The organism is Paenibacillus sp. WLX2291, from assembly GCF_046603665.1.
GTDB lineage: Bacteria > Bacillota > Bacilli > Paenibacillales > Paenibacillaceae > Saccharibacillus.
In genome coordinates, this window is record NZ_CP176755.1 from 4,998,187 (window position 1) to 5,055,857 (window position 57,671).

Genomic DNA, 57,671 nt, shown 5'->3' on the forward strand with positions numbered 1-57,671 from the left:
TTTCAGTTCTTCCAGCGCAATTAGATATTTGCCCACCGATACGCGAGACAAGCCCGTTACACTGGCAATCTCTTCACTGGAAAAGGACGGACCTTGATGCGACTGAATCGCTTCCCAGATCATACGCAGCGTCGTACGAGTGAAGCCCTTACTCAACACTGCACGATCCGGCTGACTGCCGGGCTGAGTCAACATGTCCAGCTCTGCCTGTGCCATATTGCTATTGTTGTATAGCAGCGAATACCGCTCTCGATACGCCGACAGCGCTGAACGAAAACGTTCAAATTCAAACGGCTTGATCAAATAATCGACCGCTCCATTTTGCAGGGCGTAGCGGATACTTTCCTTGTCACTCGCCGCCGAGATGATGATCACATCAATCCCGATATTGGCGCGCCGGATGTCCGATAGCAGCTCCAGACCGTTTTGTTCTTTCATGTAAATGTCCAGCAGCACCAGCTCAAACGACTGCCTCTCCAACAATTCCAGCGCTTGCGAAGCGGACGCCGCCCAGCCGCTAAATTGAAATCCTTCCACCTGACCTAGATAAAATTTGTTCATTTCCGCTACCATCGGGTCGTCTTCCACGATCAATACATGGATCATTTAATCACCACGCTTTATAGAATAAGGAATATGAATCGTAAACTGTGTACCGCCACTGGCTGGACGAACAACCTCAATGCTGCCGCCCAATGTTCCCAGACTACGACGAACGAGATACAGACCGACACCGCGATCCTGCCCTTTGGTAGAGTAGCCCTGCTCATACATTCGTGCTGCTACCTCCGGTTCGATCCCTTGCCCGGTGTCGCTTACCGTTATCTCCAGTATGCCGTCTCTATAATCAAAAGCAAGCAGAATTGCTGGTTCCTCAGCTTGACGCGATGCCTCCAGCGCATTTTCCAGCAGATTCCCGACAATCGTCACCAGCTCATGCGCTACTTGCGGATCGGCAGCTTCTAGTAGCACACCGTCGTCCCGCAACTGCATTCGTACGCCTAGCTCGCGCGCGCGGCTAAGCTTGCCGATCAGGAAGCCTGCCACGACCGGGTCTTTGACCTGTTGTAGCACATTGCCTGCTTCCAGCTGCATACTTGGCACAATGCTTTTTAGGTAATCTTCCAGCCGCTCGTACTGCTTCATATGCAGCAGTCCCATCATAATATGCAGCCGATTCATAAACTCATGCGTCTGCGCTCGCAGCGCTTCGGCATATAACGAAATACCGGACAGACGCTTCATTAACATACTGATCTCGGTCATATCGCGGAAGGTCGCAATCGCTCCCTCCGTCTGACCGCCCACCATCACTGGCTCCACATTGACGAGTAGCGTATACCCGTTGATCTCAATCTCCACATCTTTGAGCGGTTCGCCGCCTAGCACCTTATCCATTTGCAATTGCCGCAGAAATTCGCGAAATCGCCGTTCATTGTCCTCACGCCCACCGCCGCCACCCAGCAGACGATATGCCTCTGCATTGGTCAGCGTGATGACCGATTGACGGTCTACGGATAAAATGCCTTCTTTTGCCGATTGCAGCATAGCGCTGCGCTCCTCCAGCAGACGAGCGATCTGCTCCGGTTCCATGCCAAACATCAGCTTTTTGATTTTACGTGCTAGCAGAATCGCACCAGCCGTGCCCAGACAACCGCCCAGCAGAATGCCCCAGTAGAGTATCCATTTATTTTCATTGATCGCCGTTGTTAGACTGCCGATAGACACACCGACCGCCACCGCACCTACTTGCTGCCCGGCGGCATCGCGTATCGGCTCAAAGGCACGAATCGAGCGTCCGAGCGAGCCGTCAGCGATGGATACTGTTTCTTCGCCATGCAGTGCATCCACTTCATCCCCACCACGAAAATGCTTGCCGATCTGCGCCGGATCAGGGTGCGATAGCCGCAGCCCTTGCATATTCATCACAACGACAAATTCCACATCGTTGCTAGTGCGTACCTGCTCCGCATATGTCTGTACTGCTGCTCTGTCGCCTTGCCCATCCAGCGCATCCTGTACAAGCGGTGTATACGCGACCGTGCGGGCAATCGCCAGCGCTCGCTGCTCTACCGCCTGCCGCGTATGACCGGACACTTCGATGCTGAACATCAGATAGACGCTCAGCAGCACGACTGCCACGACGAGACAGACCAGCAGCGTAATCGTCATTTGTAAACGGAAACGCCTGCTTCTCTTCATCCTACTCACCTCGAACATTGCACTTTTTTTGCATACTATACCGTTCATACGGCAAATACAACGACAATTTACTATAAAGAAGAAACCCGAATTTTATCTTACATTGCATAAACACTTTTGCAAAATTTTAATACAGAGTTTACAAAACTCAGACTCAAAGCTAACACTGCGAACCTAGAATAAGTTTTGTAACCAACAAACACATACAAGTATTGCGCCTTTAATTAGGGGGAGGAGACTTTACCAATGTTTAAAAAACTGCCAATCATGCTTCTTACGCTGACTATGGTCCTTGTGCTTGCTGCCTGCGGATCGTCGAACAGCGGCACAACTACAGGGTCTGGATCAACGGATGCAGGTTCCGGCGAATCCGCCGATCTGAGCGGTTCCATTCTGGCTGTAGGTTCCACAGCACTGCAACCACTGGTTGATCAAGTCGCTCAAAAGTTTATGGCAGACTCAAAATATGCAAATGTTGCCGTTCAAGTACAAGGTGGCGGTAGCGGTACTGGTCTGACACAAGTGTCCGAAGGTCAAGCAACGATCGGTAACTCCGACGTGTTCGCCGAAGAGAAGCTGGATGCGGACAAAGCAACTGGACTGGTTGACCATCAAGTAGCCGTTGTAGCCATGGCAACTGTTGCCAACAAAGATGCGAATGTAACAAGCCTGACCAAACAACAGCTGGTTGATATCTTCACAGGCAAAGTAACAAACTGGAAAGATGTTGGCGGTGCGGATCAAAAGATCGTAATCATCAACCGTCCTAGCAGCTCCGGTACACGTGCTACATTCGAGAAATATGCACTCGGTCAAAAAACCGAAGATCCAGCAGGTTCGATCCAACAGGATTCCTCGGGTACAGTGAAAAAGCTGATCGCCGAAACACCTGGCGCAATCGGTTATCTGGCACTGTCCTACTTGGATGATAGCGTAGCTGAACTGAGCTATGACGGCGTTGAGCCAACAGTTGAAAATGTAGAAGCTGGTAAATATCCAATCTGGGCTTACGAGCACATGTACACTAAAGGTGAGCCGGATGCTTCCACCAAAGCATTCTTAGACTACATGCTGAGCGACGACGTGCAACAAAGCGATGTAACTGAGCTGGGCTACATCCCAATCTCCGGCATGCAAGTCACTCGCGATGCTGAAGGTAAAGTCACTCAAAAATAATCATACCTCAATATAGCGTTTGAAAAGAGCATGCTGTCATCTGGACCGCTGCTACAAGAGGCGGAACTCCGCCTCTCTTTTCACGTTTTGATACAGATTGTACATTCCATCACATCCTCCCCGGTGTGACATAGAGCTTCATCAAGAATATGCTGACATGTTGATTTTTAACGCCTGAAGAAAAGAGGTTTTTATTTATGGAGCACTCCAAGGTTTCTCCGAGAGAAGCGCAGCGCCGCAGATTGCCGCTGGAAAAACACCGTCTGGAAGACTGGATTGGTCGCATTTATACATCTATATGTGTCGTGTTTCTGATCGCGACGATCGTATCGATTGTTTACTTTGTTACATCCAAGGGCATTGCTACCTTTGCCGTGAATGGCGTTGCGATGTCTGACTTCTTCTTTGGTACGCACTGGGCGCCGGATTCCTCGCCGCCCTCATTTGGTGCATTGCCTGCGATTACCGGTTCCTTTCTCGTAACGCTGCTGGCAGCGCTGATCGCTAGCCCGCTTAGTATCGCAGCTGCGCTATTTATGACCGAGATCGTGCCGACATTCGGTAAACGTATTCTGCAACCGGCGATTGAGCTACTGTCCGGTATTCCGTCTGTCGTGTACGGATTCATCGGTCTGACGCTGATCGTACCGTTTCTGCGTGACCATGTGGGCGGGCAAGGGATCGGCGTAGGCGCCGGTGCACTCGTGCTGTCGATTATGATTTTGCCGACGATTACCAGTGTAGCGGCGGATGCGCTCGCCAACCTGCAACGTGGACAACGTGAAGCTTCGTATGCGCTTGGTGCCACTCGCTGGCAAACGATCTATCGCGTTGTATTGCCTACCGTATTGCCCGCACTGTTGACCGGTATTGTACTCGGTATGGCACGCGCCTTCGGTGAAGCACTCGCCGTACAGATGGTTATCGGTAATGCTCCATTTATCCCGACATCCCTGCTGGAATCCGCTTCAACGCTGACTAGTGTCATCACGCTGGGTATGGGTAACACAGCGATGGGTTCCATTCAAAATAATGCATTGTGGAGTATGGCGTTCGTACTGATGCTGATGACCTTCATCTTCATCATGATCATCCGCCTGCTTGAAAGGAGAAACCGGATATGATAACCTCAACTAACACATTGCGCGCCAAAGCAAGAAAGCGCGCCCGAACCGCAGACAAAGTCGCCACGGTTGTCATTATCGTGCTTGCCCTGTCTATCGTCGGTATTCTCATTGCTCTGCTCGGCTTCATCATGTTCCGTGGACTCGGTCATATTAGCTGGGACTTCCTGACGTCCAAGCCGCAAACAATTCGCGAAGGCGGCGGCATCGGACCACCACTGTTCAACTCGCTCTATCTGCTGATTCTGACTATGATCATCACCATCCCGCTCGGTCTGGGCGGCGGCATCTATATGGCGGAATACGCCAAACCGGGTAAAATCACCAGCTTTATCCGTCTCGTTGTGGAAGTATTATCCTCCTTCCCGTCGATCGTTATCGGTCTGTTCGGCTTGCTCGTCTTCGTCAACACACTCGGTCTGGGCTTCTCGCTGTTGGCGGGTGCGCTGGCATTGACCATTTTCAACCTGCCGCTCATGGTACGGATTACCGAGCAGGCATTCACTGGCGTTCCGCGTGAGCAAAAAGAAGCCGGTCTGGCACTCGGATTATCCAAATGGAAAATCATCACGTCCATCATGCTGCCGGTTGCGATTCCATCGCTCGTGACGGGTACGATTCTGGCAGCAGGTCGCGTCTTCGGTGAAGCAGCTGCATTGCTGTTCACGTCCGGTATGACCACGCCGCCACTGAACTTTTCCGATTGGAATCCGCTGCATCCGCGTTCTCCGCTGAACCCACTGCGTCCGGCAGAGACACTGGCAACGCATATTTGGAAAGTTAACAGTGAAGGTCTGGCACCGGATGCTCTGCAAATCGCTGCCGGCGCTTCCGCAGTACTCGTCATCATGGTGCTGATCTTCAACCTGCTGGCACGCTGGGGCGGACGTACACTATACCGCTACATGACCGCGTCCAAACGAATGAACTAATGTTTGATTGAATGACCTTTTCTCATTACCGTGATTCACTCAAGGAGGAACCTTTCTATGGCAATGCCAATGCCTTTTAGTACCGAAGATTTGAGCATCTACTATGGCACATTCCAAGCCATTAAAAATATCAGCATGGGCTTCCCTGCTAAAAGCGTAACTGCCCTCATCGGTCCGTCCGGCTGTGGCAAATCGACCTTCCTGCGTTCACTCAACCGTATGAACGATGAGATCGCTGGGGCGCGTTCCACCGGGCATATTTGGATGGACGGCATCGATCTGACCGCATCGGAGACAGATGTGATCAAGCTGCGTCAGCGCATCGGCATGGTGTGGCAGCGCCCGAATCCATTTTACAAATCCATTTATGAAAATATCGCCTTCGGTCCGCGTTACTATGGGATCAAAGGACGCAAACAGCTGGATGAGATCGTCGAAAATAGTCTGCGTAAAGCTGCACTGTGGGACGAGGTCAAAGATCGGTTGAAAGAATCTGCTCTCTCCCTGTCCGGTGGTCAACAGCAGCGTCTCTGTATCGCTCGCGCTTTGTCCGTCAATCCGCAGATTCTGCTGCTGGATGAACCAGCTTCCGCCCTTGATCCAGTATCGACTGGCAAGATCGAGGAACTGATCACCGAGCTGAAAAGCGATCTGCGCATCGTTATCGTGACGCATAACATGCAGCAAGCGGCGCGTGTGTCGGATTACACGGCGTACTTCTACCTTGGCACATTGGTGGAGCATGGTGAGACGGATCAGATTTTCACTAACCCTGAGAAAACATCAACACAGGAATATATTATGGGACGCTTCGGATGAAGCGTCTTTTTTTCGCTCGCCACATTCGCCACGCTTATTTTGAAAATTAGTGAGATTGGTCAAAAGTTATTTTGTACAGCAATCGTTCTTTAACTTACTCTGTAGAAAATGGCTGTTCAAATTGTTAATCTTCATCAGCAAAAAAAAAGTAGCCCTTGCAATGGCAGGGCTACTTTTTCGTTTTCATTTCCAACATCTGATCACTGATTTAGACTGACATATTACACATCATCATGGGATGGATACAATCGGAAGTTGCTAATACGTGTTCCTTGATTGAATACCAGATAGATGTCGCGCCGCTGCTGCGGATCGTTTTGAGTGTATACATTGGATACCTCTTTTGTTGCAGATACAGCCTGCGAACCGTCCACTTGAACTTGATTCGCGTTAGCTTGATCCGCATTGTTTCCATGTATACGATTACTATCTGTAATGTCGTTTGCGTTGATGTCATTTGTATAGACGTTAGCAGCGTCGTTTGCCGCTTGTGCAATATCCAGTGTAACACGTACATCTTGCCAGTTTTGCTCCCCGGCTTCAGTAGACAGCGTAGCCGTTCCTAGTAAAGGGCCATCATAATAATCGAGATGAACTTCAATCATGCCGCCCTGCCCTGTCTGCGCTACGCGCGCCTCCCATGTATAACGGTCTGCTTCCAGCGCCACATCACCGAACAAGATCCATGCGCCATCTGCCAGTGCTTCCACTGCTGTACCGCCTTCTTTCGATTCGACCAGATGAACATGGCGGTAGTCGTCGTAATTTTCGGCATGTACACCATTATGCAGCTGTTGCGGTGGGATGATTTCGCCGTGGATGATCACTTCCGTTTCCAAGCGAATATCTGCTGACGAACGACCTGTCATAAATGTGTATACGCCATCTTCTACACAATACCGATTGCGTGTGACATCCCAGAATGCCAACTGCTGCACTGGTATATGGAACGTTACCACTTCCTCGGCTCCCGCCGGCAGATGAATACGGCGGAATGCTTGTAAGGTACGCAGCGGACGCTTCACACGCGATTCTGAGGACATCCGGCTATACAGTTGTACGACTTCATCCGTATCCACTGTCCCGGTATTATGCACTTTGATCGACAACGCAATCTGCTCATGCACTTCCTTGTCCGCAGCGTCCGGCTCCAACTCACTGTATACAATTGGCGAATACGTCAATCCATGCCCGAACGGATACAGTACCTCTCCGGCAAAATACTGGTAGGTCTTTTCCGAGCGAATAATATCGTAGTCCCGCAGATCGCCAAGCTGCTGCGCCGAGCGATACCATGTCATATTGAGTCGACCAGCAGGCGCATAATCGCCGTACAATACATCCGCTACAGCATTGCCCAGTTCCGGTCCAGCATGGGACAGATATAGAATCGCTGGAATATGCTCCTGCACCCATTCCATAGCAAATGGATAGCTGCCGACTACGACGACAACGGTGTTCGGATTTACAGCGTACACTTCCTGAATCAACTTCAATTGTGCGTCTGCCAGCTCTAACCCCGGACGATCCACTTCCTCTTTTCCATTGATTAGCGGATGATTGCCGACAAATACGATTGCCGTTTCCGCTTCGGCTGCTAGCTTCACCGCCTGCTGCGTACCGTCAGTAATGACCGTTTTGGTAAAAGTAGATTGTCGAACCGCAGCAGATTCAGCTTCTGTTGCAATAGCGGATACGTCCTTGTCATGGGCAATTGCATCTGCCGGACCGCCAAACGAAGACACCCCGCGCCGCTCAATTGCTGAACGTTGCCAATCTGCTCGTACGGGCGGATATACGCCTTCTCCCTGCGCAATGCTCAAGCTATCATCCTCTGCATGATGATACAGCTCCAGATTGTTCCACGTGCGAATACTGACATGTTCATCTGACTGCTGTTCCAGATGCAGCACTTCTTTGGCAAACCAGCCGTAAATCTCATCGCCTGCCACCGCAATCCGCTGCTGCTCATCATCTGCCGCCAGATACATACCTGTAGCTTGCGAGCGAATCGTATAACTGCCATATCCCCAATCGGAAATGTTAAACAAATACGCATCCGGTACAATATCTGCATCGGTGTGCTGCACATCCTCTTGTTCACTGGCGGACGAAGTACTCGTAATAAACTCGCGGTCTTCCGAGTGATCACCAGCAGCCCGATCCGCTACCAGACGGTCAGTAGCATCCAATGCTGTATTTGGCGTTGTCTCCTCGTTGCTACTGTCAATCCTTGCAGCATCGCTGTTAGAGCTACGATCCTTTTCCGCAAAGGGTTCAAATGCTACGCGATACGTACCAGTTTCTACAGATACCGACTCTGCTGCTGATTCTGTTACGCTGTCGATCACTCCGATTTCCGGTAGTTGCACTACTTCCGGCTCATTCGTAGCAGCAGAAGCTGCTGGTCTTACGCTTAACAACAGTCCATCTTCCGAATGAAAGGTAACGAGATCATTGCCATCGCTATAGTGCACATCACCTGCCACGTTGTTGCGAATCGCTTCCAGCGCTGTGACCGCATAAGGCAGTGTGCCAGAATACCAATCCCGATACACGACATTGCCCAGCTCGCCGATCACCGCTATACTGCCCGTCGTTTCCTTCGGTAGCGGCAAAGTACCATGCTCATTTTTCAGCAAAACAACCGATTTGCGTGCAGCTTCGGCGGACACTTGTTTTGCCGCTGCTGTCATCATGGATTCTTCGCCGATCGCTGCATACGGATTGAGTTCTGCCGGATCAAATTCGCCCAGCCGGAACCGAACACGGAATGTGTTGAACAGCGCACGATCAATATCTTCCCAGCTCAACAATCCCTGTTCCAGCGCTTCGACTAGCGCTGCTTTGGACAATTCGGCATCATCGGTAATGCTGTCGATGCCTGCTCGAATCGACTCAGCAACACCCGGTGTATGGGAATCGTAATATTCATGATCCCGCATAATGCCCATCATATCGCCCGCATCGCTGACGATAAAACCGTCCATCTTCCACTCGCCCTTCACTACTTCATGTACAAGTGGATGCAAAATCGCTGGCGTACCGTTGATCGAATTGTACGACGTCATCATCGACTGCGCGCCACCCTCGATAAACGGCTGTTCAAATGCTTTTAGATAATATTCCCGCATATTACGCGGATCGATGCTGGATGAACCAGTGCCGCGATCTACCTCATTGTTATTACCGAGAAAGTGCTTTAACGTCGCAACCGCTTTCAAATATGTAGGATGATTTCCCTGAATGCCCTGAATAAGATGACTGGTTAGCTCGCCGGTCAGCTTCGGATCTTCCCCATATGCTTCCTCGTTGCGTCCCCAGCGCGGATCACGCTCCATATCGACCGTTGGCGCCCACAGCGTCAGCCCGTTAACGATCGGATTGCGCTTGTACATCACGCGCGCCTCATCCGAGATCACATTACCGACACGCTTCAGCAGCTCCGCATCCCATGTGCAAGCAAGCCCAACCGGCTGCGGGAAAAAGGTCGCTTCGCCCAGCCACGAGATGCCATGCGCTGCTTCGGTTCCATGCTTGTACGCGCCAATGCCCAGTCGTTCTACTGCCGGTTGATGTTGAAGCATGGATTCAATTTTTTCCTCCGCAGTCAGACGAGAGATCAGATCGTGCACCCGGTTATCCTGATCCAGCGTATGATCCTGAAACGGGTAATGATTATTTTCTGTCATAATATTCCATCCCTTTCGATTTATAATAAAATAAGTATGGGTTTTCTATAGTGAAGCAGCAGTTCCTCTGCATCTTGCCTGTACGTACACTTATCATTTAAGAGAACACAGGCTTTACGGATAATGGTAAAGCAATCATTTTTCAAAAGAAAGCACTTACAACAAGAATGCTCAGTTCATAATTAGCGTAATAATTAGTGATAGGAAGATAACATCAGAATTGTCAAAATAGACCGTATCCATTCGACGATATCGCAACAATGATACGTCGCTGAGCGGCTGTCTATACGAAATAAATGATCTTTCGCTGGCTAAGTAACGGTCAGCAATTATTTTTCTGCACATCACATAACCAGCGCCGCTGTTTGTCGTCTGTATGGATAAAGAGACTGTCGCTATAGAGAGGGGTATTCTGTTGAACGATGACGATATTGTAGACCTGTACTGGAATCGGCATGAATCGGCGATTGAAGAATCGTCGCGCCAGTATGGACGATATTGCTATTCTATTTCTTATAATATTTTGCATGATAACGGCGAAGCTGAGGAGTGTGTGAACGATACGTGGCTACGCACATGGAACGCGATTCCGCCACAGCGACCAAGCAAGCTATCCTTTTTCGTCGGACGTATCGTACGCAACCTGTCCTTGGATAAATACAAAGCCAAAAAAGCCAAAAAACGAGGTGGAGAAATGCTGCCTTTGCTGGAAGAACTGATCCAGTGCATACCGGCAAACAACGATGTGGAACAGGCGATTCTGGATCAGGATCTCGCCCGTACGATCAATCAGTTTATGCACACCTTGCCAGAACGCGAATGCAATCTATTTCTCGCCCGCTACTGGTACAGCATGCCACTGTCGGAGATCGCTGACAAATTCGGCGTGAAGGAAAATAATATCAAAGCCAGCCTGTTCCGCAGTCGTGGCAAATTGAAACAATATCTAATTCAGGAGGGAATTCATCTATGAGCATTCATACCACACCGGATGAACGGCTGTTTCAGGCAATTGGACAAGTCGACGATGTGCTGCTAGAGCGATTAGAAGCGCAAATGCAGGCGCCGAGTCGCAGCATGACTACGAAGTCCACATCTTGGTATCGCAAGCGCTGGGGCGGCATTGCTGCTGGGCTAGTTGCGACTGCCGCTGCCTGCATCCTTATTTTCAATAGCATAGGTGAGCAGTTACCTTCTATGTATACTGCATCGGGCACTGTGATCGATAGTTATACTAGTGCAACGATGCCTCCATCATCCAGCGTATCGCCAAGTGTGGCATCTCCGCAGAACGGCATTGTCACGTTGGACAATGATCTCAACAAAGCGCTGAATGAGCATGCCGGGCAGCAGGTAACTTATTTTGTCGCGATTGATCTGTATAGCAATGGCTCTCCGCTAGCGGTGAATCGTACAGAAGCTCGCGACGAGGTGGAACGTTTGCAGCAAGCTGATTACAAAGTCGGCTATGCGCAATCGTGGACATATCAGGGCGATATGCAGAAAGTATATCAAACGTACATCGCTGGTTATTTCACCGCCGAGCAGTTACAGCAGTTTACCGCCAACCCGGATTACGGATACTCTCTGCACTTTGTATTCAATGGCGACGGCTCCCCTGTTTCGCCGAATAGCGGCATTTTCACCCAGCCGGATGATTCCGCTTTACAGCAGCCCGTTAAATAATCCAAAAAACTTTTACAAATAAAATAACCGATGACCACGATTGTCGTCTTTTAGGATAGAACGACCTTACAACATCGAATAACGATCACAATTTCAAACCCAACTTCGAGGAGGAACTACCTATGAACACCAACCACCAAGGCAACCAAACAAACAAAAGCAAAAAAATCGCTGGCGCAATCCTGACCGCTTCTCTGCTGTCCGTCTCTATTGGTAGCACATCATTCGCCGCCGCATTCGCTGATCTCAAAGACACACCAGATCACCAGAAAATCACTTCCCTTAATTCGCAAAAGATCATTAACGGTGTAAGCGACACAAGCTTCGCACCAGCCGCATCACTAACTCAAGCACAAGCACTGCAAATGATCGTCAAAGCATTCAAGCTGAACACATTGCCTCAATCCGACGCACTGGAAAGCTTTGCCCAGCTATTCCCGAAAGTTAAGGAAGATGCCTGGTACTCCACTTCGTTCGGTTACGCACACCAAGCTGGTCTGGATATCCCAAAATCGGTTGATCCTAATGCCAAAATCACCCGTGAACAGTATATCGACTATGTGATGACCGCCATGCAGGTTGTCGGCAAAATGCCAGCGACTGACGTTGTTGCTCAAGATATCAAAGACAAGGACAAACTGGACGCCAACTACCTTGATTCTGTACAGCTGGCACTCGTCTTCAAAATCATCAGTCTGGATAGCAACGGCAATTTCAATCCGAAGCAGGACATAAACCGCGCCGATGCAGCCGTGAGCATGTACAATGCCCTCGATTATTTGAAAAAGAACAAAACCAGCGGTGAAACTACCATCGACGTACTGCCCGGCGAGAAACCGACTACCAATAATGGAAACAACGCCTCCAGCAGCTATGCCGCACCAGCTAATGGCAAATTTTTCCTGACCGAAGGCGTGCAAAAAGCAGTCGAAGAGCATACAGCCGATCAAGACGCCCAATACTTCGTAGCCATCAATCTATTTTCCAAAGGCACACCGCTGAAAAGCGACAGTGCTCAAGCCAAAGCCGAACTCAAACGTCTGAAAGCACTTGGCTACAATGTCGATTACAATACAGCATGGACGTATGAAGGCAATCTACAAAAAGTGAATTACACCTATCTGGCGGGCTACCTGACAGCTGCTCAACTGAAACAATTCAAAGCGGATACCAACTATGGCTATAGTTTTGACTTTGCCAACAATGGCGACGGTTCTGCTGTCAATGCCAAAAACGGCGCTATTAACGGCTCCACTAATGGTGCTACAGGCGACGGCATCACTTCCACCGGTATTGCTGCTGGCAGTTACGCTCCAGCTGATAATGGCAAAACCCTGCTCATGTACGATATTGAGCAAGCAATCAAGGAACATGCCAGCGAAAAAAATGCCAAATACTTCGTAGCAATCGACCTGTTCAAAAGCGGATCCCCGATCGAGCCGAACAGCACTGAAGCTCAAGCTGAACTGCAACGCCTGAAATCACTCGGTTATGATGTAGCCAATGCCAAAGCATGGACGTATCAAGGTCAATTGGAGAAGGTCGACTATGCCTACCTGTCGGGTTACTTCACCGCCGATCAACTGAAAAGCTTCCAAACTAGCCCCTCGTACGGCTACAGCATCCATTTTGCAGCCAACGGTGACGGCTCTGGCGCACCTGCCAAAGACGGCGCAATTAACAGCTTCAACAATACAAGTGGCATCGCCTTTTAATACAACTCACGGAAACCGCTCTGACAACCACTCTCGTTTGCATCTTCATAGAGCCAGTCTGTTTGTAGAGTAAATTCTTATTGTACACTCCACCTTCGACATAACATCCTGCTCATCCCCTGTCGCACTGCCCGCTTCATGGGATGAGCCTCAACAACGATGGAACGATAACGAATATATACTCACAACAAAAACGCCCCCTTCTATAGATTGTATAGAAGGGGGCGTTTGCTATGATCATTTATGAATGATCGGCATACGCGCTAAGTTCATGCACATTAACTGAGCAGATCAGCCAATGGATCGCGTTTTGGTGTGGTATTGTTGTTGCTCAGCGATGGTGTATTAGCTTCTGCTTTTTCCAGACCAAGGCGGCGGGTCATCTGATCGTTGATCGTGGACAGCTTCGCCGTGTAATCCTGACAGCTGACGATGATCTCGCGGTTGGAGCGCTCGGACGTATCCAGCGCAGTCATCAGATCGGAGATCGCCTGATTGACCGATTCCAGCGACATCGTTGGCTTTTTGAGCAGCTCGGCAGAGCGTTCGCTGTTCGTTTTCAGCATCTCAGCGTTACGTTTGAACTGATCCTCAATTGTCTGGTTGACACTCTCGACCGCATTAGCAACACGGGTCTGATCTTCAATCGCCAATGCGATCATGGCGGAGATTTTGATCAGATTGGCGGCTTTGTATACGGAATCGTTAACCGAATCAATCAGTTTATCATTCGTATCGTTGACGATATCCGTTGCAGCAATCGCCTGATTGAACAACATAATATTTTCGGTCATCGATTGGATACGAGTAACGACCTTACGCAGTCCGCGCTCCAGATACACTTTGCGAGTTTCGTTTTCCGGCTTTTGAATTTCGGCTTCGAACAGCGTTTTCAGCTCGCCGCCCATTGCGATTTTATATTGCAAATTGTAGATTTCCTGCAAGGAATTGCGCTTGAGTGTACGCATGCTAATCATATTTTCTTCCAGCGTATCTTTACCGTCGCGCAGACCCTGTACGATCGCATCGACGTTTTTGCTAACAGATTGATATTTGTAGACGTAATTTTTGAGTGGGGATTTGCGTAATAGCTTGCCGAACAGACTGACATTTTTGCTCTGCTGGAGCGCTTCGCATTCATCGCGCAATGACAGGATCAGATCGGAGACATGCTTCGATTTGCCGGACATAAGATCATTGACCGGACGATCTAGCATTTGCAGAGTCTGGGTGGCACGCTCCTGCGTTTGCATGCCCAGCTTGCCCACTTCATCCATCAGCACATCCAGATTCATATTATCCGCTCTGGACACTTGCTGAATGATCGTGGACGCTTCACGGGTTACTTTCTCTTCATCTTCCTTTTTCAACGAAATCGGTGATGTTGCCATAGGTTCATCTCCTTTAAACCGTTAATGGTGACACTTGGATACAGCTTAGGTAACGCTTAGTAGTACAACTTGGTTGGGCTGCCATGATCGATAATGGATTACGAATACCGCTGGTGTAATATCTCGGCGCGCGATTGCAGCTCCAACAGGTCTTTATGTTCAATCGTTTTGACGATCTGGGTGACACGGTTATTCACATCTTTGATTCCGTCCAGTAGAATGCGGCGATTTTTCGTTTTGGCTTCCCCGCTCAGACGCAAAAATGGATTGATGACGCCGTTCAGATCCTTCATCACCAACCGTTTGATCGTGTGGTTAATATCATCATTGTTCAGGTCGGACAGTACCGGAATGACACGCTGTAACCGCAAAAATAGCGCACAGGCTTTTTCCACGATTTCGTTATCCAGATTGTTCTTCTGACCTTCGGAAATAATCATATCCTCTAATACGCTTAAATATTCTAGCACCGGCTGAAATATCGGCAACACTTCCGCACTCGGCTGACCGGTCAGCGCAGTATTAGAGCCAGAAGTTGACGCTGGCTGTGCAGACGCCGCGGAAGAGGACTGTGTCTGCCCTGCTGTACCAGGTGCTGTGGACGCAGAACCGCCGCGATCTGGCGAAAATGGAGCATGTCGCTGCTGCTCATGCTCTACAGCGCGCTGTCTTGCAGCTTGCTCGTATTGCTCCTGCAACGGATGGCGCTGCGGTGAGCCTTGATTCTGTATACGTTGTCGACCGGACGACTGTGGCTGCGAGAGCGGCGGTTGTCCCGGTGACGGCGGCAATTCAGCGGGACGATTTTGCGAGCGTGCCGCCCAGATTACGCCGTAAACAGAACCTGCGAGTGGAAACAGCATTGCGATAAATCCGGGCGTCCATATGCCTACCATGCAGCCGATCAGATAACCGACTCCACCGCCAAGCACTGTTTTGCCTATCAGTTTGGCTGTACTCATCTGTAAACACCTGCCTATATAAAATTCGTCATGTCTTATGCTACGTGCCTGCCTGTCCACCGGTTGCACCATGATAGTAATATAAGCCTTATGTCACAGATGACGTATACCATCAGGCTACAGCTGCTCAACCCGTATATATTGAGCCACTTCTGCATCAGCTTCACTATCCAGCTACTTGTGTATACAATGGTCACCCAACACACGAAGCGGCTTATTTCACTATTTTACTCATAATGAGCGGTTGCTCTACATAGGTGGTCAACAATCCGAATTCCGGCTGCGGCACATTCACCTCGTATCCAAGTGCTAGCTTCACCGCCAGATAAGGGAAATTGATACCAGTCAAACAGGACATATGCAAACCGCCGGACATGCGCGGATTGATTTCAAGCGCTTTGGGCGTATCACCCTGATAAATTAACTGTAGATTATAATTATAAGGAATCCGGTAATAGCTTGCTACTTTAGCTGCGATATCCAGCAGCTCCTGATTCTGTTCCAGCAGTCGTGAACGTCCGCCACCTTTGCGGCGCGGAATCGCTGCCAGCAGTTCTCCTTCTGGTGAAGCAAGACAATCGATGCTGTATTCCGGTCCTTCCAGCAATTCCATCACCATCAGCTCGGGAAATGTCTCCGCCGCTGACAATGTGCGATACACCTGATCAAACGCTACGTTCGCACTGACCGTACTGAACAATTCTTCCAATGGATCAAAGTCGTTGTTGATGATACGGAAGCCTACACCGCCCTCCATCCGCGTCGGTTTGAAGCAGACTTGCAATCCCAGTGCAGCGATGCGTTCATATGCTGCTTTGAATTGATCTGCCGTATGTACCACTTCATATTCCGGCACGATCATCAATTGCTGCTCCTCCGCCGAGCGGAAGAAGTTACCTTTATCCTCAATCTCGTCCAGCAGCTTCGCCTCGGTACAGCACACTAGCTTCACGCCAAGCTGTGCAAATTCCTCCGCAGCCGCCACAACATAACGCATCCCCCAGCGCGGTACGAACACTTCAATCTGATGACGACGGCAAAAGTCGAGGCAAAAGTCTGCATACTCTCGTCCGGTCAACACTGGTTCCACTTCTGTATAATCGCAGGACAGTAGCGACACATGCTCTGGATCGCGATGCGAGCCGTAAATCTCAAACTGCATTCCATCCTCATTGTTGCGAACCGCCTGAATATAATGATATCCCACCGCAAAGCTGCGGTTAAACCAGATTCGGATCTTTTTGTTATCTGTACTCATGCTTGGCAATCCCTTCCCTGTCCATAATATCCGCTACAAATTGCACAATCTCGTCCGCCGCCAGAATGCCCGACTGCTTGGTAAAGCCGAATGATACCTCGCCCAGCGTCCCATTCTGAAGGGCACGATACAGCTCGCCATGCGCTGGTGCAATACTGGAATCCGCAGCATCCAGCAGCCCACGATCCAATAGCGAATCGCCAGAAGCGATCACATGCGTCGCACCTGTCATTTCTCGTACTCGCTGCATCGCCCGATTTTTGCTAACTGCAAACGGCACCAGATACACCTTGCGCCCTTGAATCGACAGATCCCAGCCCAGTTGTGCCAGCTGCGGACGCAGTGCCATCACCTGCTCATACGGCATCTGTTCCCGATTGACCAGCACCGAGAAGAACGTATCCTCCCAATAGCTCTCCTTGATCACCCATTCCGGCTGTGCCACGCTGTGAAACAACGATATAACTTCCGCCGCAGGTGCCGCTTGCTGTCGCACATCGTCCATGATGTATTGATGCCATTCCTGATCAATCTTGCCGTTGATCAGAATATGACCGCCATTGCTCGTAATGGCATACGCGGGCACCACTACATCGCGGAAAATATGAATCCGATGATACAGCTCCAATACGCGCGTCGTCACTGGAACAAATGGAATCTGCGCCGCGATCTCCTTCAACTTATGGAGCGTTTGAATAGAAATATGCGACACGATGCGCTCGTCCACCATTTCGGCAACCATCATAATACGGGGATCAATCTTCATTCCGCGTGAGCGTTCAGAGTAAATAAGCGTCTGATCCAGATCGCTTGCATATAACAGCATTAGCAGTCACCTTCTCTCGGTTTGATAATGCCGCAACATGCGTACGTCATCTCCGGCTTCACTTCTACCGTTGCCCCGCGCTCACGCGCCAATAGCAAAATATGACGCAGATGTGGATTGTCCTCGCGGTTGATCAGAATTTTCCAAGGCACTCGGCGCAGCAGTACCCGTGTCGTCTCACCAACACCAGGCTTGATCAGATTGATATCGCGCAAGCCGTACTGCTCCTGAATACCTTGAATATCCTCCATGCCCTGCCAATCCGCTGGCTCCGGCTGCTTCAACAACTGCTCCGCCTGTGCCTGTGCTTGCAAAACCACATGTTCAAAATAGGCGCTAATCGTATCTACAAACACATTGGACAAATCCTGTTCCAGCCAGTGCTTATAATACTTCGATCCATGAAAATCATCTTCTCCAATCAGATCATCACGCAGCACCGTGCGACTCATCAATCCTGAAACAGTCGAATTCAGACAAGCACTCGGAATGAGGAAATCCGCCCGCGTTCCGTACGTATCCGAACAGCGTCCAGGGTCAGCGAGCACCGCCAGATCATCATTCAGCTGCACTCCGTATGTCTCAGCAAACTGACGACATGACTCAACCAGCACGCGGCGAATCGCCCCTTTGCCCGTCCAGCCATCGACAAACTGAATCTCCGTCTCTGTCCCATGCTGTTGCAGTATATATTTGAGCGCATTGGTGTCGATGCCTTTGCCGCGAATAATGGAAATACTATAATGCGGCACATCCAACTGATGCACCTGCTGCAAATACCGCTTGATCAAAATACCAACCGGTGTACCCGCACGCGCCAGCGATACTAGCACCAGCTTGCGTCCGCGCTTGCGCATAATCAGCTCACTCACCACGCCAGCCGCCAGCGCCACTTCCTCCGCCGATTGCTCCAGCGCCGCGCGATATAGCTGCACATATTCCTCTGTCGGCTGATACTCCTGCGGTAGCATTTCCGAATAATGCGTGCCTGTCTGAATCGCTTCTTCCCGTTCTTCCGTACCGCGTTCCAGATTCACATCACTCAGATCCTTCAGTAAAAAGACGACATCCGCCGGAGCATAGCTGCCCAGTCGCGCCGGAGCAGCTAACTTCGGCTCTGCCCAATCTGCCCAAGAAACATCCCTTGCTTCACCCGCAGCCAGATTACGCTCACTCATGGACATTCCCCTTTCCGTCCACTTGTTCCACCTGCGGACCGCAAACGACAACATGAATCTGCCGGAATCCGCGCGTGCGCAGTACATCCATTAATTCATCCAGATGCCCTGAACGCACATCCCGTTCTAAAAAGACAAACACATCGTCATATCCATGCCGCGGAATATTGTACACATAATTGCTCACACTGCGATCTTCCGCCGAATGGAACACATATCCCGAATGAATTGCATAATCCGGCGCTTCAGTCCGATATACCGGGCTGCGGGTCGTGGAATGATAACTTACACCTTCCCCCATCTCGGCACCGATTCGCATCGGTACATACATAAACTCCTCGGTACCGAGACAGAGCGTTCGTTCCCCGCTACGAATCTCTCGCAAACGACGACCTGCCGACGTAATACTATGATCCAGCCGCTCATTGTCCGCCGACGCCAAGCCAAAGCGCCCTGTATGCTTCACAAATGGCGACGCATGTACTTGCTCCAATCCATCCACTGAAGCATGGTCATGTAGCTGCTGGAACGTATGATCCAGATAGATCCATTCTACTGGCACCTGCTCGTCGATCTCTTCCAGCATAAAGGGCGGGTGAGTCAATGCCGCCTGTCCTTCCACCGCAATATTGCCTTTGATTAGCGATAACGGCACAATGTCAATATTCAGCTCCTGCTCCAGTTCGGCATAACGCTGCACATGCTCTGCGCTGCGCCAATCCAGCAACGAAGCGACATAATACGTTTGCCGTGGATACTGCTCATGAATGGCACGGATAATATTGAGCGTTGTTTTACCAGTCGTGATCTCATCATCTACCAGTACAATCGACTGCGTACCATCGATCATGCCCTCTTGCTGTGCATAACAGCGATGCGCCACCGCATGGGAATGCTCTTCTTCAAACTGGATCATCGGTGTCAGATCAGGAATATGATGCCGAGTCGTATGCACATACGTCGCCTCATTGCGAAATGGCGCATACATACTATGTCCAAGCGCTGTCGCCGTCTCCGCAAATCCGATAAACGATAGCGGCTGCTTCGCTTCCAGTTGTACATCCATCAACTGCTCATACGCTTCTTTTGCACCTTCTCCGGTTGTTAGCGCCCGCAATACGGACGGCAGCAGAGACTCTACCACGTCAGTAGTAGGATTGACTGTCTCGTCATCCTCAGAGTATTCAAGTTCAACATCCGTCTGAGAGGAACGTGTTCCATGGATATCGGGCGTTTGTTCATCACTCGCGGATTGCTTTGCATATTCTTTTGCCTGTGCTGCATGTAACTCCCGATACAGCAGCAGTGACAACGCCGCACCGCTCAACAGCGACACATACGGATCAACTGCGAGATGCTTGCCCAGCACCTTGCTAACAAATAAAAACGAACGCTTCGGATTAATCCGTGCCGCCATGCCAAACAGCGATTCCAGCGGCAATTGAAATGGATTCTGCTCTACTTCCACCGTAACCGTCAGCTGTTCCAGCACATTATACGTATACACGGCGTTCTTGTTCTGAGAGTAAAGAGATGAAATGTTGTTGTTCATGCAGCACCCCGTATATTTTTGATCTAGCCATTACTTTTTGCGCCCAGTTCAGATGGGGCTTGATTTCATTCATTTTGTTAGCATAGCCGCTTTTGAATACGCCCAGCTCGCCGTTGTTGCGCTCAATAATGCCGAGTGCATCGTCGTATTCCTCGCGCGTGACCGTATACATCGATTGTACCAAACGAATATGGGAAGGATGAATGATCGTTTTGCCAATCATGCCATTTTCCTTATCCATCATTACCTCGCGGATCAGACCGTCCACATGGCGATTAATATAGTCGTTGCGTAATCTGCGCCCGTCATCCCCGAGCGCCTCTTCAAATGGCGACTGCCGAATTTGCGGCTTCAATACGCGCTCCCCGCTGGCAAAATACTCCCATACCGGTCCCGAGATCACATACGGCGAATCCATCCGCCCAAAAATATTAATAATATCCGCAATACAATCCCGAATCGGCGCAATCTCATAAATGGTCACATCCGAATTGCGCCGCAGTCCGAACAGACTGGAGAAATCCGTCGCACCGATGCGCACATTCAGCACATATCGCTTGTACTGATCCAGCACACGCTTAATACCGAGCAATGCTCCCAACCGACTTTCGCGATAGATCACTTCGGCTGTTTCCAAAATAGGCAGCCCGTACAGCACCGGTGCATACTCCCCTGCCAGCTCATTGTATTCCGCAATCATTTCAAAATAAAGCTGTCCCTGCTCTGCCCCAAACTTCGGCAGCATAATACCTGTAATCAGCTCCATACATTGATCCATCCGCTGCAATACGCGCCGCAGTTGTTCCACACTGCGCACCCGGATAAATAGTAGCGGCAAACGTTCCTGTATCTCCTGATTGTGCTGCAATTCCGTCCGTAGCTGCTGCAATTGCAGATGCAGCGACATCTCCGCTGTCTCCACCTGCTGATCGCCAATCGCATCCTCCAGATCGAATACCCAAGTCGTCAACCCCATATGCTTGCCAGATAGTACATCTGCCGCAATCGTCTGCCGGGTCGCCGGGCAATACAGCGCCGCTCCGACCGCATACGATAGTAGCTCCTGATCCGAATCATTGCCATAATGTACAGGCAACGAATAAAACAATTCCTGCTCTTCAGCCGGCGATAAATAATTAAAATAACGCATAATACCCCTCCCGCTATAAACCAGCTCATATGAAGATCAGCAGTACGTAAAATATAAACGCTGAATTGTAAGATATTTTGCTGTAGCAAAAATCACTTTTGATTTGCACCTCGCGTTTGGAAATCGCAAACGCTGAATTGTAAGATATTTTGCTGTAGCAAAAATCACTTTTGATTTGTACCCCGCGTTTGGAAATCGCAAACGCTAGAAGTAAAACAAAGTCCCTCCTATTGCAGCACAGGAGGGACTCTCATCATCCGGCATATCGTATGCCGGTCAGATTAAAGCTTGCTTGTTCCATACCGTATAGCTTTCGTTGCAGACCAGATCGTCATTGCTACGCTTGCGAACCAAGCTGCCGAGTTCCATCGGCAGATCCATTCGCCGCAACATGTCCGTATTGTGCATATTGCGAGCAATGATTATTTTCGTCCTGCTTTCCAGCGCATATTCCAGTTGAAGGCAAGGTCCATTTCCTGATGACCGCTAAAATACTGTACAACCTTCTCAATACTGAATGTCTCTCCTACATTGCGGATCATCGCGACCGCACACATCGTACGGCGATTGTCCGGCTCATCCAGACGAACGATAATATCCGGTCCGCCCTGCTGATTAATCGTGACAACCCCATCCGCTTCCGTCCAGCGGCTAATCCCTTCATAAATAAAAGAGAAGACCAGCACTCGCTTGATATCGGAGATGCGGTTACCGTTGATGCGCATGTTCTCGCCATTGCTGCGTTCGCCAGTGCGATCATCCGCATCCAGCGACACATAAGGCGGCACATCAATGCGACCAAAGCTATTGCCCAGCGCCTGCACGACGCCTTTGCTACCATCCTGCAATTCATACAGACAGCCCAGATCAAGATCGGTGCCGCGACTGCTACCACCGCTGCTACCGCCAAATCCGAACAATCCGCCGCTTTTCTTCTGCTGCTGACGATTCCAGTTCAGGTTGATCAACAGCTCGCCTAGCGCAACACCCGGCTTTTTCTGCAAATTGATCACATCGCCCTTTTTCTTCAACTCAATCTTGGACAGATTGAGCGGCGCAAACGGTGTCGGTGATTGCTGCACAGGTGGAACCGACGCTGGTGTTGCCGGTGGCTGCTGCACAGGCGGAGATGACGGTGACGGAATCGGCGGTTGCCGCACAGGTGGTGCGGGCGGAACCGGCGGTGGTGATGGAATTGGCGCAGGAGTCGGTGTTGGCTGCTGTGAGCCAGACGGTTCCTCCACCTCGATCCCATAACTGCCACACAATTCCTTCAACCCGCCAAAGTACCCTGCTCCGACCGCAGCGAATTTCCAATCTGACTGATACCGATACAGCTCACCGATCACGATCGCCGTTTCATTGGAAAAGCCTGCTTCCAGATTGTAGCGGAACAATTCCGTCTGTCCCGCTTCATTTACCCCTCGTATGTACATTTGCTGCACACGGCTAAAATTATTCCCCGGCGCATCTGCATTATAGATCGTCAGCGTCAGCGCAATCTTATGTATATGCTGCGGAATACGCTGCAATTGAATTGTAAACTGGCGCTTGTCACTGCCATTTTCCTGATCAACATAACGAATAAAGGAATTGCCCGAATTCCCATAAAAGATCAGATCATCGTCGCCGTCCACCTTGCCGTTATCACGCAGCAAAAACGCCGATGTATCCAATTCCAATCCAGCGGGTGCTTGCCATCCCAGCAGTACACGGAACTGATCCATGCCGGGGTTGCCTTTGGTGATATCTGTTTTTTGCCCTCTGACGATATTGGTGCTCATTGCTCACCCTCCCGATGTACATGCTGACAATTTAGAACCTGTATGATACCGATACCTCAAGCAGATCATACAGCATGCCCTTGATGTTAAAATGACATACAGGAGCGTGCCCTGTATGTCATTGGTTTCATGCGTAAAGCTTCTATACAGATCTGCCGCAAGTGTATGCGGTAGATCATATTATTTACAATGTAGGTAGTCGTCTTAGCCTTGCAGACCGTAGTCGCGTACGAGACCAGACAGACCATCGCGATAGCCGTTACCGACTGCGCTAAATTTCCATTCGCCGGAGTGACGGTACAATTCGCCAACTACGACACCTGTTTCGATGGAGAAATCTTCGCCCAGATCAAAACGAATCAGTTCTTCGTTTGTCGCATCGTTAACGATACGTACATACGCGTTCGACACTTGACCAAAGTTCTGGTTGCGCGCATCTGCTTCATAGATTGTGATCGTAAACGCAACTTTTTCTACCGTTTGCGGTACGCTTGGCAGATCGATTTTGATCTGCTCATCATCGCCATCGCCGGCACCTGTACGGTTGTCACCGCTGTGTACAACAGAGCCATTTTCGTTTTGTGGATTATTAAAGAAGATAAAGTCTTTCTCACTGGCTACTTTACCTGCACCATTGGCGCAAAATACGGATACGTCGAGGTCAAAATCGCCACCGCCGTCATATTTGTTCGTATCCCAGCCCAAGCCGACTGTGATTTTCGCAAGTCCGGGGTTGGTTTTAGTCAGATCGATTTTTTGGCCTTTACTCAGGTTAATTGGCATAGTCAGTTCCCTCTTTCTTCGATTAAGTATAGGTTCTGCAAACTGTGGCATCTTCCTGCATGAATGAAGCAGAAATGGGTGCCTGTTTTGTTACACGTATTGGCGAGCGAGAATGTCTACATGCGCCGCTTGTTTCCCTTGACCAATCGCATTGAATTTCCAGTCGGAACCATTGCGATACAATTCGCCGGTGACAAGAGCCGTCATGCCTGCATAATTGTCAGTCAGGTTGTAACGTGCCAGTTCTTCGCCCGTTTGCTCATTGGCAACGCGGATATACGCGGAAGCGATCATACCGAAATCCTGACGACGCTGCTCCGCCTGATAGATATTTACCACAACTAGAATCTTATGAACATCCGCCGGTACTTTGGACAGATCAATGAAAATCTGCTCATCGTCGCCCGCGCCTTCGCCGGTCAAGTTATCACCGCTATGGCGCACCGAACCACATTCACTAGTCAGGTTGTAGAAACATACCAGATTGCCTTTCTTGAGCAGCTTGTCGTTGTCGCTGAGCAGCAGAGCAGATGCGTCACAATCGACATCAGCTCTAGCTTTTTTGAAGCCGAACAGACCACGCGATTGCGATTCGGCAGGGTCCCAGCCCAGACCGACCAGCAGACGGGTGAGGTCGCTTCTGCCCTTCGTCAGGTCAATCTTCTGTCCTTTTACGAGATTAATCGTCATAAATGATACGAGCCTCCTCTTAGGTATTGCTAGATAATACTGCGCAGGCTGCAATTCCGTTTCATTTTTTTGCAAAAAGGAAAGCAAAGACATCGTGATGCCGGAGAAAGGCTCTGGTAAGAAAGCCTGTTCATTTCCATTTTAGCAGAGATGAAGGGCAGAATGAAAATTTAGCTTTTCGCCCACTGCTCACGATGGTAGTTACAGGTAATATGTAGGAATAATGACAATCACATCTATGCTTATTGTCCCATACGTTAGCAAAAAACAAACCTCGTCCTTTTAGATATCTGCAAGGATCAACGCTGTGTAAACTTCGGTTCAAAAGGTATACAAAAAGCGCCCGAATGATTGGTTCAGGCGCCTGCTTGGCGATTATCGTTAGTGCGTATACATCTATATCAATCGACGAATTACAGTCTGTTACGAACGTTGTTACCCAGCATGCTTGTTACGCTTGGTTGATGAATGTTTGGAAACGTAAAGCGAAACCATATCTCCCATCAGCAACAGTACAAAAGCGACCATCGCCGTACCTGCTGACTCCTGCGCACTATTTTGCAATCCATACATCCAGAACAGATAAACAATAGCGGCAAGAATGATATTACCAATCAAACGTTTTTGCACAAACAAAGTGAAGGCTGTAAAAAGCCTATTCATGGTGGACCCTCCATAAGATGTAATATGCTCCCGGCATTGTTTTTACCCGATTCTGATCCTATATAAACAGGTATAATCGGACTATATTGGGACAATCGCCATTGTAGCCATCTATTCCCATCATCATGGCTAGTGGTACGGATACCGGAGACTCTCATTATTATGTATTTCCGCCCTTGTCACCAGTGCATAATTAACTAAATCTACTATTAAATCTTTGTCGAAATATATCAATTACTGCATAACAAAGCATTGTTTGCCCGGTTATTAGCTGCACATCAACGCAAGTAGCACCTGTCTATTGCTCAGGTGCAGTCCATGCAGCAGCACGCCTCCGATTTAGCAGCATTCGGAAACCGTTTCGGTTGCGCAATGATAGATACGATTCAGATGAACAAACACTCAAACAGACCTATGCAGCAGCATCGGCATAATACCAGCAGCAAGGCTGTGCGCTGCTGCAAACGACAGGACGACAATGTTACTCAAACCATATGCATAAACGAGAATGGTGCACAGTCAGGCTGGGGCGCGTAACCGGGCAGAGCTGTTTCCGCAGAATGACTCTTGTCCCCATTATGACAGATGTTTTCAAAAAACGAGTTTTTAAAGTTTTATAAACAATTGTTTAAATTAAGGATATGTAGACAAAAAGAAAAAGCCCGATCAATCGGATCTGGGCCTTACCGGGATACTGCTTATGATATTACTATGGTCTAGCTGTCTTGCTAATGATCAAACTATGTGGTGTTCTATGATATAAACAACATACTACTTATGATATACGTACTTATAGGTGTGGCTGCTGTCTTGCTACAAGGTGATGCTCACTCTTCTACCTGATTCCGACAAACGAGACTAACGCTAGCATTAATATCTTTCTCTATGTGTATTAATCCGCCGTCTTCCCCCGTCTGTTCACCGGTACAGGTTCACATTCAAGCTTAGGTGAAACGTTACGATCACTACGCAGGCAACAACGCAAGTCAGTCACCAGTAAAAGTAACTAACTTGTATCTCCTACACATCCTATTATTACAGGAGTTTACAAAAAACGGAGTTATTTTTTTTGTAATCATACCCTTTTTTTTGAATTAATGATCGTAAACTGGAATGAGATACATTTCATATAACAAGTTACCAAAAATAAAAATTATCGTTTTTGAGTAACATGTATAATAATAAAAATTATCATTTTTTGGCAAAGATGAGCACATTCGGGTGGCCTGGGTTTAGGCTTATACGTCTGTGCTCTAATTCGGTATCGAGATAAAGATTAGAATGGACTAGCCTAATTATTACGTATGGATCATGAAAATTTTTACAGCGAAAATGAAACGTAATCACTAACTGACTACGTAATAGATAAATAAGTCGTACAATGGATTGCACCGGTGCTGTATCAGATCCGTTCTATGCCTTACAGGAAGGGAATGATCCGCATGGATAGATTAATTACACTACGAACCGAACTGGAATCCGAAATCCAGCGTCAGGGCTATTCCCTGAGCAGCTTCAGCAAAGCGTCCGGGATCAACCGCGGAATCCTGAGCGCTACGCTGAACGGCAACCCACCCAAACCGATGTCCATCAATCAACTGGATGGCATGGTGAGAGCGCTTGGCAAGCCCGAAGGCTGGCTGTATGAGCTGTTCGTCGAAGAATGCTTCAACGAGTCCGGCAAAACCAATTGGCGACGCGTTCGCCCCCTGCTGCTGCGTTGTGTCGATCTGCATCAAGCAGATCTGATTCGCCGTACATTGGATTTGCTCATGGAGAATCCCGCACATGTTAGCCATGTGTTTGATATGGCGGAAGAACTCGTAGCAGAGGAACGTGGTGCGGATGCTGTGCCGCTGTATCAGTGTGTCATTGAGAACGAGCGCAACTATCAGTCGGAGCGCTTGGCTGTTAGCCAGTACCGCCTGTTTCGGGCTGCGCTGGGACATAATATCGAGGATAATTTGAAGGCTGCGCTGATCTTTGAATCGTTTCGCAATCGCCTGCCAGCGCATTTGAAGTTGGATGCGTTGTTGAAGTTGACGAATGTGTACTATACGGTACAAGATTGGAACGCAACCATTCATATTGCAGATGAACTATATACATTATGTACTGAATTGTATGAACATAAATTGAATATCCAAGCCAAAAAACAGTATTATAAAAGTCCCAAAAGCGAAAGACCGGCTCTACTATATTACGGTCAAAGTATACTTATGAAATTTGTGGCTCTGGAACATAGCGAGAAATACGAAGAAGCAAGACCTCTTTTGCAACAAGTAGCTAACCTGGACTGGTTTCAGGATGAACATCCAGAAAATCACAAGTACATTGATTTATTTAAGTTTTTCGCTCATTTTAATCATCTGAACTTGGAGCTTTTGACAGGTAATTCCTCTGTATTGAGAGAGTATGCAGAACTATTGGAACAACACCCCGAAGAAGCTTTACCTAGCCTGCTCATCATTCTAAAAGCGGCTAATAAGCATCAATACGATATTGACTACATTATTAACGATCACCAACACATTCTGTACCCCGACGATCTCATAGACTATATATTGAACCGCAATATGGATGCCTTCCACAAATATAGTGATACTTCTATCAGTATTAGCCGTTATGTAAGCATTTACTACGAACTTGCCATTTACTATTGCAACCGCAAAGTATACGACGAAAAACTAGAAAAAATTTTGCAATCGCTTGAACATACGGTTGCCAAATACAATCGTGCTCGAATCATGGATTGCATCAACCTGTTCAAAAAGTTAAAAGAATTGAAAAATTGAATCTGAGTAACGAATACCTTGGCGATCTATGCAATGTGAAAAGAGGGGCTGCGCTTGAAACCAAATCTAGCTGTACGACAGCAAGTACGGAATGAGATTGAAAAACAAGGATATTCATTGAGTCAATTGAGTCAAATATCCGGTATCAATCGTGGCGTACTTAGCGCCACATTGGGTGATAAGCCAACCAAAGCCATGTCTATAAATCAATTGGATCGAATGACTGAGGCGCTTTGCAAACCTCTAAACTGGTTGTATGAGTCATTTATTACAGAATGCTTGCAAGACAACAGCAAAATGAATTGGCGGCGTATTCGCTCCGTTCTTATTCGTTGTGCAGAAAACAACTATGAGCAGGGTCTTCATCAGATCCTGTCTCTTTTACCGACCGAGCCTTTGCACCTGGAACAATTGCTTCAGTTGGCTGAGTTTTTGCAAACAGACTATAAGCACTTTGTCATGCCGATTTACGATTTTATTATCAAGCATGAACGCAACAATCATTGCGAGCGATTGGCTATTGCAAAGTATCGAATCTTTGATAGTACTCCAGATGAGAGCGTTGAACAGAATGCCAGAGCTGCTTTTGCATTCAAACCGTACTGTTATCATTTACCGGAACATCTTATGTTGGATGCTCTATCAAAATTAGCTAGTATTTTTTATACAGTTCGAGATTGGGATAATTTATTATATTGTGGTAAACAGTCTCAAAAATTAAGCCATCTTATTTATGAGCGTCAATGCGCGCTAAAGCGCAAAAATCTACCTGTCCCTTCTCTGAAAGCTAAAAGGCCTCTTGTTGTGTACTACGGACAAAGCTATCTTACACAATTTGCAGTGATGGAATGGACTGGAAGATACAAAGAGGCAGAAGTTCTCTTAACAAAATTTTCGGACTTAAGTTGGTTTGAAGGATTAGATTCTAATTCCTATCATGAGGTCGAAAAACTAACAGTTTTTGCAAAATGCAATTTTTACAATTTAAAACTTTTACAAGGTGATGGAAGTATTTTGAAAGAGTACCAATGCTATTTAAAGAAAAATCCTGATGAGATTTTAGCTAGTATCGGAGTTATGCTAAAAGCATCCAATATTCACTTTTATAATATCGATCATATTTTAAAAGATTTTGAAAACGAAATTTTTTCTAAAGACATTGAAAATTGGATAACTCCCCAAAGTGGAAACATTCCTTCGCATGTTAGAATCCCTGTTTTAATTAATAGATACATTAGAATTTACTATCACTTAGCTATTTATTATTTAAATCGTCAAATACATGATCATAAGCTAGATAAAGTAATTATCGCATTAGAGAATTCTTTAAAAAATTACGATTCTCAACGAGCAATCGACTGTTTGCATTTACTCCAAAAAATCAATAAATTTAAAAATAAAGCTAATCTAGTAAAATCAGAGGATTGCTAGCCTACTGTATAGGTAAGGGTGGGGTACAGATGTTAAAAACTAAGACCACTGTTAGATACGAAATTGAAAAAGAAATGAAGAAGCAAGGCTATAATCTGAATAGCTTCAGTTTAGCTTCTGGTATAAATCGGGGAGTGTTAAGTGCTGTTCTACATGGGAATTCTCCTAAACCAATATCGATTACACAACTCGATATTGTATGCGGAACTCTAAATAAACCTATTGAATGGATATACGCATTATTTATAAAAGAATTATTTGAAGAAGAAAAACTTCATTGGAGACGTATAAAACCCTTAATCGAACAGTGCGTCATTTTAAAAAAAGTAGATTTTGTTAAAAAGATTTTATCAAAGATTCCTAGCACTCCTCTTTATATCAAAAAGATTTTCCATATTGCAGAATCTTTTCCGCAGGTTATGTATCAGTCATCTACTAAACTATTATACGAGTTCATCATCCTAAATCAGAATGATCATTCCGAAATACTGGCTATTAGCCAATATCGATTATATATGAATAGTGCAAATGAAAATTTAAAAGAATTTGCTGAGAATTCATTTAAATTCTCTCCCTTCCGATCTCATTTGCCAACTTCGCTCGCACTAGAGGCTCTATTGAGACTAGCTACACATGCCTACAATTTGGAAGATTGGTCACTCCTTAGAAAATATGGTCATGAGATGCATACCATTGCGCTATCATTATACAAAAATCAAAACAATAAAAATTTTTCAGCAAAGTATCTTGAAGGATACGAATTACAAAGACCCCTTGTTGTCTATTATGGTCAAAGCAATCTAATTAAGTTCATTTCATACGAATATGAGAAAAATTACAATGAGGCATTAAAGAGTATTGAAGCGTTTGAGGATTTAAGCTGGTTTAATGGATTAGATAAGCAAGGCTGGATAGAAGTTGAAAATTTTAAAAAATTCGCTATATTTAATCGGCATAATCTTCAGTTATTACAAGGAGATAATACTGGTATAGAAGAATATTTTGGGCTATTAGAATTCTATCAGGATGAGATATTACCTACATTGTTGATTGCTTTGAAAACAAGTAACATGCATAATTGGAACATCGATCAATATTTATCAAAGTATCACTACATTTTGTATCCTGATGATTTTGTTAATTACTTTGAAGTTATCAATGAGCACTATAGCTTACAGTCAACTCTTAATCGTTATGTAAATATCTATTACGAGCTAGCTGTATACTATTTTAACCAAAAGAAATTAAATAATGAACTTGATCACTGCCTATCTATTTTACAAAAACTTATAGATAAATTCAGCAAATCCAGAGCATTAGATTGCCTAGAACTTTTGAAAAAAATAAATTCGATTCCTAAAATGGAAACTTGATTTCCATTTTAGATTAAGCCGCCTATTGACCTTGATATGGCGGTTTTTCTAATATGTTACCTATTTTTGATACCTAATTTGCTATTTTTTCATTAAAAGTAATTGACCACAGTTCAAACTGCAATATATAATGTAATAAATTTGAAATCATGGGTTTACTGGGGCGCAACAAACGGGAAACTTTCGACATAAAGGGGTGTGTTCGGTTTATGATTACCAACACCACGACCATTAGACTTGAAATTGAACAAGGAATTCGGCAAAAAGGGCATTCATTAAGCAGCTTTGGTAAGCTTGCTGGGATCAACCGCGGGATCATTAGTGGTATTTTGAATGGTAATCCGCCAAAATCGATTTCGATCCGCCAGTTGGATTTGATGGCTGAAGCACTTGGTCATGACGAAGGCTGGATGTACGAGTATTATGTGGATGAGTGCTTTATCAACGAAAAGGCAGATTGGCGCCGGATCAAAGCATTTTTGATGAGATGTACCGAGATTGGTCGTTATGACTGTATTCAGGCTGTGCTGGATCGTTTGATGGAAGATTTATCGAATACAGTTTCTGTATTTGGGCTAGCTGAGGAATTGTATGAGGACGGAAAGGTAAAAGAGTCTATTCCTTTTTACGAGTGTGTCATCGAGAATGAAAAGCATCAGCATTCGGAGAGATTGGCGATTGCGCATTATCGTGTTTTTAGAGCTTCAATTGGCGAGAATACTGAACAGAGTTTGCGTGCAATCATAAGATTTGAACCGTTTAGAAATAGACTACCAGAAAATCTTATGCTTGATGCATTACTTCAATTGGGAAGTGTCTATTACAATTTCCAAGATTGGACTCTCATGAGTAGTTGTGCAGACGAATTACAATCTCTGATTAAAATGGTTTACTCTGTTGCAAAAGATCAATTAAAAAACAATGGAATCTTCCCTAACCTTAATACTGAACGCGAACTTGTAGTATATTATGGACAAGGATATCTTTTAAAAGCTACCGCCTTAGAGCATTTAGGCAGATATGAAGATGCCAAAAAGTACATTCTCAAGTATGCTAATTTAAGCGATTTTGAAGTTTTAAATGCATTAGGAGAAATAGAAGTTCAAAAGTTTAAGCTTTATGCTAAAGCAAATCTAAACAATTTAGAATTACTGATGGGAAATACTGATAAATTAAATGAGTATGTAAAATTCATTCAAGATAATCCCAAAGAAACTTTTCCAAGTATGTTGATAATTGTAAAATCTGCTAATATGCATAATTTTAATATAGATGAAATTATACACCAATTTAGTGACATTATTTATCAACGAATTACTTTTGATAAAATTGCTCCTCCTGTAGTTACAAGTAGTAGATTGATGACATTATATTATCAATTGGCCATCTACCATATTAATAATCAAAAATATGACAATGGAATAAAGGATCTTTTGAGGGCTTTAATGCTTGCAGTTAGAATTGTAAATAAAAATAGAATACTAGATTGTATTTCTATGTTTGAACAAATCAAGTGTTTTGCCAAAATTGATCAAATTTCGCTATACGAAACTATTTTAAAGGAGGTAAATCAAAATGAAAAAAGCTATAATTTTTCTAACTTTAACAATTCTAATCAGTAGTGCTTCACTTTCTACAATTAATTCTCCTATATCTTCTGCTAAGATAAAAACTTTAGAAAATGGTGTTGGAAACTAAGAAGAAGCCTTCCTGAGACAAATCAGGAAGGCTTCTTTTCTATTTTATTCTTGATAATCCTCATAATTTCCAAGCGACACTTTCAACTCTCCATCCCCCAAACTCCAAATCTGTCCCGCGATCCGATTAATAAAATACCGATCATGCGATACAGCCAGAATTGTTCCTGGGAATTCTTCCAGTGCTTCTTCCAATGCTTCTCTTGACGAAATGTCCAGATGATTCGTCGGTTCATCCAAAATCAGCAGGTTCGGGCGCTGGTGCATCAGGATTGCCAATCGCAATCGGCTCCATTCTCCACCGGATAGACCAGATACTTTTTGGAACACATCTGGACCGTAAAATAGGAATTTGGCGAGTTGTCCGCGGGCGGCCCCTTCTTCCATGCGAGCGTGTAGTTTGAACCATTCCAGTACAGTTTCGCCAGCGTTCGGTGGAGCGGCTTCTTGTGCTAGGTAACCGGTGTCAGTGCGGGAACCTAAGCTTAGGGTGCCTGCGTCGGGTTCTTCCTGACCGAGGATCATACGTAGCAGCGTCGTTTTGCCCGCTCCATTGCCGCCGATGATAACAGCGTGTTCGCCATAACGTAATAGGGCGGATGACTCTTGCAACAGCGCTTTGTCACCATAGCTTTTCCATATTTGATCCAGCACCAGCACGCGTTCGCCGGAGCGTCCCTGTTGTCTCCATTCCAGATCGATCTGGGCGCGTTCCATCACCGGGCGTTTGACTTTTTCCATACGGTCGAGCGCTTTTTGCATGGAAGCGGCGCGGCGGTGAAAACCGGGATTGGGCGGGTTGGAGCGGTTGCCCCAGTCGATCAGACGTTTGATCGATTCTTTGATGCGTTTGATTTCTTTTTGCTGATCTTGGTAATTCTCGTATTGGTTGATGAGACGGCGTTGTTTTTCCTCGCGATATGCTGAGTAGTTCATCGGATACGATGTGGCTTCGCCGTCTTCTAATTCGATGATCTCCTGTACGACTTTATCTAGAAAATAGCGGTCATGCGAGATGACGACAACGGTCGTGTTCGATCCGCTGATGAACTGTTCTAGCCAGACCACGGCATCCATATCCAGATGATTGGTCGGCTCGTCGAGCAGCAGAATATCCGGGTTGGTCAGCAGCAGCGCCGCAAGCGCTACACGCGTCTTCTCCCCACCGGATAGAATATCTACTGTCTCGTCGTAGCGGGACTGCGGAATGCGTAGTCCGGCAGCAATCGCATCGATGCGGGCTGACATCTCATACCCACCCTGATCTTCAAAACGATCCAATGCTTCGCCGTATTCACGCAACGTCTTGTCCATTTGCTCTGGCGATTGATTCGTATCGCTCATACGAATCGTCAGCTCCTCCATGTGCTGCTGTAATTGCAACAGATGGTGAAAGCTGGCACGCAAGACGTCCATAACGGTAGTGCTAGGTGCGTAATCCGGCACCTGTGCCAAGTAACCGACGCTGGCGCCTTTTTGAATATGCAATTCGCCCTGATATGGGCGTTCTTGACCGGATAGTAGGCGGAACAGGGTCGTTTTGCCCGCTCCGTTTAGACCTATGAGACCGATTTTGCGACCGCTGTGGATTTCAAGGGTGACGCTGGACAGCACCTGCTGGGCGCCGTAATATTGTTGAACCTGCTGACAGGCAATCATAATAGACATATTGTTCATTCTCCTCGTGTGAGGCAGCCGGGCTTGTACTGTTTGTTTAGAATTAGCGTTTGGGTATGCGTAATCTCTATATGAACAGTTGGTTATTTCCCATGTAGCTTGTACCATGACCTTGGTGTCTGCTAGATGGTTTGGAGTATCTCATAGTTGGACTTCGGTGTGTATTGCATAAGCAAATATAGCGACATGGGAAATAATAACAAGAACGGCTGCGCTAGTATATGGGAAGACGAATGGATACTGCGGTTAGCTGTAATCCGCTTGTCTTCTGGTGTGAATGGGGCTGAGTATGATCGAGGAAATGCGCTTCTGCCTGTCAGCTCGGAATGAGAGTCATTCCGATTCAATTGCTTGTGACTCTTGTGAGTTGCGATTGATCTGCATCGGTTTGTAATTGGATCTGTCCATGTTTATCTATATAGACCCATGGGCAACCCTATTTATCCGTAAACATAGCAGATGATACTATCTCACAATCAGAGCACAACAAAAAAGCCGCAGGGGAAATGTCCCTGCGGCTGTCATGGGTGGAGTTGCGGCAGAATACGAAGCGGATAGATATCCGTACGCTACATTCTGCACATACAAGTATGCCGACGATGTAAGGCATATTCGTATAAGTACAATTCCGAAGACAACTGTTCATTCGCGATACGGAGTGCAGAGGATCGCTGATATACGTTGTCACGCAGACAACAATATCGTTACGCTAATCCAATTCGTATGACGGTGATACATAATGAGTATATCCATTCATTACATCTTAATCACTGTCATAACGTGTACACTGCTGAAAACCCGACCGAGGCTGAAGGCAGGAGCGGCATTTCGCCATTTGGGAAGTATTCATTTTTGGACAGACTTCTCCCGTCTTCGTAAAATGTGCCTGCAATATTATATACGCCAACAACTCGGTGTTCCAGCGCAATATACAATGGGAAATTCAACATCCTGCCTCACCTCCTTTGGTATAACATCGTCTACAATGACCCGTCATTCCTTCCCGGGAACAGCGGATTGCGTGCGATGTCGTGATTACATCTTTTGTACCACAGCCGGGAACCATCTGGCAAGTTGTTTTTGCCCGATACTACTTCGCAGCAGCAGTCTGAGCATTGCCCAGCCTAGCATTGCACCTGTAAAATTGAAAATAATATCGTTCACATCGACCGTGCGATATGTGAAGCCAAGCAGCAGGTCGATCATCCCTTGCAGCGTCTCGATAACCAGTCCGATGCCAACGGCAAACAGCAGCATACGGCGGGTCGTCATAGAGATCAGCAGCGGCAACAACAGACCGTATGGAATGGTCATGAGCACATTAAGATAGTTCGATTTGTCGACCAGAATGGAATCGTAAAATTGTGAATGAAACGGGATCAGATTCAGTCGCACCATACCTTTGTCGCCTCCAGTGATACGCATCAGCTCCAGCAATTGCGAATCGACGGGAAATGGGAAAAAGGTGTATTTGATAACATTCAGCAGGTAGATGCCGAACAAGCCAGTCAGCAGTAATTCCGTCAGTGATTTATGATACATCCGGCGTAAAATCAGCAATACGATCAGCAGTAGCACAATGCCGATCAACCAGATCGTTGAATCGAATAGTAGCATGGCGTCTCTCCTGTTCTGTCGGGATGTGGATATGGAGTAGGTAATGCGGTTATCGTAACAGGATACGAACGATACAGCTTCTTATTGTACAGGTTTTGCCGATCACTATGCAAAATGCCGCTGTATAAAGCTTCGTTATTGTCTATGCTGACACGAGTGCCGTTCATACCTACAATACCGTCTCATGACATCCAACCAATAGAAACACCTTGTTACATGAATATATTACGGATTGATCCATACTCTTCGTACTTTTCAGGTATATCGTTTAGAGGTATATCATTGGGATGAGTATAGACAGCTGAATATCAAAATAAGAAGAGACGAATACGGAGGATATCTACATGCCTAAGGAAGAAGAACACATCAATACGAATGCAACCGAACATGTACTACAGAGTACGGAGCATCAGCGTGAAACGGCAAGCTCCAATGTGAAGGATTCACAGCAGATTGCCCTCCCTCCTGCTCTATTACAGCTATTAAACGGGCAGCGCTTGGAGGATCATCAGCATCTGGCTATGCTGCTGCTGACGGTTGGTGAGAATGGATTTCCGTATCAGGCGATGGTCAGTGTGGGCGAAGTGCTGGCAGTGGATGAACAGCATGTGCGAATTGCGCTATGGACAGGGACGAATACGACGGGCAATTTGCAGCGAGATGGCAAAGCGCTATTGTCGTTTGTGTATGCAGACGCCGGTTGGACGTTACGGTTGCGTATGAAGGAGCTGCCTGAGCTGGCAGACAGTATGTATCCGCGTGCGCGGTTCGAAGGCACGATAGAGCATATCAAGCAGGATATCGCGCAGTATGCCGATCTGCTGACTGGCGTCACTTTCCGGCTGCATGAGCCGGAGCAGGGCTTGGAACGTTGGAACGTCACACTGGATGAACTGCGGCGTTGATTCGCCGCTATATGCATTGTCACGCTGTTCTTTCACATTTGGTATGGTGCAGTATTGGTATGATGCAGTATAGATGTGGTTTATTTGCGGGTGCGGCGATTGGCGAGGACGCGGCGGATGATTTTCTGAATAAGCAGTGGTAGAACAAAAGCCAGTACGGCAACGACCATCAGCATATAAGCAAATATATTATTCGGATCAGATGGGTTGTACAGTACGGTGCGGACAGCGAGACCGATAACAACGAGACACGTAATCGCTCTCATAATAATAAATCGCATAAGTGGAAATCTCCTTTGTTCAAATGGATGCAAACTCCGCTTCATCTTACCCGAAACATCGGTTGTTCTGCAACGGTAGCGGTTAGATTCACTGCAAGAAGTGGTAATGAATGATGATACGCAGACCACTGATGCAGGAGGGACAGCATGAAGGACGATACGAATAAAGAGATTACGCGCAAAGCAGCTGAGATCGAATTGCCGGAAGCACCATACTCATTCTGGCGGGCAACGACTGAATTTCCGACGTTCGCGCCGCTGGCAGAAGAACTGGATGTAGAAATTGCCGTCGTTGGCGCAGGCATTACCGGCGTGACGGCTGCCTATTTGTTAGCAAAGGAAGGCAAGCAGGTCGCGCTGTTTGAGGGCGGCAAGGTGTTGAACGGTACAACTGGCTATACCACTGCCAAAGTCACCTCCCAGCATGGCTTGATCTATGACCATATTCGCAATCATTTTAGCGATGAGGAAGCGATTCTGTATTATGAAGCCGCCGAAGAAGCGAAAAGCTTTATGCAGCGAATCGTGCAGGATAACGGTGTAGATTGCGATTGGCAGGAAGAAACGGCTTATGTATATGTCGAATCGGACAGCTCGGAATTGAAGCATTTGAAAAAGGAAATGGACGCTTACCGCGAGCTGGGTATTCCCGGAGAATGGGTCGAGTCATTGCCGATTCCGCTACGTGTGGAGGGCGCGATTGCGCTGCCGGGACAGGCTCGCTTTCATCCACTGCAATATTTGAAATTCCTGCTGCTGGAGTTTTTGCGACTAGGTGGGACGATCTATGAGCATACGATGATTGAAGAAGTGGAGAATGGCGACCGTCCGCGACTGCTCGTACAGGACAAGGAGTTTGGCGTCAACTGCGATATCGTTGTGTCCGGTTCACATTATCCGGTGACCGACCAGAATGGCTTTTATTTTGCCCGTTTGCAGCCAGAGCGTTCGTATACGCTGGCGATTCGTGCAGAGACGCCGTTTGAGAGTGGGATGTACATCAGTGCGGACGATCCGAAGCATTCGCTGCGTTCGGCTACATTTGACGATCAGCAGTATGTGATTGTTGGTGGTAAAGGGCATCGCACAGGTCAGGAAGAGGATACAACTGCGCATTATGCCGATCTGGAGGTGTTTGCGGGCAATCTGCTGGGCATTAAAGAAGTTCCTTACCGCTGGTCGTCACAGGATCTGTATTCGCTCGACAAGCTGCCCTGCATCGGTCAGCTGACGAGTGATACGCCGAACATCTATGTCGGAACCGCTTATGCGAAATGGGGTATGACATCCGGTACGCTAGCAGCGATGATGATCACCGATATGATCACTGGTCGCGACAATCGCTATACGGACTTGTTCTCTCCATCCCGCAAAACGCCAGTGCTGAAACGGATGCAAAATGCAATCAGCCACAATCTGACGGTAGCCAAAGAACTGGTGACTGGCAAAGTGGACTTCAATCTGCGCAAAGCGGATGAGCTACAGCCCGACGAGGGCGCAGTCATCTGGCAACGCGGCAAACGCACTGGCGCTTATCGTGATCCAGAGGGCAAGCTGCATCTGGTCGATACGACGTGTACGCATATGGGCTGCGAGGTACAATGGAATGATGCCGAACGCTCATGGGATTGTCCGTGTCATGGTGGACGGTTTGATTATAAAGGGGAAGTATTGGAAGGACCGCCAACAGAAGCGTTAAAGAAGCTGTAACAGTTAGTTTATGCTCATGGCTTTGCTTGTGCTTGTGCTCAACTCCATAAAGCCGCTATCGGATGCTGTATGCTCCGGTAGCGGCTTTATTTATGCCTTTATTTTATATCACAAGGCACATATCGAATTCTGTATATGGGATTGCTGTATGTTCGTATTTGGGATGGTGGTAGCTGTTCTACAGTCATAGCCATTGTGCAATGACGATACATTTCAGTTCATGTTGTTATTGCCAAATCTGTATACAATATGAGCACACTTGGATTAGCAACCCTTCTCTTCGGTCACTTTCACCTCGTTGGTCTTCGTGCCGTCATCCTCTTCCTGCGTAATCCATTCGATGTGGAATTTACGGATCATGGCGAGAACGGCGCGGAATAGCGTATTGGCATTCCCGATAATGAACATGATCGTACCGGTCTTCGTATCGCTTGTAAAAAAGAAATAACTGCCGATCAGGAAGCAGACGGTTGTGATGATATCGTTCAATAGGCTGATCAGTTCATAACAATTTTGCGTCACTAGCCGACGATCCTTGAATTCAACCGTTAGCTTGTAAGAGTCGGGGCGACGGATACGAATACGGTTTCTTTTGAGTGGCTGGACAGGCCGGGGTTCTTCTTGTTGATTGTTCATGAGGCAACCCTCCCTCCGATGCACTTACCCGTGTTATCGACGGTTATAACAGGATGTTGCCACATTCAAAAGGTTCCATATTCGCACCATTAACGCGTTATACATACTGAATTGTAGCAATCGGGGCTTTGCAGATGTATAGGGGTGAACATATCGAAAACTTCTATGCTGTATCAATTTTTGTGTAAGCATGAATTATCGATTGCTTCCACCATGCTGTCATGCGAGAATAGGTTCAATTCCAATGCCGAAGGAGAATGATCATGACCGAACCGAACCCGTATTTGCTGGAAACTCTCGCCATTCACGCTGGACAGGAGATTGACCCGACGACCTTCTCGCGTGCTGTGCCGTTGTATCAGACATCATCGTATGGATTCCGCGACAGCGAGCATGCTGCCAATCTGTTTGCGCTGAAGGAATTCGGCAACATTTATACGCGGCTGATGAACCCGACGACCGATGTGTTTGAAAAGAGAATCGCAGCGCTGGAAGGTGGCGTGGGTGCACTAGCAACAGCATCTGGTCAGGCAGCGATCACGTTCTCCATTCTGAATATTGCGGCGGCGGGCGATCATATCGTGTCGGCAGCTAGTTTGTACGGCGGTACATATAATCTCTTCGCACATACGTTGCCCAAACTGGGCATTACGGTATCATTTGTCGATTCGGATACACCGGACAATTTCCGAGCAGCCATCACGGAACATACCAAAGCATTATATGCGGAAACGGTCGGCAATCCGGGCGGCAATGTGCTGGATATTGAAGCGGTCGCCGCTATTGCGCATGAGCATGGGATTCCGCTGATCGTAGACAATACATTTCCAAGTCCGTATTTGCTGCGTCCGATTGAGCATGGCGCGGATATTGTCGTGCATTCGGCGACCAAGTTTATCGGCGGACACGGTACATCCATCGGCGGCGTCATTGTAGACAGCGGGAAGTTTGACTGGAAAGCACATGGTAAGTTCCCGGGGCTGACAGAGCCTGATCCAAGCTATCACGGGTTGGTGTACAGCGATGCACTCGGTCCGCTGGCATATATTATCAAAGCACGCGTACAGCTGATGCGCGATCTGGGCGCGCCCATCTCGCCATTTAACGCATGGCTGTTGTTGCAAGGGCTGGAGACGTTGCATCTGCGTATGGAGCGTCATAGTGAGAATGCGTTGCAGGTGGCACGATATCTGGAGCAGCACGCAGATGTAGAATGGGTCAGCTATCCCGGTCTGGAAAGTCACCCATCGTATGAGTTGGCGCAAAAATATTTGCCGCTTGGTAAAGGTGCAATTCTGACCTTTGGTATTCGCGGCGGGGCGGCAGCAGGACAGAAGCTGATCGGCAATGTGAAGCTCTTTTCCCATTTGGCGAATGTAGGCGATTCCAAGTCACTGATCATTCACCCTGCCAGCACCACGCATCAGCAATTGAATGAGGAGCAGCAGCTATCTGCGGGCGTGAATCCAGAGCTGATTCGATTGTCGGTCGGTACGGAGCATATTCGCGATCTGATCAACGATCTAGAACAGGCGATTGCGATCAGTCAGCAGGAGTAGGCAGATCATCTGCTGATGTGAACTTGAATAGGATCGTTATCAGGTCGCTATTAGATCGCTATCAGACTGTTGTTGAGTTGTGATTTGGCTGTTATATGGTTGTTATCTAGTTATTATGTGTTGTTGATTACGGCGAAACTTATAGCTATTTTCTATGGATGATGTACCTTTTTCATTCACACACCAAATGCCTGTTTCCGCAAAGGAAGCAGGCATTTTCATAGCATATCCACTTTTTAGATGCGCTTTTACATATACATACGACAAGCCTTCATGTACCTCTATCTACACATATTACCGATATACCCCACGTCGTCCAGCGATAAAATCGGATAGCATATCTACATTTTGCGCATTGAACAGCGGCGGCGCTTCCTGCGGTGTAACGAACCGTAGCGCACGCGTTTCTTCATTTTCGCTCAACGGCTCTCCGCCGACAATCCGGCATACAAAAGCGACCAGCATCGTTTGCGCTTCATCGCCGTTGGGATAGGTGTAATCATACAGCGTATACACGCCTTGCAGATAATCCACCTCTACCACGTACCCTGTCTCCTCCATCACTTCGCGAATCACTGTCTGCTCTGCGGATTCGCCCAGCTCCATTGCCCCGCCCGGAAATCCCCATTGATCGTTATCCCGCCGATGTTGCAGCAGAATCTCCCCGTGGGCATTGACGATAATCGCTCCGGCAAAGTTGGAGAAGATTTTGGAAGTGCCCGTTTTGGAGCGAATCCAGCCGATATAGTTTGCCATGTGATAATCCTCCCTAATATGCGCTGATTTCTTTGTATATAAATCTGTATGTAAATCGTATACCATCCCTTGTACCAAACACAAAAATCCCCTTTTCTCCTTCCCATCGTAGCTGCGGCTGTGGCATATAGCACAACTCGCAGCAGTGGAAATTTAAAAAAGGGATTGGATTGGGCATTCATCCGTTTGGCTCTCATACACAGTATACAATCTTGTCCAACATGCAGAGCAGATAATACTCTCCTGCATCAGGCAATGACCTCAACGCTCGTGTTGACCGATACGGCGGATGCGATCCGCTCATGGTAGGCTTCCAGCGAACAGTCTACAATTTTATCAAATACAAGCGGATTGCATTCCGGCAATAATACGGTCGCATAATCCCAAGCATTTTGCTCAATCCGTAGTGCCAGACGAGCATGTAGTAGTGGATCATGGCAATCGTCCAGCTCATCCGCCAGTTGTTCAAGCAGCGGATCATGGGCATGTCCCATTTCGTGAGCGAGAATAATGGTAAAATAATCATCAATATGTTTGAGCGAACCGAACAGCTGAAAGCACTGTTCTTCGATCTCGTGCAAATAGAGTGTAATCATCCGGCTGTTCAGCGAAAATTTGCCGCCAACGGAACGGGAACCGGGAAATTTCTTTCTGGTACGAACCCGTACATCACTATTAGCGCGTCGAAGCAAGGTCTCAATGGTCGTTTTTACGTGACGGTGGTCCACAGGCATCCCTACGCTTTCCTGAATTTTGGTTCGAATTGGCTGTTTCAGCAAGTTCATGCAGTGCAGCAATTACTGAACCATTATACAGGAATATGTCGGATTATGTAACCAATTTTATTACCCTTTTTCCAACATTATGAAACCTTTTTTTGCGGACGTGGAAAATAGTATAATAATCTGGCGGGTTTCTGACCGGCATCATCCTTTCATTTACCTAGGAGGTTTTTATCATATGGAACTAAAACACAAAACGGCAATCATCACTGGCGCAGGCAAAGGCATCGGCAAAGCAACTGCTGAGCTGTTAGCATCCGAAGGCGTTCACCTTGGTCTGCTGGCACGTACAAGCGGCGATCTGGAGCAGCTGCAATCGGAGCTGAGCGGCAAGTACGGCGTGAACGTCTTCACGGCTACCGCTGACGTTGCCAATGCTACAGACGTGCGTGCAGCCGTCTCCTCGCTAGCAAGCTCGCTCGGTCATGTCGATATTCTGATCAACAACGCAGGGACAGCCTCGTTTGGTAAACTAGCAGAAATGGACCCGGAACAATGGGAGCAAATCATCCGCGTGAATCTGATGGGCGCGTATTATGTAACCCATGAATTGTTGCCAGCGATGATTCAACAGGGCAGCGGTGATATTATCAATATTGCGTCCACAGCGGGCGAACGCGGTTTTGCCACAGGTTCTGCTTACTGTGCTTCCAAATTTGCGCTGATCGGCATGACCGAAGCGCTAATGCAGGAAGTGCGCAAGTCCAACATTCGTGTGACCGCACTTACACCAAGCACCGTCAATACGCCGCTGGCAGTAAATGCTGGATTATCGATTGGCGACGAAGATCGCATGATGCAACCAGAGGATGTCGCACAACTGATTCTGGCAGGTCTGAAATTACCATCCCGTGTTGTCCTGAAAACGGCAAGTATCTGGACGAACAATCCGCAATAACAACGCTGCGATCCATGAGTCAAGAGGACGAATTTTGCATAACTTCTCTCATTTGCGGTACTTCTGCAAATAAAAATCATGTATACTAAGATGTACTGTAAATAATTTCCTAATACATGAGGAGTGTACAGCATGAGATCAATTTGTGTATTTGCCGGTTCAGGTACGGGTGTGCATCCAGAGTATATGCAAGCGGCATCCGAACTAGGTACAACCATCGCCGGGATGGGCTATCATCTGGTGTATGGTGGTTCGCGGCTCGGTCTGATGGGGTCAGCAGCAGAAGCGGCGCTATCTTCCGGCGGCAAAGTGACGGGAATTATGCCCGGCGGCTTGCTACACGGCGAGCGCGTGCACAAGGAATTGAGCGAAATGATCTCCGTGGACAGCATGCATGAACGCAAAGCGATGATGCAGCAAATGGGTGACGCCTTTATCGCGCTGCCCGGCGGACTTGGTACATTGGAAGAACTGTTCGAGGTGTTGTGCTGGTCACAGATCGGCATCCATAACAAACCGCTTGGACTGTACAATATTCGCGGTTATTATGAACCGCTGCTTCATATGCTACGCCACGGAATACAAGAAGGCTTTGTCGCTGAGTCGTGCATGAGCCGTCTGTTCGTTTCGACCGATCCGGCGGAACTGGTACAGGCGGTCAGTCACGAGTTGCCAGTGACGTCCGATCTGCGCTGGCTCTCGTCCGCCTATCGCAAAGATGTGCCGGAATGACTAAGATGTACTGCCGAGTGTAATGTGTTCATAGAGTCGTAAGGGTCAGATTTCCCTTGCTATTCCCTATCGTAAGATCATCCATGTGCATCACAATACAATCATATGCAAAATCCCGCAGGCTGCTATTATGGCAGACTCTGCGGGATTTTTTTCATACTGGTTATATTCAAATGGCTATATCCAGTTCACGATCACGTACATGCACGGTCATTGACGATAATCTATCATAGGTTGCCAGCCCTACCGTGCCAGTACGTATTCAATTGCTTGCCGGTAACATGTCAGTCCGGGCGCTCAATCAGGTAGTAATAAATGAGACACATGTGGCTTACAAATTGCTCATGCGGATCATTGAGATCGAAACCGGTAATGTCGCGGATACGCTCCAACCGATATTTGACTGAATTGCGGTGAATAAACAGCTGACGGGCTGTATCAAGCAGACTGCCCCTCGTTTCCAAATAAAAGAACAAGGTGCGCAGCAGATCGCTATTGTGCTCCTCGTCATACTGCTTGAGCTTGCCCAGCTTACGGTCGAACAACTCGCCAAAACCGCGCTCATCCACCGTGCCGCGCAACAGATGGTAAATCTCTACGTCCTTGTACGCGGTCACTGGTCCACCGCCGCTTAGTCGTCTGGAAATGGTCAGCGCATGACGGGCTTCGCTGTAGCTCTCGTGCATATCCCACAGCCAAGTCGGACGACCAATACCGGCGCGATAGCCCGTCAGCTTGCCCTGCCGGTCATTCAGCCAGTTGCCGACAATATCCGTCCACGGAATCAACTCCTGTCGGGTTATACCATTCTCTCCATCCGCAGCAGGAGTCGGCAGGAATAACACTGCCCGGTTACTACGGAACTCCACATGCGGACGTACACCGTATGTGGTCGCTTCCGGTTCCAGCAGTTCGTTAATCCATTCTTCCTCTGGGGCAATTTGCCCTTCAATTACTGCCACTTCCCATAGCTGCGCCGGATTCATGCCAAGCTGGCGACCGCGCTGCTCCACTTCATGCCGTGGCGGAGCGGGCGGTGTCATCAGCTCATCGATAAAGTTGCCGCGTAGCCGATTTTCCGTATCCTCGATAATCTTGTTGCGCATCAGCTCCAATGCCAACACCAGCCGCGCCTGCTCGACACCGATCTCCTCCATATCGTCCAGCCGCTCTTTGTCCACGATCAGCCGCGCGACGGTACGCCGATCCACATTAATATTCCAGCTGAGCGGATGCGCTGCCTGATGATAATTCCAGCCTGCTGGTGAAGCGACAATCGTTACCCCGGCGTTGTCGATCACAGCGACTGGCGCTTTGAGCAGATCGGACACATGATCGTTGACCGCCTGAATGCCGATATTTTCCAATACCATCATCGTCAGCTTACGATACACTTCATCCGAGCGGCGCAGCATGGATGCTTGCCGATCCAATACTTGCTCCATCACTGCCTGCGTAATATCGGTATATGGTATGTCTAATGGCAGCTCAATCAGCGGCAATCCGTACTGCTCACTCATCTGTAATGCTTCCTGCGGAATCGCCTGAACGAACTGCTCTGACTTGATCGCCAGTCCAGCCGCCTGTCCACGGGTGAGCGACTGAATCATATCCACCAGTCGCGAAGGTTGTTGACGAAGCGCATAGGCAGTCGTCATTAACAGCACGCCTTCTTTTACCCAGTCAGTCAGATCTGGCGCCTCGATAATGTCGATAGATTGCACAGCACGATCCAATCCGCGTTCTCCGCTGATCAATCTTGCACTTTGCAGCGGCGGTATTTGCAGCAGTTCCCTTACGGTTATTCCTGTTGTCTTCATTCTGTTCACCGCCGTTAATTCCAAATTGGATAAGATAGAAGATTGCTTCGTTCCATTTCCTAAACCAGTTCGCCCGCACGCATAATCAGACGATCATCCAGATACACATCCGGCTGCTTGACCACAATGTCGATATGTACGCCAGCTGCGACTGTACCGCCAAACGTATTATTGCTGCCAAAGGCGACATGAATCGTGCCATACACCTTTTCATCCTCCAGCACGACACCGGTAATGCGCGCCTTATCGTTAGTGCCGATGCCAAACTCGCCCAGCATACGTCCCTGATCATCGCCTAGCATATGCAGCAGCTCGTCTCCTTTATCCCCTTCCGCAGCAATGAGGCGACCCTCCTGTACAGTCAGCAATAGCGGGCTAGATAACGCGCCCAATCCAGCGACCGAACCGTCCGCAATCAGCTCACCTGTAGCGGTGCCTTCTAACGGAGCAATATAAGCTTCACCGGAAGGCAGATTGCCTGATTCGCCCGGGTTCAAATATAGCCCTGTACTTGGCACACCTTCACGGCTTTCAATGGAAAAACTTAAACTGCGACCGTCCTTTTCAATCCGAACGGTGGATGCGTCAGTCAGCAGCGCGGTTACGTTTTCAGTCAACTCTTTGACTTTGTCGTATTCGGCTGTAATCGCACCGTGCGTAAACATGTCCTCTGTAATGCCCGGCATCGTTGCCAGACGTGCACCGGCAGCTGCTGCTTGCTTACGAGCAGCCGTATGAGTCAGCGAATAGCGGGTTACGCAGACGACGACGGATGCGTTCATCATTGCGGTTGCGATCGCTGCTGGTGGCTCTTCGCCGGATTTGCTGCGTTCTTGCATCAGCAGCAGCATACTTTCCGCACCAAGGCGTTTTCCTGCTTCATATAGGGATTCAGCCAGTTCTTTGCGGCTATCATCGGTAACAACAGCAAGCGATTCTCCGGCTTTCAAACCGAGACAAGCTGTGAGTACATTTTTACTAATTTCGATACGTTGTTCGTTCATCCTACTCCACCCTTTACGTTCAGTTCCCACACCGAGATGATGCGTTATGACGCATGTACGCCGATGCTATGCGGGTTACTGTATATTGTTCCATAAGTATATTCCAAACATCAACCTTAATTGATAGCTGTTTTGCCGAATATAGTAGGAATATGATTGCTATTCCCATTCTATCGAAACGTTTATATGATATAAAGTTTACTTTAATGAGTAAAAATATCTAACATAAAGTATAAATATGCATTGTTATATTTTTCTTTTGTTGATAAAATTACGACTATCAAATCCAGTATATGGAGGTTACATAGTGAAAAAGCATAGTGCGTTACTTTTACTTACATTGATCTTTGTATTATTAGCTGGTTGTGGAACCGCTCCCGCGAAAGATCCGGCTCCCGCAGCATCTAGCAGTACTGAGAGCGAGCCAGCGGCAACCGACAGCAGTACACCGATCAAAATCGCTACTGATGCTTCCTACGCACCGATGGAATTCATGGATCTCGATCAGGTCAAAGGCTTTGATATCGACTTTATCGACGCTGTGATGAAGCAGGCGGGCTTGACGTATGAAGTAACCAACACAGGTTGGGATACGATGCTGGAAAGTGTGCGTCAGGGCACAGAGTATCAAGCAGGTGTATCCTCCGTCTCCATTACCGATGAGCGTAAGGAGAGCTACTCCTTCTCGCTGCCGTATTTTGAATCCACGAACGTGATCATGGTCAAAGAGGGCAGTGATATCAAGTCCGCACTGGATTTGAAGGACAAAAAAGTCGCTGTGCAAAACGGTACGACTGCGGATATCCTCATGTCTGGCATTATGGGCAAGGATAGCGCTAACCTGAGCCGATTCGAGAGCAATGCGCTGGCACTGCTGGAGCTGGACAATGGCGGAGCTGATGCTGTAGTTGCGGACATCGCCATCGTGCGCGAATATATCAAAAACAATCCAGATAAAAAGCTGGTCAGCATCACCGACCCGGACAATTTTGATTCCGAATACTACGGTATTCTATATCCAAAAGATAGCGAGCTGAAAGCCAAACTTGACCCGGCGATCCAGACGATTATCGATAACGGCACCTACGCCGAAATCTATAAAAAATGGTTTGGCGAAGAACCGGATCTGACGAATCTGAAAGCGGCAATGGCTAAAGGATAAAAGGAGCAGCGCCATGAGCGATTTTCGTATTGACATCATTCTGTATTACATCCCGTTGCTGCTCAAAGGCACGCTGCTGACGATTGGCGTCTCCATCGTCTCCATCTGTCTTGGCTCGATACTCGGACTGATCGTTGGCTTTGGACGCATGTCCCGACATGCGTATATTCGTTTACCAGCGGCATGTTATATTAACTTTTTCCGCGGAACCCCGTTACTCGTGCAGATCTTGCTCGTGCACTTTGGCGTGGTGCCGCTACTGATCGACCGTACCGATGTGCTGTTCGCCGCCATCCTGTCGCTTACGCTCAATTCGGCGGGCTACAGCGCCGAGATTTTCCGCGCTGGTATTCAGTCGGTGGAACGCGGGCAGACCGAAGCGGCGCTATCGCTCGGCATGACGCGGCGGCAGACGATGCGCTATATTATTTTACCGCAGGCGATCAAACGCATGATTCCCGCGTTTGGTAATGAATTTATCGTCTTAATCAAGGATTCATCGCTGTTAACGATTATCGCTGCCAAAGAATTAATGTATTACGCCAACCTGATGCGCGGACAATATTTGCGGATCTGGGAACCGTATCTGACCGCGGCGATCATTTACCTGATTTTGACGTATACGCTGAGCAAGCTTCTAAACTGGTGGGAGCGACGGATGAACCAATCTGGCGGATCGCACTAAAAATCTCAATTCAGCACATTACCACGTAACAGCATATGTATACGCAAAAGCCCCTGCAATGAAGTCGCATGATCCAACATGCAACTCAATGACAGGGGCTTTCGTATGACGCAACAGCAATGTCCAGAACAAGGACAACCTGCATATAAACGTCAACCGATCAGTACCTTTTCCTCTGGATAGCTGTACTTGGTCGGCTTATTATTACGCGCCAGTGCAAATGCTAGCGCTAGTGGACCGAGACGTCCAATAAACATCGTAATGACGATAACGAGCTTGCCTTCCGGTGACAAATGCGGAGTCAGTCCCATCGAGGAACCAACCGTACCAAACGCCGACACCGCTTCATAAAAGATCGCCAAAAACGTCGCGCTTGATCCACTTTCTGTAATCGTTAGCATGATCGTCAGCACAACGACGATGCCAAGCGAGATCATAATGATCGCCAGCGCCCGAAATGCCGTATCAAAGCTAATCTTGCGCTTAAACGCATGAATCTCCGAGCGCCCACGCACAACGCTGTACAGACACAGCAGCAGAATCGCAAATGTATTGATCTTGATCCCGCCACCGGTTGAACCGCTCGCCGCCCCGATAAACATCAGCATAATAAAGACAAACTGCGTTGCCGCCATCAATCCACCGATGTTAACCGTGTTATAACCGGACGAACGTGGCATCACCCCTTGAAAAAGAGCTGCCCAGATTTTATCACCCAGACTGAGTGAACCTAGTGTCGCCGGATTGCTCCATTCCGCAATCAGTACAAAAGCAAAGCCGAATACTGTTGCGATCAACGACGATACTAGCACCAGCTTCGTATTCAGCGAGAATTTATGCCAGCGCCGTTTACGCAAAATATCGGTTACAACGATAAAACCCAATCCACCGATGACGAATAACGTAATCACGACGGTATTGACCACCGGATCACCAACATGCTCTGACAAGCTGTCAGCACGCAATGCGAATCCAGCGTTATTAAACGAAGAAATCGCATAAAAGGCACCGTAATACCATGCCCGTTTCCAGCCCAGTTCCGGTGTCCAGTGCAGCGCCAGCGTTAACATCGCTACCGATTCCAGTACAAATGCAATCAGGAAAATATTCAGCGATAATTTCACCAGACCTTGCGTGGATACCGCGTTCGTCGCCTGCTGAATAAGCAGACGCTGCTTCAAGCCAATCTGCTTACCGAGCAATACGGCAAACAGAATACCAAACGTCATAAAGCCAAGTCCGCCGATCTGAATCAGGATCATAATGACCACCTGTCCAAACAGGGAAAATGCAGTGCCTGTATCAATCACTGCCAGCCCCGTCACACACACCGCCGAGGTGGACATGAACAGTGCGTTCAGCCAGCCGACAGATTGTCCATTCGCGCCTGAGATCGGCAGCATGAGCAGCACCGTGCCGATCGCGATCAGAATGGCAAAGCCCATTGGAATGAGCCTTGTCGGATGGACAAAGCTCTGCATTTGCCGGTTCATCCGGCGCACGGCGGCGTTTTTACCAATGCCTAGCATGTTTTACATTTCATCCTCTCAATGAAACGGACATCCACCTCCGCCCGTTTGCTTCCTTTGATGGTTCGTATGATGATCGGAGTCCGAAGCTTGACGCTCGTACATCCGTTCTTGATAAAAGAAATTCGGTGTGACAATCCGGTTGTTATACGGACGATGGAACATATGGGTCGTCGCCGGAGACATTGGCGGAATGAGCCATGTCCAGTTCCCAGTCACCTCGCGTCCTGCCGCTTCCTCGCGCTCCTCGAATTTGCGGAACTGTGTGGCAGCGGTATGGTGGTCAACGATGCTGACACCCGCTTTTTTGTAGGAGTATAACACAGCCGCATTCAGCTCGACCAGTGCGCGATCCTGCCACAGAGTGGACTTGCTGGACGTATCCAGACCCATGATGCGTGCCATATCCGGCAGCAGGTTATACCGATCTTCGTCAGCAAAATTGCGCGCTCCAATCTCAGTACCCATATACCAGCCATTAAACGGTGCAGCAGTATAATGAATCCCGCCGATATTGAGCCGCATTTCCGACACAATGGGTACAGCATACCATTTCAATTCCAGCTCTGTAAATGCCGAAAAATCGGCGTGCTCCATCTGCACTTCCAGCACATCTTGCGCCGGAATCTCGTATAGCTGTGGCTTGCCACCATGCTCGCTAATTACTAATGGAAGTACGTCAAAATCCGTCCCTCTACCCTGCCAGCCGAGATGACGACAGAAGTCGGTAAACGACAGCGAAGCTGGATCACCAGTCATACTGCCATCTTCATTGCGGTAGCCCGCATAGCGAATCAACTGGTGATTCCAGATGCGCGTCTCCTGTCCCTCGGTATCGCGCGGACGGAAGATCGTGATCGTCGGACGGATTTTGCCGTCGTTGGTAGAGTAGCGAATATGCTCCAGCAGCTCCTGTGCGATCTGATCAGTGCCGCGCACATGCCGTGCATCGCGCACGTCAAGATGATCCCAGAATAGTCTGCCGACACAGCGATTGCTGTTGCGCCATGCCATTTTGGCACCATGATGTAATTCTTCGATCGTATGGGTATACATACCAGTCGTTTGTATGTCTGTATCAATCTCCGCCAGTCGTTGCTCTGTTTGGGCTGCGCTAATGCCCAGCTCCTCGTAACACTGACGAATGAATAATTCTGCCTCTTGCAGCAGCGGATAGGTCACCGCCATCACATCCACCTCATTTTGGAATGGTTACATGTTCTATATGCCTCTAACATACATTTGCTACTCATCTAAGCTAACGCAAACGTGCAAACCGCAGATCACTTCCTGCGCCGATTGTGGAATGTTGGACACATTTCATCTGCTTGTTAACTATCCTGCTATAAAATCGCATAGAATCTCAGAGCAAATCGTTGCCTTCTTCAGTCGAACTCCGAAACGTTTATACGTAATTGTTACATTATGCTTCATTATACGCTCGCATAGGTGATCTGACAGTAATATGCGAAATTTGTCACAAAAATAGCATACAAAAAGCTCCCCAAAGCCTACTATCGGCAGTTTGGAGAGCCTTTATAACAGAAAATGTACTGCATGTTATGAAGCTTTGATGAGTTCCTTCTTCAAAAAGAAGAATTGATCCGGTTCAAAGATCCAGCTTCGGATTAGCGACCCAGGTATGCGTTCAGCATCCAAGCTGCTTTTTCTACATCACGGCGAATACCGATCAGCAGGTCAGCTGTTGGTTGATCGCTCAGTTGTTCCGCCAGAACGATTGTTTCCGTCATCTCGCCAGACAGGGTAGCAAAGTCTTCGACAAGTGAACCAACCATTTGATTTGCGGATTCTGTACCGGTTGCTTCCAGCAGAGTGGACAGTTCCAGTTGTTCTTTGAGTGTAGCGACTGGACGACCACCGATTGCTAGCAGACGCTCAGCTACATCATCCATATAAGCTGTTGCTTGATCGTACAGCTCTTCGAATTTGGCATGCAGAGTGTAGAAGTTCTCGCCTTTTACATACCAGTGGAAGTTGTGCAGTTTGCCGTACAGCAGCGACCAGTTAGCGATTTGCACGTTCAGTGCGTTGTACAGGGATTCCAGTTGTGTAGTCTCAGATGTATGGGTTTGGTTATTGGTAGTTGTCATAGTAAATTCCTCTTTTCTTTATTTTAAATTTAGACTTATTCTAATTCCTGATTTAATACTAACAGATGGAATCCAATTTGGCTAGTCTTTTTTCAAAATTTTTCAGAGGAAGTTTCATGAACGCTTGCATTCACCGTAGTGGCTAGGTTCCTCACCTAACAGTTTCCGATCAAGAATAGGGGGAGAGCGGCGATAGCCAGACAGTGCCGGTGCCGCGATAGACGTTCACCAGACCTTCGCCGGATGCGGCAGAGCCTAATCTTGTTTTGCCGGATTTCTCAACGGTAAATTGCAGCGTGTTCGACCACATCATTGCAAAGTTGCCGTCTACCTTCAGCTCATCATTTTCCAACTGTACAACGACCGTTTCCTCTGCTGGAACCGGAGCTTCTAGCGCTAGTACACCCTTGCCTTTTGCCGTCATGTTGAACAGACCTTCGCCGCCCAATGCTGCGGAGGAGAAATTGCTGCGTGCAGTCACGCCGATTTTGAGTGAGGTGTCGCAGGCGAGGAATAGACCGTCCTCGATCACCACTTCATCATGATCGACGTCGATCAGCCAGATGTAGTTGTAGGTTGGCTCTAGCAGAATTTTACCAGTACCACGATACTGCGGCTTCACTACGCCCGTACCGCTGGCTGCCGATTTGAAAATACCACTGACCAGACCGCCCACTCCCTGAATGCCAGTCGTCATCTCCATCCGACCGACCGTATACTGCATCGCGCCCGCTTTCATCATAATTTCGCTATTGTTCAGCTCGATCATCAACTGTTTACGGCGCATATTGCTGTGCGACATATAATATTGTGCTGTCGCTTCCGCTACAGACGTGCAGCTGAGGTCCTTTATGTATTCCAGTACGGTAAAGCCGCCAAGCTGCTCCCTAATGACGGTATTGCTATTATCGGTCAAGTTGTTAATTGTAAAAGCCATCGTTAACGCCTCCCTTAGTTATTAAAAATTGTGTACAGTTTTCCTTAATAACACTTCAAGTCTGCTGAATCAGAAAAGACGAAATATAATCAGAAAAATGAACCTGATTCAAGGAATGCCCTCCTCTCCATTCATAATATTTCATATTCTCTAAAAGAGCTTTAAAATCTTTATTTTGCAGGAGTTCAACAACAAGATTGATCTTAGCCTTAGTGATTTTGCCCGTATTTTCAGTAATAAATGGATTAAGTATAATCACTCTAGTTATTCCTAGTAAAATATCTGTCAGCTCTAAACCAATTTCTTTATTTTTAGAATACATAATACATTCTTGAGCATAAAATTTTTCTCCTCTATATAGAGAATGACTATTCAAAGTCGTCTTTAATATTTGATCCAGCTGCAACCTTTCATATTCGGTAGACTTATCTATGTAAATATTGGATACGACTCTCATTTCGTTCCCATATCCCCTGATCAAGCCATAGATCAGTCTTTCTGGAAATTTGGAATAAATAACGGTTTCTCGCTCCAATTGGGAGTAATGCTCGTCCCCTTTTAAAAACCCATAGTGATAGTTAATAATATTTAGCTTTACCAACTGCTTATACAATAATAATGTATCAATGAGATATTCAATATTTCGTTTAGCCTGCAAGTCACCATTATAATTTTTCCAATGAATCTTAAATACTCTCTTTCGTAGAAAATGATTTATATATTGCATATCATCACTTTCGTAACTCTTGCGAGGTATCGATAAAGCTCCTAATAAGTTGGGGCGATCCATACCTTTGCCCGATTCGTCAAAAAACACATTGATCTCATGTTTAGAAAAAGATTGAAACAAATGACTCATAAAATCTTCTCCTTTAATTTATTCTTGAATACTATGTATCCATTCATTATAATAAATAGATAGTTAAGATGCATGTAACAATTAAAAAGCGAACAACTTCTCATTCAACATCGAATGCGAAGATGCAACAAATGGCTCATTCAATCTGAATGCGCCATTTTTTTATTTTGTAATTTCAATAAAACGAAATCGACACTTTTCGACCGTTTTCCAACTGTGAAGTAACATTTGTTTCCATTGTAAGCGATTGCTTCTCGAGGAAAAGGAGGTTCGTCTAGTCCTTTCTATTCAGCCGTTCTCTGCTAGACCCACAGACCTGCATTGTCAACCTGCGGACGGCAAATTGACGAGCATCCCCGTTTTCTCATACTATGATAGAAGCGTGGTTTGCTGCACACAAACCAACTCCCCGGAATATTGCACAACCAGCCATTGCAACCGGGATACCACCCAATTTGCCGCAAGGCGAATACAATGTTAAAGGAGGTTCATTTGTGAGTATTATTTCAGCCATTATTATGGGGATTATTGAGGGGCTTACCGAGTTCCTGCCGGTATCGAGTACAGGTCATATGATCCTGACTGCATATCTGTTAGGGCTTAATGAAAACTCCGAGCAGGTCAAAACGTTTGAGATCGTTGTACAGCTCGGTGCGGTGCTCGCTGTCGTTGTCCTCTACTGGCGCAAGTTTATCGATATTCTGATGACGATTCCCGATGTGTTCCGTGGACGTGTCAAGCAGGGCAACGGCATCAACGGTCCACGCCGCCTGAATATTTTACATATTGCACTGGCTATGCTGCCGGCTGTGGTAGTGGGGCTATTGCTGCATGATGTGATCAAAAAATATCTGTTCGGCCCGGAAACGGTCGTCTACAGTCTTGTTGTCGGCGGTCTGCTGATGATCTATGCCGAATGGCGTAAAGGGCGTAGCGCAGGCGAGATGACGGTTGACGATATTACGTACAAGCAGGCATTCGGTATCGGTCTGTTCCAATGTCTCGCTCTATGGCCGGGCTTCTCTCGTTCCGGTTCGACGATCTCCGGCGGTATTCTGCTCGGTGTATCGCATACGGCAGCGGCGGAATTTACTTTCCTCGTATCCGTACCGGTTATGTTCGGTGCAACCGGACTGGATCTGGTGAAAAGCGCGCAATATCTGAGCATGGATGACTTCGGCTTCTTTGCCGCTGGTTTTATCGCTGCCTTTATCGTAGCGATGATCGCGATCAAAACATTCCTGAGCCTGCTGAAACGTCTGTCGTTGACTGTGTTCGCGGTCTATCGTTTCGTGCTAGCGATCGTTTTCTTTATTTTGCTGACTCAGTGATGATGCGTTGTTATGGGACTATCTATGCCACTCCGGTGAAAAGTTTCATTGGATTTTGAAACCGGGTGCGGTAAAATACGTATAATGTGACAGATATCATCTGTGCGTCGTGGCATATGCTGCGATTCAGGACGAAGATATACTGAACAGGACTGCCGGCGGTAGGCTGGCACGGGTTATCGTATCGATACCTGTGCAAGCACACCGCCGGCAGTCATATCCGGACGGAAAAACCGTTATAACAAATGGGAGATGCGAATTGGATCATTTACCTTCACGAAGGCGGCAGATGAGTGCCCTTGTCTTTAGTCTTATCCTGCTTTTGTTCTGCTTGCCTTTTCAGTCGGCAGACGAAACAGATTATGACTTTGCCGTCACCAACGGAATCAATCCGGGCAATATGTCATGGAGCGCACCGCGCCATGCACATAACAGTAACGATGGCAATGATGTCCCCGATCTGACGGGTGGCATCTCGTTAAGCGTGCTGTTTGCCGGATGGACGTTGTTGCCGGTCATCGGCCGCACTCATCTGCTATCCTGCATACCTCTCCTGCTGAAGCGCCTGCTGCTGGCGGCGCTCAAGTACCGGTCCAATTATATGGATCAGGCTGTGATGATTGTGTAGCCTGATTGTACTGCAAGTACGCATAGTTGATATGTATCCATATTATTGAAACGGTGACGATGCCGCTGGCGCTATCCATTGCTGCATATGTAGCAACTGGGCAGTGCTCCGGCTCGCGCGAAGGGAGAGAGTTTTGTTGACTGACAGTGGTATTAATATAGGACTCAATTTTACTTTATTTATTATTTTGATCGTGATGACCGCCTTTTTCGTGGTGGTGGAATTTGCAATTGTAAAGGTGCGGGGTAGCCGGATCGACCAGCTGATTGCTGAAGGTAACAAAAATGCTCGGTATGCGAAGCAGGTCATTTCCAATCTGGATGGGTATCTGTCGACGTGTCAGCTGGGGATTACGATTACAGCACTCGGTCTTGGTATGCTCGGGGAACCGACGGTGGAAGCGATTCTGGAGCCGGTTTTCCATAGTTTGAGCGTACCTACCGCGTTGTCGCACATTTTGTCATATGCTATTGCCTTAATTTTAGTTACGTATTTCCACGTCGTTGTCGGTGAATTGACGCCGAAGACGATTGCACTGCGCAAAGCGGAAATGGTGACTCTATACACTGCGCGCCCGATCATCTGGTTCAACCGGGCGATGTATCCGTTTATCTGGGTGCTGAATGGTTCTGCCAATCTGCTGCTCAAGCTGATCGGTCTGCGTCCTGCCAGCGAGTCGGAAGAAGCGCACAGTGAAGAAGAACTGCATATTATTCTGAACGAAAGTTACGAGAGCGGTAAGATCAACCAGAGCGAATTTGGCTATGTGAGCCGGATCTTTGCTTTTGACGAGATGATTGCCAAAGAGCTGATGGTGCCGCGTACCGATATGGTCTGTCTGTTTGCGGACAAGACGCCGGAAGAAAACCGTGCGATTATCCGCCGCGAACAGTATACGCGTTTCCCAATTGCCGAAGGTAGTAAGGATAATATCGTCGGTATGGTCAATACGAAGCAGTTCTTCCTTGCTGCCGAGGAGCAAGCCGATCTGCATGTAGCTTCGCTCATTCACCCGGTGATGTCCGTATCCGAGACGATTCCGGTCAAGGATCTGCTGAAACGGATGCAGCGCGAAGGTACGCATATCGCCATTCTGGTGGATGAATATGGTGGTACATCTGGTCTGATTACGATTGAGGATATTCTGGAAGAGATCGTCGGCGAAATCCGTGA

The 57,671-nt window shown here is 47.6% G+C and carries 49 protein-coding genes (2 of these 49 only partly in view); 21 read left to right on the forward strand and 28 right to left on the reverse strand.

Annotated elements, in window-relative coordinates; genetic code table 11:
• Positions 1-606 carry the 5' portion of a response regulator gene (locus ACDE64_RS21375; RefSeq protein ID WP_411348214.1) on the reverse strand. It extends 99 nt beyond the left edge of the window, so the window shows 606 of its 705 coding nt (coding positions 1-606); it begins with the start codon at positions 604-606; its stop codon lies beyond the left edge, outside the window.
• The gene (dcuS, locus tag ACDE64_RS21380) at positions 607-2,202 is read right to left on the reverse strand and encodes a DcuS/MalK family sensor histidine kinase (protein WP_411348215.1); all 1,596 of its coding nucleotides are present in this window, start codon (positions 2,200-2,202) and stop codon (positions 607-609) included.
• A 246-nt stretch (positions 2,203-2,448) separates the two neighbouring features.
• Between dcuS and ACDE64_RS21385 the strand changes: the two genes are divergently transcribed.
• From ACDE64_RS21385 to pstB, 4 genes are all read left to right on the forward strand, one after another.
• The gene (locus ACDE64_RS21385; RefSeq protein WP_411348216.1) at positions 2,449-3,378 is read left to right on the forward strand and encodes a phosphate ABC transporter substrate-binding protein; all 930 of its coding nucleotides are present in this window, start codon (positions 2,449-2,451) and stop codon (positions 3,376-3,378) included.
• A 197-nt stretch (positions 3,379-3,575) separates the two neighbouring features.
• Positions 3,576-4,502, forward strand: coding sequence for a phosphate ABC transporter permease subunit PstC (gene pstC / locus ACDE64_RS21390; RefSeq protein WP_411344086.1), 927 nt, complete (start codon positions 3,576-3,578; stop codon positions 4,500-4,502).
• On the forward strand, positions 4,499-5,434 hold the full coding sequence (gene pstA / locus ACDE64_RS21395) for a phosphate ABC transporter permease PstA (RefSeq protein ID WP_411348217.1): 936 nt from the start codon (positions 4,499-4,501) through the stop codon (positions 5,432-5,434). The genes pstC and pstA overlap by 4 nt, the downstream gene beginning before the upstream one ends.
• Before the next feature lie 63 nt (positions 5,435-5,497).
• Positions 5,498-6,253, forward strand: a complete 756-nt coding sequence (gene pstB, locus ACDE64_RS21400; RefSeq protein WP_411346878.1) for a phosphate ABC transporter ATP-binding protein PstB — start codon at positions 5,498-5,500, stop codon at positions 6,251-6,253.
• Positions 6,254-6,474: 221 nt separating this feature from the next.
• On the opposite strand, the gene ACDE64_RS21405 is transcribed toward pstB, so the two are convergent.
• Positions 6,475-9,945 carry a glycoside hydrolase family 3 C-terminal domain-containing protein gene (locus tag ACDE64_RS21405; RefSeq protein ID WP_411348218.1) on the reverse strand — a complete coding sequence of 1,157 codons (3,471 nt, stop codon included), beginning with the start codon at positions 9,943-9,945 and terminating at the stop codon, positions 6,475-6,477.
• 415 nt (positions 9,946-10,360) lie between these two features.
• Here ACDE64_RS21405 and ACDE64_RS21410 point away from each other — a divergent pair, with 415 nt between their 5' ends.
• The 3 genes from ACDE64_RS21410 (at position 10,361) to ACDE64_RS21420 (ending at position 13,346) form a co-directional block, all read left to right on the forward strand.
• Positions 10,361-10,918: an RNA polymerase sigma factor gene (locus ACDE64_RS21410; protein ID WP_411348219.1), complete on the forward strand. Its 558-nt coding sequence runs from the start codon at positions 10,361-10,363 to the stop codon at positions 10,916-10,918.
• Positions 10,915-11,631 carry a hypothetical protein gene (locus ACDE64_RS21415; protein ID WP_411348220.1) on the forward strand — a complete coding sequence of 239 codons (717 nt, stop codon included), beginning with the start codon at positions 10,915-10,917 and terminating at the stop codon, positions 11,629-11,631. Before ACDE64_RS21410 ends, ACDE64_RS21415 begins: the two co-directional genes overlap by 4 nt.
• A 122-nt stretch (positions 11,632-11,753) precedes the next feature.
• A complete protein-coding gene (locus ACDE64_RS21420; RefSeq protein ID WP_411348221.1) occupies positions 11,754-13,346 on the forward strand; it encodes an S-layer homology domain-containing protein in 1,593 nt (530 codons plus the stop codon).
• A 278-nt stretch (positions 13,347-13,624) separates the two neighbouring features.
• Here ACDE64_RS21420 and ACDE64_RS21425 read toward each other — a convergent pair whose 3' ends face one another.
• The 11 genes from ACDE64_RS21425 to ACDE64_RS21475 form a co-directional block, all read right to left on the reverse strand.
• Entirely contained in the window at positions 13,625-14,737 is a 1,113-nt protein-coding gene (locus tag ACDE64_RS21425; protein ID WP_411348222.1) for a toxic anion resistance protein, read from the reverse strand.
• 98 nt (positions 14,738-14,835) lie between these two features.
• A complete protein-coding gene (locus tag ACDE64_RS21430; RefSeq protein WP_411348223.1) occupies positions 14,836-15,699 on the reverse strand; it encodes a hypothetical protein in 864 nt (287 codons plus the stop codon).
• A gap of 214 nt (positions 15,700-15,913) precedes the next feature.
• Positions 15,914-16,957, reverse strand: coding sequence for an ATP-grasp domain-containing protein (locus tag ACDE64_RS21435; RefSeq protein ID WP_411348224.1), 1,044 nt, complete (start codon positions 16,955-16,957; stop codon positions 15,914-15,916).
• On the reverse strand, positions 16,944-17,783 hold the full coding sequence (locus tag ACDE64_RS21440; protein WP_411348225.1) for an HAD family hydrolase: 840 nt from the start codon (positions 17,781-17,783) through the stop codon (positions 16,944-16,946). Before ACDE64_RS21440 ends, ACDE64_RS21435 begins: the two co-directional genes overlap by 14 nt.
• On the reverse strand, positions 17,783-18,967 hold the full coding sequence (locus ACDE64_RS21445; RefSeq protein ID WP_411348226.1) for a cysteine protease StiP family protein: 1,185 nt from the start codon (positions 18,965-18,967) through the stop codon (positions 17,783-17,785). Before ACDE64_RS21445 ends, ACDE64_RS21440 begins: the two co-directional genes overlap by 1 nt.
• Positions 18,954-20,378 (reverse strand): phosphoribosyltransferase family protein, encoded by a 1,425-nt coding sequence (locus ACDE64_RS21450; protein WP_411350365.1) that lies wholly within the window; start codon positions 20,376-20,378, stop codon positions 18,954-18,956. The genes ACDE64_RS21445 and ACDE64_RS21450 overlap by 14 nt, the downstream gene beginning before the upstream one ends.
• 76 nt (positions 20,379-20,454) lie before the next feature.
• Positions 20,455-21,663, reverse strand: coding sequence for an HpcH/HpaI aldolase/citrate lyase family protein (locus ACDE64_RS21455; protein ID WP_411348227.1), 1,209 nt, complete (start codon positions 21,661-21,663; stop codon positions 20,455-20,457).
• A 422-nt stretch (positions 21,664-22,085) separates the two neighbouring features.
• Positions 22,086-23,447, reverse strand: a complete 1,362-nt coding sequence (locus ACDE64_RS21460; protein WP_411348228.1) for a TerD family protein — start codon at positions 23,445-23,447, stop codon at positions 22,086-22,088.
• A 204-nt stretch (positions 23,448-23,651) separates the two neighbouring features.
• Complete coding sequence (locus tag ACDE64_RS21465; protein WP_411344099.1) at positions 23,652-24,230, reverse strand: TerD family protein; 579 nt, start codon at positions 24,228-24,230, stop codon at positions 23,652-23,654.
• A 90-nt stretch (positions 24,231-24,320) separates the two neighbouring features.
• A complete protein-coding gene (locus ACDE64_RS21470; protein ID WP_411344100.1) occupies positions 24,321-24,920 on the reverse strand; it encodes a TerD family protein in 600 nt (199 codons plus the stop codon).
• Between the two features lie 435 nt (positions 24,921-25,355).
• Positions 25,356-25,583, reverse strand: coding sequence for a hypothetical protein (locus ACDE64_RS21475; protein WP_411344101.1), 228 nt, complete (start codon positions 25,581-25,583; stop codon positions 25,356-25,358).
• A 1,442-nt stretch (positions 25,584-27,025) separates the two neighbouring features.
• On the opposite strand from ACDE64_RS21475, the gene ACDE64_RS21480 reads away from it, so the two are divergent.
• The 4 genes from ACDE64_RS21480 (at position 27,026) to ACDE64_RS21495 (ending at position 32,804) form a co-directional block, all read left to right on the forward strand.
• A complete protein-coding gene (locus tag ACDE64_RS21480) occupies positions 27,026-28,378 on the forward strand; it encodes a DNA-binding protein (protein WP_411348229.1) in 1,353 nt (450 codons plus the stop codon).
• Positions 28,379-28,432: 54 nt separating this feature from the next.
• On the forward strand, positions 28,433-29,809 hold the full coding sequence (locus tag ACDE64_RS21485) for a hypothetical protein (protein WP_411348230.1): 1,377 nt from the start codon (positions 28,433-28,435) through the stop codon (positions 29,807-29,809).
• A gap of 29 nt (positions 29,810-29,838) precedes the next feature.
• A complete protein-coding gene (locus ACDE64_RS21490; protein WP_411348231.1) occupies positions 29,839-31,182 on the forward strand; it encodes a hypothetical protein in 1,344 nt (447 codons plus the stop codon).
• Positions 31,183-31,391: 209 nt separating this feature from the next.
• A complete protein-coding gene (locus tag ACDE64_RS21495) occupies positions 31,392-32,804 on the forward strand; it encodes a DNA-binding protein (protein ID WP_411348232.1) in 1,413 nt (470 codons plus the stop codon).
• A gap of 120 nt (positions 32,805-32,924) precedes the next feature.
• Here the strand turns inward: ACDE64_RS21495 and abc-f are convergent, their stop codons facing one another.
• The 3 genes from abc-f to ACDE64_RS21510 form a co-directional block, all read right to left on the reverse strand.
• Positions 32,925-34,547 carry a ribosomal protection-like ABC-F family protein gene (gene abc-f, locus ACDE64_RS21500; RefSeq protein ID WP_411348233.1) on the reverse strand — a complete coding sequence of 541 codons (1,623 nt, stop codon included), beginning with the start codon at positions 34,545-34,547 and terminating at the stop codon, positions 32,925-32,927.
• A gap of 782 nt (positions 34,548-35,329) precedes the next feature.
• Entirely contained in the window at positions 35,330-35,506 is a 177-nt protein-coding gene (locus ACDE64_RS21505) for a hypothetical protein (protein WP_411344108.1), read from the reverse strand.
• 85 nt (positions 35,507-35,591) lie between these two features.
• Entirely contained in the window at positions 35,592-36,173 is a 582-nt protein-coding gene (locus tag ACDE64_RS21510; RefSeq protein ID WP_411348234.1) for a VanZ family protein, read from the reverse strand.
• Positions 36,174-36,517: 344 nt separating this feature from the next.
• On the opposite strand from ACDE64_RS21510, the gene ACDE64_RS21515 reads away from it, so the two are divergent.
• Positions 36,518-37,078: a pyridoxamine 5'-phosphate oxidase family protein gene (locus ACDE64_RS21515; RefSeq protein WP_411348235.1), complete on the forward strand. Its 561-nt coding sequence runs from the start codon at positions 36,518-36,520 to the stop codon at positions 37,076-37,078.
• Positions 37,079-37,158: 80 nt separating this feature from the next.
• Here ACDE64_RS21515 and ACDE64_RS21520 read toward each other — a convergent pair whose 3' ends face one another.
• Complete coding sequence (locus tag ACDE64_RS21520; protein ID WP_411348236.1) at positions 37,159-37,359, reverse strand: hypothetical protein; 201 nt, start codon at positions 37,357-37,359, stop codon at positions 37,159-37,161.
• Positions 37,360-37,506: 147 nt separating this feature from the next.
• Here ACDE64_RS21520 and ACDE64_RS21525 point away from each other — a divergent pair, with 147 nt between their 5' ends.
• On the forward strand, positions 37,507-39,069 hold the full coding sequence (locus ACDE64_RS21525; protein WP_411348237.1) for an FAD-dependent oxidoreductase: 1,563 nt from the start codon (positions 37,507-37,509) through the stop codon (positions 39,067-39,069).
• Between the two features lie 264 nt (positions 39,070-39,333).
• Here ACDE64_RS21525 and ACDE64_RS21530 read toward each other — a convergent pair whose 3' ends face one another.
• Complete coding sequence (locus ACDE64_RS21530) at positions 39,334-39,705, reverse strand: YrhK family protein (RefSeq protein WP_411348238.1); 372 nt, start codon at positions 39,703-39,705, stop codon at positions 39,334-39,336.
• Positions 39,706-39,968: 263 nt separating this feature from the next.
• Here ACDE64_RS21530 and ACDE64_RS21535 point away from each other — a divergent pair, with 263 nt between their 5' ends.
• Positions 39,969-41,264: a homocysteine synthase gene (locus tag ACDE64_RS21535; RefSeq protein ID WP_411348239.1), complete on the forward strand. Its 1,296-nt coding sequence runs from the start codon at positions 39,969-39,971 to the stop codon at positions 41,262-41,264.
• A 294-nt stretch (positions 41,265-41,558) separates the two neighbouring features.
• Here the strand turns inward: ACDE64_RS21535 and ACDE64_RS21540 are convergent, their stop codons facing one another.
• Both ACDE64_RS21540 and ACDE64_RS21545 read right to left on the reverse strand, forming a co-directional pair.
• Positions 41,559-42,020: an NUDIX hydrolase gene (locus tag ACDE64_RS21540; protein WP_411348240.1), complete on the reverse strand. Its 462-nt coding sequence runs from the start codon at positions 42,018-42,020 to the stop codon at positions 41,559-41,561.
• Positions 42,021-42,268: 248 nt separating this feature from the next.
• Entirely contained in the window at positions 42,269-42,754 is a 486-nt protein-coding gene (locus ACDE64_RS21545; RefSeq protein WP_411348241.1) for a hypothetical protein, read from the reverse strand.
• A gap of 226 nt (positions 42,755-42,980) precedes the next feature.
• Between ACDE64_RS21545 and ACDE64_RS21550 the strand changes: the two genes are divergently transcribed.
• Together ACDE64_RS21550 and ACDE64_RS21555 are read left to right on the forward strand one after the other, a co-directional pair.
• Entirely contained in the window at positions 42,981-43,700 is a 720-nt protein-coding gene (locus ACDE64_RS21550) for a 3-ketoacyl-ACP reductase (RefSeq protein ID WP_411348242.1), read from the forward strand.
• Between the two features lie 132 nt (positions 43,701-43,832).
• The gene (locus ACDE64_RS21555) at positions 43,833-44,432 is read left to right on the forward strand and encodes a TIGR00730 family Rossman fold protein (RefSeq protein ID WP_411348243.1); all 600 of its coding nucleotides are present in this window, start codon (positions 43,833-43,835) and stop codon (positions 44,430-44,432) included.
• A 284-nt stretch (positions 44,433-44,716) separates the two neighbouring features.
• On the opposite strand, the gene ACDE64_RS21560 is transcribed toward ACDE64_RS21555, so the two are convergent.
• Together ACDE64_RS21560 and ACDE64_RS21565 are read right to left on the reverse strand one after the other, a co-directional pair.
• Positions 44,717-46,252, reverse strand: a complete 1,536-nt coding sequence (locus ACDE64_RS21560; protein WP_411348244.1) for a PucR family transcriptional regulator — start codon at positions 46,250-46,252, stop codon at positions 44,717-44,719.
• A gap of 59 nt (positions 46,253-46,311) precedes the next feature.
• Positions 46,312-47,256 carry an aminopeptidase gene (locus ACDE64_RS21565; RefSeq protein WP_411348245.1) on the reverse strand — a complete coding sequence of 315 codons (945 nt, stop codon included), beginning with the start codon at positions 47,254-47,256 and terminating at the stop codon, positions 46,312-46,314.
• A 307-nt stretch (positions 47,257-47,563) separates the two neighbouring features.
• Here ACDE64_RS21565 and ACDE64_RS21570 point away from each other — a divergent pair, with 307 nt between their 5' ends.
• Together ACDE64_RS21570 and ACDE64_RS21575 are read left to right on the forward strand one after the other, a co-directional pair.
• Entirely contained in the window at positions 47,564-48,418 is an 855-nt protein-coding gene (locus ACDE64_RS21570) for a basic amino acid ABC transporter substrate-binding protein (protein WP_411348246.1), read from the forward strand.
• A gap of 13 nt (positions 48,419-48,431) precedes the next feature.
• Positions 48,432-49,103, forward strand: a complete 672-nt coding sequence (locus tag ACDE64_RS21575) for an amino acid ABC transporter permease (protein WP_411348247.1) — start codon at positions 48,432-48,434, stop codon at positions 49,101-49,103.
• A 152-nt stretch (positions 49,104-49,255) separates the two neighbouring features.
• On the opposite strand, the gene ACDE64_RS21580 is transcribed toward ACDE64_RS21575, so the two are convergent.
• From ACDE64_RS21580 to ACDE64_RS21600, 5 genes are all read right to left on the reverse strand, one after another.
• The gene (locus ACDE64_RS21580; protein ID WP_411344123.1) at positions 49,256-50,632 is read right to left on the reverse strand and encodes a TrkH family potassium uptake protein; all 1,377 of its coding nucleotides are present in this window, start codon (positions 50,630-50,632) and stop codon (positions 49,256-49,258) included.
• A gap of 18 nt (positions 50,633-50,650) precedes the next feature.
• A complete protein-coding gene (locus ACDE64_RS21585; RefSeq protein WP_411348248.1) occupies positions 50,651-51,820 on the reverse strand; it encodes a nitric oxide synthase oxygenase in 1,170 nt (389 codons plus the stop codon).
• Positions 51,821-52,260: 440 nt separating this feature from the next.
• Positions 52,261-52,743: a Dps family protein gene (locus ACDE64_RS21590; RefSeq protein ID WP_411344125.1), complete on the reverse strand. Its 483-nt coding sequence runs from the start codon at positions 52,741-52,743 to the stop codon at positions 52,261-52,263.
• Positions 52,744-52,912: 169 nt separating this feature from the next.
• The gene (locus ACDE64_RS21595; protein ID WP_411348249.1) at positions 52,913-53,680 is read right to left on the reverse strand and encodes an AIM24 family protein; all 768 of its coding nucleotides are present in this window, start codon (positions 53,678-53,680) and stop codon (positions 52,913-52,915) included.
• A 55-nt stretch (positions 53,681-53,735) separates the two neighbouring features.
• Positions 53,736-54,539 carry a hypothetical protein gene (locus ACDE64_RS21600; RefSeq protein WP_411348250.1) on the reverse strand — a complete coding sequence of 268 codons (804 nt, stop codon included), beginning with the start codon at positions 54,537-54,539 and terminating at the stop codon, positions 53,736-53,738.
• A 494-nt stretch (positions 54,540-55,033) separates the two neighbouring features.
• Here ACDE64_RS21600 and bacA point away from each other — a divergent pair, with 494 nt between their 5' ends.
• The 3 genes from bacA to ACDE64_RS21615 all read left to right on the forward strand — a co-directional run.
• Complete coding sequence (bacA, locus tag ACDE64_RS21605; protein WP_411348251.1) at positions 55,034-55,870, forward strand: undecaprenyl-diphosphate phosphatase; 837 nt, start codon at positions 55,034-55,036, stop codon at positions 55,868-55,870.
• Positions 55,871-56,129: 259 nt separating this feature from the next.
• Positions 56,130-56,498: a hypothetical protein gene (locus ACDE64_RS21610; RefSeq protein ID WP_411348252.1), complete on the forward strand. Its 369-nt coding sequence runs from the start codon at positions 56,130-56,132 to the stop codon at positions 56,496-56,498.
• Positions 56,499-56,634: 136 nt separating this feature from the next.
• Positions 56,635-57,671, forward strand: the 5' portion of a protein-coding gene (locus tag ACDE64_RS21615; protein WP_411348253.1) for a hemolysin family protein. Its footprint extends 301 nt past the window's final position; only the first 1,037 of its 1,338 coding nucleotides appear in the window; the start codon lies at positions 56,635-56,637; its stop codon lies beyond the right edge, outside the window.

Bases quoted from the DNA above. Each gene is read 5' to 3' on its own strand.
- ACDE64_RS21580 (WP_411344123.1), bottom strand. From the start codon at position 50,632: ATGCTAGGCATTGGTAAAAACGCCGCCGTGCGCCGGATGAACCGGCAA.
- ACDE64_RS21545 (WP_411348241.1), bottom strand. From the start codon at position 42,754: ATGCCTGTGGACCACCGTCACGTAAAAACGACCATTGAGACCTTGCTT.
- ACDE64_RS21600 (WP_411348250.1), bottom strand. From the start codon at position 54,539: ATGAGTCATTTGTTTCAATCTTTTTCTAAACATGAGATCAATGTGTTT.
- ACDE64_RS21520 (WP_411348236.1), bottom strand. From the start codon at position 37,359: ATGCGATTTATTATTATGAGAGCGATTACGTGTCTCGTTGTTATCGGT.
- ACDE64_RS21480 (WP_411348229.1), top strand. From the start codon at position 27,026: ATGGATAGATTAATTACACTACGAACCGAACTGGAATCCGAAATCCAG.
- ACDE64_RS21465 (WP_411344099.1), bottom strand. From the start codon at position 24,230: ATGCCAATTAACCTGAGTAAAGGCCAAAAAATCGATCTGACTAAAACC.
- ACDE64_RS21445 (WP_411348226.1), bottom strand. From the start codon at position 18,967: ATGTCCATGAGTGAGCGTAATCTGGCTGCGGGTGAAGCAAGGGATGTT.
- ACDE64_RS21440 (WP_411348225.1), bottom strand. From the start codon at position 17,783: ATGCTGTTATATGCAAGCGATCTGGATCAGACGCTTATTTACTCTGAA.
- ACDE64_RS21425 (WP_411348222.1), bottom strand. From the start codon at position 14,737: ATGGCAACATCACCGATTTCGTTGAAAAAGGAAGATGAAGAGAAAGTA.
- ACDE64_RS21460 (WP_411348228.1), bottom strand. From the start codon at position 23,447: ATGAGCACCAATATCGTCAGAGGGCAAAAAACAGATATCACCAAAGGC.
- ACDE64_RS21420 (WP_411348221.1), top strand. From the start codon at position 11,754: ATGAACACCAACCACCAAGGCAACCAAACAAACAAAAGCAAAAAAATC.
- ACDE64_RS21510 (WP_411348234.1), bottom strand. From the start codon at position 36,173: ATGCTACTATTCGATTCAACGATCTGGTTGATCGGCATTGTGCTACTG.
- ACDE64_RS21385 (WP_411348216.1), top strand. From the start codon at position 2,449: ATGTTTAAAAAACTGCCAATCATGCTTCTTACGCTGACTATGGTCCTT.
- ACDE64_RS21405 (WP_411348218.1), bottom strand. From the start codon at position 9,945: ATGACAGAAAATAATCATTACCCGTTTCAGGATCATACGCTGGATCAG.
- ACDE64_RS21435 (WP_411348224.1), bottom strand. From the start codon at position 16,957: ATGAGTACAGATAACAAAAAGATCCGAATCTGGTTTAACCGCAGCTTT.
- ACDE64_RS21540 (WP_411348240.1), bottom strand. From the start codon at position 42,020: ATGGCAAACTATATCGGCTGGATTCGCTCCAAAACGGGCACTTCCAAA.
- ACDE64_RS21455 (WP_411348227.1), bottom strand. From the start codon at position 21,663: ATGCGTTATTTTAATTATTTATCGCCGGCTGAAGAGCAGGAATTGTTT.
- ACDE64_RS21595 (WP_411348249.1), bottom strand. From the start codon at position 53,680: ATGGCTTTTACAATTAACAACTTGACCGATAATAGCAATACCGTCATT.
- ACDE64_RS21565 (WP_411348245.1), bottom strand. From the start codon at position 47,256: ATGAACGAACAACGTATCGAAATTAGTAAAAATGTACTCACAGCTTGT.
- pstC (WP_411344086.1), top strand. From the start codon at position 3,576: ATGGAGCACTCCAAGGTTTCTCCGAGAGAAGCGCAGCGCCGCAGATTG.
- ACDE64_RS21475 (WP_411344101.1), bottom strand. From the start codon at position 25,583: ATGAATAGGCTTTTTACAGCCTTCACTTTGTTTGTGCAAAAACGTTTG.
- ACDE64_RS21525 (WP_411348237.1), top strand. From the start codon at position 37,507: ATGAAGGACGATACGAATAAAGAGATTACGCGCAAAGCAGCTGAGATC.
- ACDE64_RS21590 (WP_411344125.1), bottom strand. From the start codon at position 52,743: ATGACAACTACCAATAACCAAACCCATACATCTGAGACTACACAACTG.
- ACDE64_RS21515 (WP_411348235.1), top strand. From the start codon at position 36,518: ATGCCTAAGGAAGAAGAACACATCAATACGAATGCAACCGAACATGTA.
- ACDE64_RS21430 (WP_411348223.1), bottom strand. From the start codon at position 15,699: ATGAGTACAGCCAAACTGATAGGCAAAACAGTGCTTGGCGGTGGAGTC.
- pstB (WP_411346878.1), top strand. From the start codon at position 5,498: ATGCCAATGCCTTTTAGTACCGAAGATTTGAGCATCTACTATGGCACA.
- ACDE64_RS21575 (WP_411348247.1), top strand. From the start codon at position 48,432: ATGAGCGATTTTCGTATTGACATCATTCTGTATTACATCCCGTTGCTG.
- ACDE64_RS21470 (WP_411344100.1), bottom strand. From the start codon at position 24,920: ATGACGATTAATCTCGTAAAAGGACAGAAGATTGACCTGACGAAGGGC.
- pstA (WP_411348217.1), top strand. From the start codon at position 4,499: ATGATAACCTCAACTAACACATTGCGCGCCAAAGCAAGAAAGCGCGCC.
- ACDE64_RS21530 (WP_411348238.1), bottom strand. From the start codon at position 39,705: ATGAACAATCAACAAGAAGAACCCCGGCCTGTCCAGCCACTCAAAAGA.
- ACDE64_RS21585 (WP_411348248.1), bottom strand. From the start codon at position 51,820: ATGGCGGTGACCTATCCGCTGCTGCAAGAGGCAGAATTATTCATTCGT.
- ACDE64_RS21490 (WP_411348231.1), top strand. From the start codon at position 29,839: ATGTTAAAAACTAAGACCACTGTTAGATACGAAATTGAAAAAGAAATG.
- ACDE64_RS21505 (WP_411344108.1), bottom strand. From the start codon at position 35,506: ATGTTGAATTTCCCATTGTATATTGCGCTGGAACACCGAGTTGTTGGC.
- dcuS (WP_411348215.1), bottom strand. From the start codon at position 2,202: ATGAAGAGAAGCAGGCGTTTCCGTTTACAAATGACGATTACGCTGCTG.
- ACDE64_RS21450 (WP_411350365.1), bottom strand. From the start codon at position 20,378: ATGGCGGCACGGATTAATCCGAAGCGTTCGTTTTTATTTGTTAGCAAG.
- ACDE64_RS21550 (WP_411348242.1), top strand. From the start codon at position 42,981: ATGGAACTAAAACACAAAACGGCAATCATCACTGGCGCAGGCAAAGGC.
- abc-f (WP_411348233.1), bottom strand. From the start codon at position 34,547: ATGTCTATTATGATTGCCTGTCAGCAGGTTCAACAATATTACGGCGCC.
- ACDE64_RS21535 (WP_411348239.1), top strand. From the start codon at position 39,969: ATGACCGAACCGAACCCGTATTTGCTGGAAACTCTCGCCATTCACGCT.
- ACDE64_RS21415 (WP_411348220.1), top strand. From the start codon at position 10,915: ATGAGCATTCATACCACACCGGATGAACGGCTGTTTCAGGCAATTGGA.
- ACDE64_RS21560 (WP_411348244.1), bottom strand. From the start codon at position 46,252: ATGAAGACAACAGGAATAACCGTAAGGGAACTGCTGCAAATACCGCCG.
- ACDE64_RS21555 (WP_411348243.1), top strand. From the start codon at position 43,833: ATGAGATCAATTTGTGTATTTGCCGGTTCAGGTACGGGTGTGCATCCA.
- ACDE64_RS21495 (WP_411348232.1), top strand. From the start codon at position 31,392: ATGATTACCAACACCACGACCATTAGACTTGAAATTGAACAAGGAATT.